Origin of the sequence: Duganella sp. Root198D2 (assembly GCF_001428585.1) — a bacterium.
Classification (GTDB): domain Bacteria; phylum Pseudomonadota; class Gammaproteobacteria; order Burkholderiales; family Burkholderiaceae_D; genus Rugamonas.
Window position 1 is genome coordinate 169227 of sequence record NZ_LMIC01000003.1, and the last position, 57469, is coordinate 226695.

Annotated in this window: 48 protein-coding genes and 1 riboswitch (2 of these 49 only partly in view); of the genes, 26 read left to right on the forward strand and 22 right to left on the reverse strand. The window is 64.0% G+C overall.

What is annotated here, in order from left to right; genetic code table 11:
• From gspD to ASE26_RS05920, 6 genes are all read left to right on the forward strand, one after another.
• On the forward strand, positions 1-660 hold the end of the coding sequence (gspD, locus tag ASE26_RS05895; protein ID WP_055928121.1) for a type II secretion system secretin GspD. 1548 nt of this gene lie to the left of the window's left edge; only the last 660 of its 2208 coding nucleotides appear in the window; its start codon lies beyond the left edge, outside the window; its stop codon occupies positions 658-660.
• Entirely contained in the window at positions 657-2081 is a 1425-nt protein-coding gene (gene gspE / locus ASE26_RS05900) for a type II secretion system ATPase GspE (protein ID WP_055928124.1), read from the forward strand. The genes gspD and gspE overlap by 4 nt, the downstream gene beginning before the upstream one ends.
• A 3-nt stretch (positions 2082-2084) precedes the next feature.
• Positions 2085-3305: a type II secretion system inner membrane protein GspF gene (gene gspF, locus ASE26_RS05905; RefSeq protein ID WP_055928126.1), complete on the forward strand. Its 1221-nt coding sequence runs from the start codon at positions 2085-2087 to the stop codon at positions 3303-3305.
• A 15-nt stretch (positions 3306-3320) separates the two neighbouring features.
• Positions 3321-3896, forward strand: a complete 576-nt coding sequence (locus ASE26_RS05910; protein WP_055928129.1) for a type II secretion system protein N — start codon at positions 3321-3323, stop codon at positions 3894-3896.
• Positions 3893-6142: a patatin-like phospholipase family protein gene (locus ASE26_RS05915; protein WP_055928132.1), complete on the forward strand. Its 2250-nt coding sequence runs from the start codon at positions 3893-3895 to the stop codon at positions 6140-6142. The genes ASE26_RS05910 and ASE26_RS05915 overlap by 4 nt, the downstream gene beginning before the upstream one ends.
• A 95-nt stretch (positions 6143-6237) precedes the next feature.
• Positions 6238-6867, forward strand: coding sequence for a YceI family protein (locus ASE26_RS05920; RefSeq protein WP_055928136.1), 630 nt, complete (start codon positions 6238-6240; stop codon positions 6865-6867).
• Here ASE26_RS05920 and ASE26_RS05925 read toward each other — a convergent pair.
• The 10 genes from ASE26_RS05925 to ASE26_RS05970 form a co-directional block, all read right to left on the reverse strand.
• On the reverse strand, positions 6861-7790 hold the full coding sequence (locus ASE26_RS05925; protein WP_055928139.1) for a winged helix-turn-helix domain-containing protein: 930 nt from the start codon (positions 7788-7790) through the stop codon (positions 6861-6863). The genes ASE26_RS05920 and ASE26_RS05925 overlap by 7 nt on opposite strands.
• Positions 7780-7983 carry a hypothetical protein gene (locus ASE26_RS05930; protein WP_055928141.1) on the reverse strand — a complete coding sequence of 68 codons (204 nt, stop codon included), beginning with the start codon at positions 7981-7983 and terminating at the stop codon, positions 7780-7782. The genes ASE26_RS05925 and ASE26_RS05930 overlap by 11 nt, the downstream gene beginning before the upstream one ends.
• On the reverse strand, positions 7983-9317 hold the full coding sequence (hslU, locus tag ASE26_RS05935) for an ATP-dependent protease ATPase subunit HslU (protein ID WP_055928143.1): 1335 nt from the start codon (positions 9315-9317) through the stop codon (positions 7983-7985). The genes ASE26_RS05930 and hslU overlap by 1 nt, the downstream gene beginning before the upstream one ends.
• Complete coding sequence (gene hslV / locus ASE26_RS05940) at positions 9314-9856, reverse strand: ATP-dependent protease subunit HslV (RefSeq protein WP_055928147.1); 543 nt, start codon at positions 9854-9856, stop codon at positions 9314-9316. The genes hslU and hslV overlap by 4 nt, the downstream gene beginning before the upstream one ends.
• Before the next feature lie 63 nt (positions 9857-9919).
• Positions 9920-11251: an STAS domain-containing protein gene (locus tag ASE26_RS05945; RefSeq protein ID WP_057245759.1), complete on the reverse strand. Its 1332-nt coding sequence runs from the start codon at positions 11249-11251 to the stop codon at positions 9920-9922.
• Positions 11252-11355: 104 nt separating this feature from the next.
• Positions 11356-11799, reverse strand: coding sequence for an RNA polymerase-binding protein DksA (gene dksA / locus ASE26_RS05950; RefSeq protein ID WP_055928267.1), 444 nt, complete (start codon positions 11797-11799; stop codon positions 11356-11358).
• A 72-nt stretch (positions 11800-11871) separates the two neighbouring features.
• Positions 11872-12933 (reverse strand): GTP-binding protein, encoded by a 1062-nt coding sequence (locus tag ASE26_RS05955; RefSeq protein ID WP_055928152.1) that lies wholly within the window; start codon positions 12931-12933, stop codon positions 11872-11874.
• Positions 12934-13025: 92 nt separating this feature from the next.
• On the reverse strand, positions 13026-13970 hold the full coding sequence (gene xerC, locus ASE26_RS05960) for a tyrosine recombinase XerC (protein ID WP_055928155.1): 945 nt from the start codon (positions 13968-13970) through the stop codon (positions 13026-13028).
• A gap of 4 nt (positions 13971-13974) precedes the next feature.
• Entirely contained in the window at positions 13975-14646 is a 672-nt protein-coding gene (locus ASE26_RS05965; RefSeq protein ID WP_055928157.1) for a DUF484 family protein, read from the reverse strand.
• 100 nt (positions 14647-14746) lie between these two features.
• Positions 14747-15853 (reverse strand): porin, encoded by a 1107-nt coding sequence (locus ASE26_RS05970; protein ID WP_055928161.1) that lies wholly within the window; start codon positions 15851-15853, stop codon positions 14747-14749.
• A gap of 298 nt (positions 15854-16151) precedes the next feature.
• Between ASE26_RS05970 and ASE26_RS05975 the strand changes: the two genes are divergently transcribed.
• Complete coding sequence (locus tag ASE26_RS05975) at positions 16152-17399, forward strand: SEL1-like repeat protein (RefSeq protein WP_057245760.1); 1248 nt, start codon at positions 16152-16154, stop codon at positions 17397-17399.
• A gap of 39 nt (positions 17400-17438) precedes the next feature.
• Here the strand turns inward: ASE26_RS05975 and dapF are convergent, their stop codons facing one another.
• From dapF to ASE26_RS05990, 3 genes are read right to left on the reverse strand one after another with little or no spacing between them, the layout of a single operon-like run.
• Positions 17439-18302, reverse strand: coding sequence for a diaminopimelate epimerase (gene dapF, locus ASE26_RS05980; RefSeq protein ID WP_057245761.1), 864 nt, complete (start codon positions 18300-18302; stop codon positions 17439-17441).
• Positions 18299-19195 (reverse strand): lipid A biosynthesis acyltransferase, encoded by an 897-nt coding sequence (locus ASE26_RS05985; RefSeq protein ID WP_057245762.1) that lies wholly within the window; start codon positions 19193-19195, stop codon positions 18299-18301. Before ASE26_RS05985 ends, dapF begins: the two co-directional genes overlap by 4 nt.
• Entirely contained in the window at positions 19192-20052 is an 861-nt protein-coding gene (locus ASE26_RS05990; RefSeq protein ID WP_057245763.1) for a lysophospholipid acyltransferase family protein, read from the reverse strand. The genes ASE26_RS05985 and ASE26_RS05990 overlap by 4 nt, the downstream gene beginning before the upstream one ends.
• Positions 20053-20240: 188 nt before the next feature.
• Between ASE26_RS05990 and metK the strand changes: the two genes are divergently transcribed.
• The 4 genes from metK (at position 20241) to metF (ending at position 24254) form a co-directional block, all read left to right on the forward strand.
• On the forward strand, positions 20241-21404 hold the full coding sequence (gene metK, locus ASE26_RS05995) for a methionine adenosyltransferase (RefSeq protein ID WP_055928177.1): 1164 nt from the start codon (positions 20241-20243) through the stop codon (positions 21402-21404).
• Between the two features lie 97 nt (positions 21405-21501).
• Positions 21502-21565, forward strand: a riboswitch (S-adenosyl-L-homocysteine riboswitch).
• A 31-nt stretch (positions 21566-21596) separates the two neighbouring features.
• Positions 21597-23012, forward strand: coding sequence for an adenosylhomocysteinase (gene ahcY, locus ASE26_RS06000; protein WP_055928180.1), 1416 nt, complete (start codon positions 21597-21599; stop codon positions 23010-23012).
• Between the two features lie 62 nt (positions 23013-23074).
• Entirely contained in the window at positions 23075-23425 is a 351-nt protein-coding gene (locus ASE26_RS06005; RefSeq protein ID WP_055928182.1) for a phage holin family protein, read from the forward strand.
• A complete protein-coding gene (metF, locus tag ASE26_RS06010) occupies positions 23418-24254 on the forward strand; it encodes a methylenetetrahydrofolate reductase [NAD(P)H] (protein ID WP_055928269.1) in 837 nt (278 codons plus the stop codon). Before ASE26_RS06005 ends, metF begins: the two co-directional genes overlap by 8 nt.
• Here the strand turns inward: metF and ASE26_RS06015 are convergent.
• Positions 24241-24825 carry a 5-formyltetrahydrofolate cyclo-ligase gene (locus ASE26_RS06015; RefSeq protein ID WP_082591299.1) on the reverse strand — a complete coding sequence of 195 codons (585 nt, stop codon included), beginning with the start codon at positions 24823-24825 and terminating at the stop codon, positions 24241-24243. The two genes, metF and ASE26_RS06015, sit on opposite strands and share 14 nt — an antisense overlap.
• Before the next feature lie 63 nt (positions 24826-24888).
• On the opposite strand from ASE26_RS06015, the gene ASE26_RS06020 reads away from it, so the two are divergent.
• Genes ASE26_RS06020 through ASE26_RS06040 form a run of 5 tightly spaced genes read left to right on the forward strand, consistent with a single transcriptional unit; the run spans position 24889 to position 30164 of the window.
• A complete protein-coding gene (locus ASE26_RS06020) occupies positions 24889-26829 on the forward strand; it encodes a lytic transglycosylase domain-containing protein (RefSeq protein WP_229207101.1) in 1941 nt (646 codons plus the stop codon).
• A gap of 27 nt (positions 26830-26856) precedes the next feature.
• Positions 26857-27576, forward strand: a complete 720-nt coding sequence (locus ASE26_RS06025; RefSeq protein ID WP_055928189.1) for a glutathione S-transferase family protein — start codon at positions 26857-26859, stop codon at positions 27574-27576.
• Between the two features lie 5 nt (positions 27577-27581).
• Complete coding sequence (locus ASE26_RS06030) at positions 27582-28697, forward strand: CCA tRNA nucleotidyltransferase (protein WP_057245781.1); 1116 nt, start codon at positions 27582-27584, stop codon at positions 28695-28697.
• Positions 28684-29364 (forward strand): GNAT family N-acetyltransferase, encoded by a 681-nt coding sequence (locus ASE26_RS06035; RefSeq protein ID WP_057245764.1) that lies wholly within the window; start codon positions 28684-28686, stop codon positions 29362-29364. Before ASE26_RS06030 ends, ASE26_RS06035 begins: the two co-directional genes overlap by 14 nt.
• A gap of 11 nt (positions 29365-29375) precedes the next feature.
• Positions 29376-30164, forward strand: a complete 789-nt coding sequence (locus ASE26_RS06040) for an ABC transporter substrate-binding protein (protein WP_055928194.1) — start codon at positions 29376-29378, stop codon at positions 30162-30164.
• Here ASE26_RS06040 and ASE26_RS06045 read toward each other — a convergent pair.
• The 3 genes from ASE26_RS06045 to ASE26_RS06055 all read right to left on the reverse strand — a co-directional run bounded on the left by ASE26_RS06045 (position 30106) and on the right by ASE26_RS06055 (position 31947).
• Positions 30106-31017: a bile acid:sodium symporter family protein gene (locus ASE26_RS06045; protein WP_055928196.1), complete on the reverse strand. Its 912-nt coding sequence runs from the start codon at positions 31015-31017 to the stop codon at positions 30106-30108. The genes ASE26_RS06040 and ASE26_RS06045 overlap by 59 nt on opposite strands.
• 78 nt (positions 31018-31095) lie before the next feature.
• The gene (locus tag ASE26_RS06050; protein ID WP_055928197.1) at positions 31096-31422 is read right to left on the reverse strand and encodes a hypothetical protein; all 327 of its coding nucleotides are present in this window, start codon (positions 31420-31422) and stop codon (positions 31096-31098) included.
• 3 nt (positions 31423-31425) lie between these two features.
• Positions 31426-31947, reverse strand: a complete 522-nt coding sequence (locus tag ASE26_RS06055; protein ID WP_055928200.1) for an Lrp/AsnC family transcriptional regulator — start codon at positions 31945-31947, stop codon at positions 31426-31428.
• Positions 31948-32074: 127 nt separating this feature from the next.
• Here ASE26_RS06055 and hppD point away from each other — a divergent pair, with 127 nt between their 5' ends.
• From hppD to ASE26_RS06090, 7 genes are all read left to right on the forward strand, one after another.
• Complete coding sequence (gene hppD / locus ASE26_RS06060; protein WP_055928203.1) at positions 32075-33202, forward strand: 4-hydroxyphenylpyruvate dioxygenase; 1128 nt, start codon at positions 32075-32077, stop codon at positions 33200-33202.
• A 91-nt stretch (positions 33203-33293) separates the two neighbouring features.
• Complete coding sequence (locus ASE26_RS06065; RefSeq protein WP_055928206.1) at positions 33294-36842, forward strand: indolepyruvate ferredoxin oxidoreductase family protein; 3549 nt, start codon at positions 33294-33296, stop codon at positions 36840-36842.
• A 127-nt stretch (positions 36843-36969) separates the two neighbouring features.
• Positions 36970-39645: a TonB-dependent siderophore receptor gene (locus ASE26_RS06070; RefSeq protein WP_082591300.1), complete on the forward strand. Its 2676-nt coding sequence runs from the start codon at positions 36970-36972 to the stop codon at positions 39643-39645.
• A 72-nt stretch (positions 39646-39717) separates the two neighbouring features.
• Entirely contained in the window at positions 39718-43485 is a 3768-nt protein-coding gene (locus ASE26_RS06075; RefSeq protein ID WP_057245766.1) for a M48 family metalloprotease, read from the forward strand.
• 49 nt (positions 43486-43534) lie between these two features.
• On the forward strand, positions 43535-45289 hold the full coding sequence (locus tag ASE26_RS06080) for a M14 family metallopeptidase (RefSeq protein WP_057245767.1): 1755 nt from the start codon (positions 43535-43537) through the stop codon (positions 45287-45289).
• 89 nt (positions 45290-45378) lie between these two features.
• Positions 45379-47706, forward strand: coding sequence for a GH92 family glycosyl hydrolase (locus ASE26_RS06085; protein WP_055928219.1), 2328 nt, complete (start codon positions 45379-45381; stop codon positions 47704-47706).
• The gene (locus ASE26_RS06090) at positions 47703-50018 is read left to right on the forward strand and encodes a GH92 family glycosyl hydrolase (RefSeq protein WP_057245768.1); all 2316 of its coding nucleotides are present in this window, start codon (positions 47703-47705) and stop codon (positions 50016-50018) included. Before ASE26_RS06085 ends, ASE26_RS06090 begins: the two co-directional genes overlap by 4 nt.
• Here the strand turns inward: ASE26_RS06090 and ASE26_RS06095 are convergent.
• The 4 genes from ASE26_RS06095 to ASE26_RS06110 are packed head-to-tail and all read right to left on the reverse strand — an operon-like array spanning position 49999 to position 53352.
• Positions 49999-51183 (reverse strand): hypothetical protein, encoded by a 1185-nt coding sequence (locus tag ASE26_RS06095; protein ID WP_057245769.1) that lies wholly within the window; start codon positions 51181-51183, stop codon positions 49999-50001. The genes ASE26_RS06090 and ASE26_RS06095 overlap by 20 nt on opposite strands.
• A 56-nt stretch (positions 51184-51239) precedes the next feature.
• Positions 51240-52142 (reverse strand): tRNA 2-thiocytidine(32) synthetase TtcA, encoded by a 903-nt coding sequence (gene ttcA, locus ASE26_RS06100; protein ID WP_055928226.1) that lies wholly within the window; start codon positions 52140-52142, stop codon positions 51240-51242.
• Positions 52139-52537, reverse strand: a complete 399-nt coding sequence (locus ASE26_RS06105) for a dihydroneopterin aldolase (protein WP_055928229.1) — start codon at positions 52535-52537, stop codon at positions 52139-52141. The genes ttcA and ASE26_RS06105 overlap by 4 nt, the downstream gene beginning before the upstream one ends.
• 29 nt (positions 52538-52566) lie before the next feature.
• Positions 52567-53352 (reverse strand): SDR family oxidoreductase, encoded by a 786-nt coding sequence (locus tag ASE26_RS06110; RefSeq protein ID WP_055928232.1) that lies wholly within the window; start codon positions 53350-53352, stop codon positions 52567-52569.
• Between the two features lie 53 nt (positions 53353-53405).
• Between ASE26_RS06110 and ASE26_RS06115 the strand changes: the two genes are divergently transcribed.
• Complete coding sequence (locus ASE26_RS06115) at positions 53406-54554, forward strand: class I SAM-dependent methyltransferase (RefSeq protein WP_055928235.1); 1149 nt, start codon at positions 53406-53408, stop codon at positions 54552-54554.
• 12 nt (positions 54555-54566) lie between these two features.
• Entirely contained in the window at positions 54567-55517 is a 951-nt protein-coding gene (locus ASE26_RS06120; RefSeq protein WP_055928237.1) for a J domain-containing protein, read from the forward strand.
• Here the strand turns inward: ASE26_RS06120 and ASE26_RS06125 are convergent.
• On the reverse strand, positions 55514-56005 hold the full coding sequence (locus ASE26_RS06125; RefSeq protein ID WP_055928240.1) for a chemotaxis protein CheW: 492 nt from the start codon (positions 56003-56005) through the stop codon (positions 55514-55516). The genes ASE26_RS06120 and ASE26_RS06125 overlap by 4 nt on opposite strands.
• Positions 56006-56149: 144 nt before the next feature.
• Here ASE26_RS06125 and ASE26_RS06130 point away from each other — a divergent pair, with 144 nt between their 5' ends.
• Positions 56150-57469, forward strand: the 5' portion of a protein-coding gene (locus ASE26_RS06130; RefSeq protein ID WP_055928243.1) for a DUF3369 domain-containing protein. It continues 261 nt past the right edge of the window; 1320 of the gene's 1581 nt are visible here — the first part of the coding sequence; its start codon is at positions 56150-56152; its stop codon lies beyond the right edge, outside the window.

The following is a 57469-nucleotide window of genomic DNA, read 5'->3' on the forward strand; positions in this document are numbered from 1 at the left end:
CTGGACAATGAAGTGGCCACCATCAAGGTCGGCCAGAACGTGCCGATCGTGACCGGCTCCTACAACACCTCGGCCGGCACCACCGGCAACCCGTTCACCACGGTGGACCGCAAGGACGTCGGCATTACCCTGAAGGTGCGGCCGCAGATTTCGGAAGGCGGCACCATCAAGCTGGCGATCTATAACGAGAGCTCGAGCATCGACACCAGCGTGACCTCGAACAGTGGCCTGATCCTGAAGAACCGCGTGATCGAGACCAATATCCTGGCCGACGACGGCCAGGTGCTGATCCTCGGCGGCCTGATCCAGGACGACACCAGCGATGGCGTGGAAAAAGTGCCGGGCCTGGGCGATATCCCGATCATCGGCAACCTGTTCAAATACCAGAAGCGCAGCCGCAAGAAAACCAACCTGATGGTGTTCCTGCGCCCGGTGGTGGTGCGCAACCGCGAACAGCAGATGAGCCTGACCGCCGACCGCTACGACTTCATCCGCGCTTCGCAGGAAGCGTCCAAGCCTGCGTCGAGCATGGTGATGCAGGACCTGGGCCGTCCAGTCCTGCCGGAGCTGGTGAACGGTGAACCGAGCGGCGGCGGCCAGATGGTGCGTCCGGTGCCACCGGCGCCGCGCAGCACGCCTGAACAGAAGCAACAGCAATGAGCAACCTGCTGCCCTACGCCTTTGCGCGCGACTTCCTGGTGCTGGCCCAGCCCAGCGCCGAAGCCGAGCACGCGGTCGACGTGATGATGTCGGCCGCCACCCCGGCTTCCGCGATTGCGGAAGTGTCGCGCCGCTTCGGCCGCATCAACCTCAAGCACCTGTCGCGCGCCGACCTGGAAGCGGCGATTGCCACCGCCTACGCCAGTGCCAGCGGCGACGCTTCCCAGGTTGCGGAAGAATTCGACGCCGACCTGGACCTGACCAAGCTGCTGCAGGACGTGCCGGCCATTGAAGACCTGCTGGAATCGTCCGACGATGCGCCGGTGATCCGCATGATCAATGCACTGCTGACGCAAGCCCTGCGCGACGGCGCATCGGACATCCACATCGAACCGTTCGAGCAGACCTCGGTGGTGCGTTTCCGCGTCGACGGCGCGCTGCGCGACATCGTGCGCCCGCGCAAGGCGATCCACGGCTCGCTGATTTCGCGCATCAAGATCATGGCGCAGCTGGATATTGCAGAAAAGCGCCTGCCGCAGGACGGCCGCATCACGCTGCGCGTGGGCGGCAAGCCGGTCGACGTGCGCGTCTCCACGCTGCCGACCGGCCACGGCGAACGCGCCGTGCTGCGCCTGCTGGACAAGGAGGCGGGCCGGCTCGACCTGTCCCACCTCGGCATGAGCGAGAAAATGACGGGGCAGTTCAACAGCCTGATCAACCAGCCGCACGGCATCGTGCTGGTCACCGGGCCGACCGGCTCCGGCAAGACCACCACGCTGTACGCCGCGCTGTCGATGCTGAACAACACTTCCACCAACATCATGACGGTGGAAGACCCGGTCGAATACGACCTGCACGGCGTCGGCCAGACCCAAGTCAATGCGCGTATCGACATGACTTTCGCCAAGGCCCTGCGCGCCATCCTGCGCCAGGACCCGGACGTGATCATGATCGGCGAGATCCGCGACCTGGAAACGGCGCAGATCGCGGTGCAGGCCTCGCTGACCGGCCACCTGGTGCTGGCGACGCTGCACACCAACGATGCCGCCGCCGCCGTGACCCGTTTGCTGGACATGGGCATCGAACCGTTCCTGCTGTCGTCTTCCCTGCTCGGCGTGCTGGCCCAGCGCCTGGTGCGCAAGCTGTGCCCCAGCTGCAAGAGCTTCGACGGCGCGCAATGGAAGGCCGTCGGCTGCGAACATTGCGGCAACACCGGCTACCAGGGCCGCGTCGGCATCTACGAGCTGCTGCAGACCGACGAGCATATCCGCGCCCAGATCCACGACCGCACTTCGGAAGCGGAAATCCGCGCCACCGCGCAGCAGCAGGGCGGCATGATCACCATGCGCGAAGACGGCGAACGCTGGCTGCAGCAGGGCGTCACCACGCCGGCCGAATTGCTGCGCGTGACGAAGGACTAAGCGATGCCGGCCTTCCGTTATGAAGCCGTCGACGCGGCAGGCGCCAGCAAGAAGGGCGTAGTCAATGCCGACAGCGCCCGCTCCGCGCGCGCCGACCTGCGTTCGCAAGGCCTGGTGCCGATCAAGGTCGACGCCATTGCAGCGCAAGTCGATGCCAGCGGCGCCACCTCGCGCCGCGGTTTCGGCGAAAAGCTCAGCACCACCGAACTGGCGCTGTTCACGCGCCAGCTGGCCAGCCTGCTGGAAGCGGGCCTGCCGCTGGAGCAGGCCTTCACTGCCTTGCTGGAACAGGCCGAGCGCCCGTATGTGCGCGACCTGGTGGCCTCCATCCGCTCGGAAGTGATGGGCGGCTCTTCGCTGTCGGACGTGCTGTCGCGCCATCCGCGCGATTTCCAGGAAATCTACCGCGCGCTGGTGGCTTCCGGCGAACAGATCGGCCAGCTGTCGCGCGTGCTGTCGCGCCTTGCCGATTACATCGAACGGCGCAATGCGCTGGTGCAGAAGGTCAAGCTGGCCTTTACCTACCCGGCCATCGTGACCGTGGTGGCTTTCCTGATCGTGATCTTCCTGCTTACCTACGTGGTGCCGCAGATCGTGTCGGTGTTCGCCAACACCAAGCAAAAGCTGCCGCTGCTGACGGTGATCATGCTGGCGATCTCGGACTTCGTGCGCAGCTACGGCTTCGTGGTGCTGGGCCTGATGGTTGCGGGCGGCTTCGTGGTGCGGCGCATGCTGCAGAACCCGGAGATCAAGCGCCGCTGGCACACCTGGCTGCTGACCGCGCCGCTGTACGGCAAGTTCGAACGCAGCCTGAACACTTCGCGCTTCGCCAGCACGCTGGCGATCACCACCGGCTCCGGCGTGCCTATCCTGCGCGCGCTGGAAACCAGCCGCGACACGCTGTCCAACGTGGCCATGCGCGACCTGGTTGAACAGGCCAGCGACTCGGTGCGCGAAGGCGCCAGCCTGGCCCGTTCGCTGTCGGCGCAAAAACACTTCCCGCCGATGCTGATCCACATGATCCGCGCCGGCGAAATCACCGGCGAATTGCCCGCCATGCTGGATCGCGCCGCGAGCGCGCAGGAATCCGACCTGGAGCGCCGCACGCTGACCATCGCCGGCCTGCTGGAACCGATGCTGATCCTGGCCATGGGCGTGGTGGTGCTGCTGATCGTGCTGGCCGTGCTGATGCCGATCATCGAAATCAATCAGCTCGTGCGCTGAACCTGGAGAATTGAATTGAAACGTTTGCCTTTGATCTGCAGTGTGGCCGCCGTCGCAGTGCTGTCTGCCTCGCTGGCCTACTGGGGCATGCAGCTATTCAAGCCGAAGCAGCGCCCGATCGCCGCGGCGCCCGTGGCGCAGGTGCCGGAAGCGAATATGGACGCGGCGCGCGGACTGTTTGGCGGGAATACTGCGGTGGCTGTCGCCAGCAATTACCAGTTGCGCGGCGTGGTGGCCGATACCCGCGGTCGTGGCAGCGTGGCGATCATTTCGGCTGACGGACAGCCGGCCAAGGCTTTCCCGGTGGGTTCCGAGCTGTCGCCGGGCGTCAGCGTGAAGGAGGTGCAGCCGCGCCATGTGATCCTGATGGAAGGCGGGGTGCAGAAGCGCCTTGACCTGATGAGCGACCAGGGCGTGAGTTCGACTGGCGGCATCGTCCCGCCGATAGGCATGGGCGGGCCGCAGGAACCGCCGGTCGTTCCACTGCCGCAGCCGCCTGCGCCGATGGCGCCGCCGCCGGTGCAGATGGCGCCGGCGCAACCGCCGACCAGCTCGGCGCATCCCAGTGGCGGGGCGCCGCAGGCGCGATGAAGCGCTTAGTATTTCTCCTCGCACTATGCACGGGCTTCGCCTGCGCCGCCGAAAACCGGCCTGCGGCGGCTGCGCCAGCGGGTCAGAACCCTGGGCCTGACCCGGCTTCACCGGTTTCAAAGCGCCCCAAAGTCGCCCTGGTCCTCTCCGGCGGCGGCGCCAGGGGCTTCGCCCACGTCGGCGTCCTGCGCGCCCTGCAGCAGATGCACATCCCGGTCGACATCGTCGTCGGCACCTCGATGGGCAGCGTCATCGGCGGTGCCTGGGCCGCCGGCGCCTCGCTGAAAGACCTGGAAACCATGGCCGCCACCACCGACTGGGACAGCGTGGTAGCCGACCGCCCCGCGCGCGACGAGCTGCATTTCCGCCGCCGCGACGAAGACATCCAGATCCCCTCGCGCATCGAATTCGGCATCACCCGCCACGGCGTGCTGGGCCCGCCCGGCGCCGCCAGCAACGCCGCGCTGGAAATGGCCTTGCAACGCCTGCTGCCGCGCGGTACGCGCGACCTGCCCGTCAGCCAGCTGCCTTTGCCCTTCCGCTCGGTGGCTTCCGACCTGCTGAGCGGCGAGCTGGTGGTGCTCGACAACACACCGCTGTTCCAGACCATCCGCGCCTCGCTGGCCGTGCCGGGCGTCTTCGCTCCCGTGCGCATCAAGGACCACCTGGTGGTCGACGGCGGCCTGGTTCGCAACCTGCCGGTCGACATGGCGCGCGCCATGGGCGCGGAGATTGTCATCGCGGTCAACGTCGGCACCACGCTGGCGCCGGAAAAGGAGTTGGGCAGCGCGCTGGGCGTTGCCAACCAGATGCTGCAGATCCTGACCGAGCAGAATGTACAGCGCTCGCTCAGCGAATTGCGCAAGGACGACATCCTGATCGCGCCCCGGCTGGAGGGCATCACCTTCCTCGACTTCTCCACCTGGGACAAAGCCATGGCCGCCGGGGAAGCAGCCGCGCGCGAGCTGGCGCCGCGCCTGGCCGCGCTGGCCTTGCCGGAACGCGACTACATCAGCCTGGAAAGCCTGCGCCTGGCCACTCCGGTCGATTCCGACCGGCCGGTGAAGCTGGCAAAAGTGCAGGTCCAGGGCGCGCGCGAAGTGAATCCCGAAGTGCTGGAAAAGCAGTCCGGCCTGGAGCCGGGCAAGCCGACCACGCGTGAACAGGTGCGGCAAGCCGCGGTGGCGCTGTACGGCCGCGGCGACATGGCCCGCGTGGAGACCGATATCGACGACGTGGACGGCGAACGTACCGTCACCATCCGCACTACCGAAGCGGAATGGGCGCGCAGCCGCATGCGCGTCGGCCTCGAGCTGGCGAGCGACTTCCGCGACTCGAACAATTTCGCCATCAAGGTGATGCACGTGCTGTCCGCGCTGAACAGCTGGGGCGGCGAACTGCGCACCGAGGGGCGGCTGGGCAATGAGCGCGGCATCGGCGTCCAGTGGTGGCAGCCGCTGGGGCCGGGCTCGCAGTGGTTTCTCATGCCGGCGGCCCAGGTGGGCAGGATAGGCGGCGACATCTTCGAAAAGGAGCGCCGCATGGCGCGCGTCTCCTACAGCGCCCGTACGGCGTCGACGGCGTTGGGGCGGCAGTTCGGCAACTGGGGCGAGTTATCGGTCGGCGTGCAGCGCCAGGCCTATTCGGTGCGGCAGCTGATCCCGCAGGATGCGGGGCTGCCGGTGAACCGGGTCTACAACACCAAGACCTTCGCCCGCTTCCGCGTCGATACGCTGGACTCGCTGGCCTTCCCGACGCGCGGCACCTTGATCACCATCGGCCGCGAGCAGACCCCGGGCAGCGGCAAGAGCGTCGGCACGGCAGGCACCAACTGGGGCGCCGCGGCGCTGCAGGCATTTCGCATCGATGACTGGGCCGGACACGTTTCGGTGGAGTGGGCCAAGGCGCAGGCCGGCGCTTCGCCGGTCACGCTGGGCGGCTTCCTGCGCTTGTCGGGAACGCCGGCGGATTCGATCCAGGAGCCGACCATTTTGCTGGGGCGCGTCGTGCTGGCGCGCCGCGTCGCTGCGCTGCCGAGCGCGTTCGGCGGCAATATGCGGGCCGGATTCTCGCTGGAGACGGGCGGCGGTTTTGACCGGGGCACGTCGGCCAGCGGGCGCGCCCTGAAGCAGGCCGGCAGCGCCTTCCTGTCGGTGGAAACGCGTTTCGGCCCGCTGTTCCTGGGCGCCGGCGCCACGCGCGACGGCGAGCAGACGCTTTACCTGTTCCTCGGCCCGATCTGGTGATTTCAGCGTAATTCAGAACTTTTCAGGTCTTTTTCAGGACTTCAGCGGCACTAGCCGGTACAAAGTGGGCTCCAACCACTCGCAAGGAGCCTCATATGATCCGCTTGTTCCAGCGCGCCGCGACCTGCGCCGCACTGTTCCTCGCCACCGCCGCGCAAGCCGCACCGGTCACTTACACCATCGTCAGCAAGCTGTCGAAAGTCAGTTTCAGCCTGGAGCACCAGGGCTTCATCCCGGTATCGGGCACGCTGAAAATTGCACCGGGCAGTTTCGTCTTCGATCATGAGGACTGGTCGAAGTCCTCGGTGATGGTGAGCATGCCGACCCGTATGCTGGATATGGGCGACGGTCTCTGGAATAATCAGATACGCGAGGACGAATCCTGGATGGCCTTGTTCAAGCAGCCGGAAATCCGTTTTCGCGGCACCCGCATCGAACGCAAGGACGGCATGAACGGCTTGCTGCATGGCGAGCTGACCGTAGCCGGGGTAACGCGGCCGGTGGTGCTGCAAATGAAGGTCAACAAAGTCGGCATGAACCGGGTCAGCGAAAGGCCATCGGTTGGCATTAGCGCCAGCAGCATGATCAAGCGCTCAGAGTTCGGCCTGGACGCCTACATGGACCTGGTCGGCGACGAGATTGCGGTGCAGATCCAGCTGGAAGCGGCGCAGGGGCCGGACATGGACGCTGCCAAGCAGGCCCGGATGAACAGCGGCGCTCACTGAATCCTGGCGGCGGCTGCGCGGCTGACGGCGCTGGCGACTTCTTCCTGGATGGCGAGCTTGTCGCCGGGTGTGCGGTCGTAGCTCTCGGTCCAGACCACAAAGCCGTCCGCCGCGCGCGTGAGGCGGGCCGCGATGCGCAAGGTAGCGCCGGAGCGCCGTATGCTGCCGTCCAGCACGTAGGCCACCTTGAGTGCGCGTGCCACGTCGGCTGCGGTGCTGCGTTTGTCCTTATAGAAGTAGGAGGCGCCGGGCGGGGCGACCGACAGGCCGGCTTGCTTGCTGAGTTTGACGATCAGTTCTTCGCTGATGCCGTCGGCAAACGGCTCTTCGTTCATGTCGTCCGTCAGGTCGAGGAAAGGCAGCACGGCCACCGAGCGCGCGCCGCTGCGCGCCGTGGGCAGTGCGGCCAAGCCGCCTGCCAGCACAGCCGCGATGCCGGCAATGACTGCGATGCGTCGTCGCCGCCCCGGCCGGGAAGCCGGCGGCGGCAGGCTAGCTGCTGCCTCCTGCGGCAGTGGCGCAACCAATGGCGCCAGCGCAGTGATCGGCTCGGGTTCGGGCTGCGGCGGTGGCGTCGCCGCCGGGGGGCACGTCGCGTCTTGTGTGACTTGCGCCACCAGGCGATAACCGCGGCGCGGCACAGTGGCGATATAACTGGGATTGCGGGCATCGTCGCCCAGCTGGCGGCGCAGCAGCGTGATGGCCTGGTACAAGGAGTCGGGCGAAACGATCACGCCCGGCCATGCATGGGTAAGCAGTTCATCGGCGGACAGCACCTGGCCGGCGTGGTCGGCCAGATAGGTCAGCAGCAGCAGGGCACGCTCCTCAAGGCGCACACTGGCGGCACCTGCGCGCGCCAGTTCGCCGCTCACCCGGTTGACGCTCCAGTCGCCGACGCGCAGCGTGGCCGGGCTATTCGTCATCGGAGCCGGCGAGTTTCTTGCCGATCAGCTTCCTGGCAGACTGGCGCTCGGCGGTGGTGCGGTTCTTGTCGTGCGGCCCCGCTGCGCGTGCCTTGGCCAGCGCCGCAATCGGGTTGCGCGGCTTGCCGAAATTCTGCGAGGGCTCGATCCGCATCCGCATCTTCTGCCGGGTTGCCAGCTGCTTGTTAGCCATTACAGTACATAGCGCGACAAATCTTCGTTGACGGCCAGCGCATCGAGCCGCTGGTTGACATAGGCCGCATCGATGGCGAGGGTCTGGTCGCCGGTTTCGGTCGCCGTGTAGGAGATCTCTTCCAGCAGCTTTTCCATCACCGTGTACAGGCGGCGCGCGCCGATATTCTCGGTGCGCTCGTTGACCTGGAAGGCAATCTCCGCCAGGCGGTGGATGCCATCCGGCGCGAATTCCAGCTGCACGCCCTCGGTCGCCAGCAAGGCCTGGTACTGTTTGGTCAGGCAGGCGTCGGTACTGGTCAGGATACGCTCGAAATCCGCAATCGACAACGACTCCAGCTCGACGCGGATCGGGAAGCGGCCCTGCAGCTCCGGGATCAGGTCCGACGGCTTGGCCAGGTGGAAGGCGCCGGATGCGATGAACAGGATGTGGTCGGTGCGCACCATGCCGTACTTGGTGTTGACGGTGGTGCCTTCCACCAGCGGCAGCAGGTCGCGCTGCACGCCGGCGCGCGAGACGTCGGCGCCGCCCGCTTCCGAGCGCGAGGCGATCTTGTCCACTTCGTCCAGGAACACGATGCCGTTCTGCTCCACGTTGGTGAGGGCGATCTTTTTCATCTCGTCTTCGTTGACCAGCTTGGCCGCTTCCTCGTCCAGCAGGATTTTCATGGCTTCCTTGATCTTGATCTTGCGCGCCTTCTTGCGGCCGCCGCCCATGCCGGAGAACATGGACTTGATCTGCTCCGTCATTTCTTCCATGCCCGGCGGCGCCATGATTTCCATGGTCGGGCTTTGTTCGGCCAGCTCGATCTCGATTTCCTTGTCATCCAGTTCGCCCTGGCGCAGGCGCTTGCGGAAGGTCTGGCGGGTGGCGTCGTCGCTGCGCGGTTCGGCCGACGCGTTGGCGAAGCCGAAATCGCGCGGCGGCGGCAGCAGGATGTCGAGGATGCGGTCTTCAGCCGCGTCTTCGGCGCGCGCGCGCACCTTGGCCATCTCCGACTGGCGCGTCTGTTTCACGCCGATGTCGATCAGGTCGCGGATGATGGTGTCGACGTCGCGGCCCACATAGCCGACTTCGGTGAACTTGGTGGCCTCGACCTTGATGAAGGGCGCGTCGGCCAGCTTGGCCAGGCGGCGCGCGATCTCGGTCTTGCCGACGCCGGTGGGGCCGATCATCAGGATGTTTTTTGGCGTGATTTCGTGGCGCAGCGGTTCTTCCACCTGCTGCCGGCGCCAGCGGTTGCGCAGCGCGATGGCGACCGCCTTCTTGGCCTTGCCCTGGCCGACCACATGTTTGTCGAGTTCGCCGACGATTTCTTGAGGGGTCATGTTCATGCTGGGTCCAGGGTCTCGATGATGTGGTTCAGGTTGGTGTAGATGCACAGCTCGCCGGCGATGGTGAGCGACTTCTTCACCACTTCGGTCGGGGACAGGTCGGTGTTTTCGATCAGGGCCTTGGCGGCCGACTGGGCATAGCTGCCGCCGGAGCCGATGGCGCCGACGCCGCCTTCCGGTTCCAGCACGTCGCCGTTACCGGTGATCACCAGGGTGGATTCCTTGTCGGCCACCAGCAGCATCGCTTCCAGGCGGCGCAGCACGCGGTCGGTGCGCCAGTCCTTGGCCATTTCCACCGAAGCGCGCAACAGGTGGCCCTGGTGTTTCTCCAGCTTGGCTTCAAAGCGGTCGAGCAGGGTGAAGGCGTCGGCGGTACCGCCGGCAAAGCCGCACAGGACTTTGTTCTGGTACAGCTTGCGTACCTTGCGGGCGGTGCCCTTCATGACGATGTTGCCAAGCGTGACCTGGCCATCGCCGCCGATCGCGACATCGTTGCCGCGACGCACGCACAGGATGGTGGTGCCGTGAAATTGTTCCATGTTAATGCCTTTGGTTTGGGATTAACGCGGTATTTTGGGGCCGAAGCCCCAAAATTCAACAGCTCAGTACTTGTGGGGGAAGAGCCGCGCTATATCAGCATAGCCCAGCAGGCGCATCAATGCTGCGACCAGGTGGTTCAGGTCGCGGAACTCGATACGGTGGTTGGCGGCTGCCAGTTCGGCCACCTTGTTCTGCAGGGCGCTGGCGGCGCCGAACTCCATGCGTGCCAGGCGGCCGCAGTCGAACACCACCACCTGGTTTTCGCTGGCATAGGCATCGATGGCGGTCAGCAGTTTGCTGATGTCGCCTTCGATCACTGCCGGCAGCATGAAGCGGTCGGAAGCGGCCGCGGTTGCCTGGCGCGGGGCATTGGCAACCTTCTTTGGCGCGACGAAGGGCGGCGGCGACACTTCAAACGTGACGCAGTAGTCCATCGACGCTTCTTCGAACTCCTTCTCCTGGTTCAGCAGGCGCAGCAGTTCGAGGTAGAGCAGCCACGGCGCTTCGCCGCCATCGCGGTTGCCGATGGTCAGGATGTCGCGCACCTGTTCTGCCAGCTCGGCAGCGCCGACCACGATCAGATCACGGTCGCTGGCCTGGACCTTCTTCAGGGCCGCCAGCAGCAGGGCACAGCCGTCCGGGTCGACACCGTTGACGCGCGAGAAGTCCAGCCGCAGCGGCTGCTTCTGGTCCATGCTGTCGAGCCGTTCCAGCTGCGGTGCCAGCGAGGCGTTCAGCACGCCGGCCAGGCCCAGGGTCGGGGTCACGCCGGAGTAGCCGCGCATCACCTCCGGCGTCTTGCTGTCGGCGCTGGCAGGCGATATCCAGGACGGCGGCGAGGTTTCATACTGGCTGGCGTAGTCGATCGAGACGTTCTCGAACGATTCCTGGCGGCCCAGTACCTGGTAGAGGTCGAACAGCATCCACCACACGGTGCGGTCCTGCGCCGAGTCCGGCAGGCTGCCCAGCAGCATTTGCTCGGCCACTTCGGCCTGGCCGTTGGAATACAGGATGGCGATCTCTTCCACGATCGGCGCGCTCTCGGCGGCCGCCGCTTCGAGCGGCATATCCTCGTCACCCAGCAGTTCGGTGGTGTATTGGTCCAGCAGGGGCAAGGTCGCGCCGTCGTTGGCTGCGGCAGTGGCTGGCTGCAGCGGACGCGGCTTGCGGGCCCAGGCTGGTTCCGGTTCATTAAAGATGTCAGCCGCCATCGCCGCCTCGATGGCGTCGATTTTCATGGCGGTGGCACGTGCGATTTCGCGTTGCAGGTCCGACTGTTGCGCGCGTTGACGCTCCAGTTCGCTGTTCGCGGCCAGGCGTGCAGCGTCCGCATCGTCATTTTCGACGGCGCTTTCGTCAACCTTGCCTTTTTTAAAAATGGAGAACAGTCCCATAGGATCACTAGTGTAGCCCAATGGAAAATTATAAGGGCGTACCGTACGTGTAAAGAAAAGAAAAAAGCACGCCTTAGCGTGCCTTTTTCTCGATTTGTGACCGATCAGTCGCCGTAAAGCTTCTGTTTCAGCTCGCGGCGCTGCTGCGCTTCCAGCGACAGGGTAGCCGTGGGACGTGCGATCAGGCGGGGAATGCCAATCGGTTCGCCGGTTTCCTCGCAATAACCGTAGTCGTTATTGTCGATGGCTGCGATCGATTGCTGTACTTTCTTCAGCAGTTTGCGTTCGCGGTCACGGGTACGCAGTTCCAGTGCGTGCTCTTCTTCGATGGTGGCGCGGTCGGCGGGATCCGGCACCAGCACGGTTTCGCGCAGGTGTTCGGTGGTTTCGCCAGCGTTTTTCAGCAATTCTTTTTCAAGGTTTTGCAGCTTATTCTTGAAAAACGCCATCTGTGCCGGGTTCATATAGTCCTTTTCGCCCATCTTCAGAATTTCTTCTTCAGTGAGCAGGACGTCCGCGGCGGGGGTCGATTTATTTGCTTTTGTCATGACTTCGCTTACCTTCGATACGACGGAGTTTTCAAATTTCTGCTTGGGTGGCGTCAAAAAAAACGCCTTAGTTTATACCAAACATTGTTCAAGGCCAGTAATAAAGATGTCTTTTGGGAGATTTTTGCCAATAAACACCATTTTGCTTGCCCGTGTCTCGTTTTCGCCCCATTTGGCCCCCAGGTCGCTGCCCATCATCTGGTGCACGCCCTGGAACACTACTTTCCTTTCTGCGCCCTGCATCAACAATACGCCTTTGTAACGCAACATGCGAGGACCGTACACATCAACGAGACCGCCCAGGAATTCGTCCAGTTTGGCCGGGTCGAACGGGCGTTCGCTTTTGAAGACGAAGGCCGCGATATCGTCGCTGTGATGGGCGTGGTGGTGGTCGTGGCTGTGGTCGTGGCCGCAGTGCTCGTCGTGCACGTGGCCGTGTTCGTGGTCGTGATCGCCATGCTCGTGGCCGTGCTCGTCCTGTGCCAGGAAGTCGGGATCGATTTCCAGTTTTTCGTTCAGGTTGAAGCCGCGCAGGTCCAGTACTTCGGTCAGCGGCGCCTTGCCGAAATCGGAGCGGCTGATCGGCGCACGCGGGTTGATGCGCTTCAAGCGGGCGCTCAGCGCCTCGACAGCGGCGGCATCGACCAGGTCGGTCTTGGACAGCAGGATCTTGTCGGCAAAGCCGACCTGGCGTTGCGCCTCTTCGTGCTCGTCCAGTTGCTGCATGGCGTGGCGCGCATCGACCACCGTGACCACGGCGTCGAGCAGGTAGTTAGCGCCCACTTCTTCGTCCATGAAGAAAGTCTGGGCCACTGGGCCGGGATTTGCCAGGCCGGTGGTCTCAATCACCACGCGGTCGAAGGCAATTTCGCCGGCAGCGCGGCGCCTGGCCAAATCGCTCAGGCCGACAATCAGGTCGCCGCGCACGGTGCAGCAGATGCAGCCGTTATTCATCTCCACGATTTGCTCGCGCGCTTCCTGCACCAGGATTTCGTTGTCGATATTCTCCTGGCCGAATTCGTTTTCGATCACGGCGATCTTCATGCCATGCTCTTCGCGCAAGATGCGGTTCAGCAGCGTGGTTTTGCCGGCGCCAAGAAAGCCGGTCAGGATGGTGGTTGGGATCAGTGCCATAGTGGTACCAGAAGCATTTGGAATCGGTCGATTATGCCGGAATTCTGGAAATGCTGGCAAATGGGCAAACTTGAGCAGGATCAAGTTCCCGGCTATTTAATTTTAGCCCGTGGATGGGCCTTGTCATAGACCAGCGCCAGGTGCTGGAAATCAAGGGCGGTGTAGACCTGGGTCGACGTAATGCTGGCGTGCCCCAGCATCTCCTGCACCGCGCGCAGGTCGCCCGAAGACTGCAGCACGTGCGAGGCAAACGAGTGGCGCAGCATGTGCGGGTGCACGGCGACCGGCGCCCCGGCCTGGATGCCGTGCGCCTTCAGCCGCAGCTGCACCACGCGCGGCGAGACCCGCCTGGCGCGCTCGTTGAGGAAGAGGGCGCTGCTGCCGTCAGACGGCGCCGGACGTACCGCCAGCCAGGCATGCAGCGCATCGAGGGCGGCGCTGCCGACCGGCACGCGGCGCATCTTGCTGCCCTTGCCGGTCACCACCACTTCCGCATTATCCAGTTCCAGCCAGCCCAGCGAGGCCGGCTGGCCGTCGCCGGCCTTGCGGAACTCGCGGTCCAGGCTGGCCAGTTCGGAGACCCGCAGGCCGCTCGAATACAGCAGCTCGAACATGGCGCGGTTGCACAGGCGGGCCGGCTCGCCATCGCCGGCGCTGGGCGTGGCCGGTGCCACCAGCTGCACCGCATCGTCGACCGACAGGGCCTTGGGCAGGGTCTTGGCGCGCTTGGGCGCGCGCACGCCTTCCACCGGGTTCGAGGAAAGCGTGCTGTGCCGGCCAAGCCAGGCAAAGAAGCCGCGCCAGCCGGACAGCTTGCGGGCAATGCTGCGCGCATCCAGGCCGCGGCCATGCAGCTGGGCCGCGTAGCGGCGGATATCGAAGTGGGTCAGGCTGTCCCAGGCTTTGCCCTCGGACAGGGCGGCCAGCTCGCGCAGGTCGCGGCCATAGGCGGCGACCGTATGCGCTGACAGCTTGCGCTGGGTAGCCAGGTGGGCCAGGTAGGCGTCGGCCTGTTCCAGCTTGGCGGCGCCTATCATGGCATCACGCGAGCAGCGGAGCCAGTGCTACGCTGGCGGTTTCGCCGATGTGGACCAGGAAGTCGGTCGCCATCAGGGAAGTGAAGCGCTCCGGGTCGGGCGAGCCCATGATCAGCAGGCCGAAGGCGGGGCCTTTGCCGCCCGGCTTGCGCAGCGGCAGGATCACGGTGGACTTGACCTGCTGCGCGTCGTCCAGCCAGCGCACGGCTTCGAAATCGTTATTGCTGCCGCAGTAGGGCGCCATCAGGCTGTTGGCAAACAGGCGGGCATCTTCCGAGACATCGCTGGCGAACCACTCGCCGGCAAATTCGCCGGCCACATTGAACAGGCGCAGCGTGGCGGCCGGAACGTTGAAGCTTTCGACCAGGCCTTGCGCCACGGCGTGCGGCACGTCGCCGTCGGCGCGCACTTGCAGGATGGCCTGGTTCCAGCTGTGGAAGCGGTTGGCGATGGCGGCGTTGGCTTCGGCATGGCGGGTCAGGTCGGCCATGCGCAATTCCAGCGCCTTATATTTGTCGCGCATGACTTCCATCTGGCGTTCCTGCAGCGAAACCGCGCGCCCGGTCAGCGGGCTGGACAGCCTGACGTCGCCAAGGAGGTTGGCGTGTTCTTCGAAGAAGTGGGGATGGTCGGCCAGGTACTGCGCGACGATTGCGGAATCCAGGGAGTCGGTCATTGTTGATGTCACATCAAATGTTGCAGGCGTGGACATTTTAACCGAAGGGGCGAAGGCTTGGGGCGGGTCAGGCCCGTGGCCCGACCCTGGTTTACCGCTTTTAGAAGTTGTGGTGGATCCCCAGCGCGTAATGGTTCTGGCTGGTGTCCACGATCGCAGTCGATACCAGCGGCAGCTTCTTCTGCGACAGGTCCAGGTACAGGTAAGTACGCGGCGACAGGTTGTATTCATAGCCGACCGAGAACTGCCTGGTCTTCAGCTGGCCATCGGGATCCTTCTGGCCATAGCCGATCAGGAATTTGCCCGGACCCACGTTGTAGTTGGCGCCCAGCATCCAGGACGTGATGCCGTCGTTGCTCGCCAGGATGTGGCCCAGGTCCTGCTTGCCGTAGCTGGCCATCAGCTTCAGTTCCGGGATCGGACGGTAGTAGGCGCCGATCGAATGCCATTTGACCTCGGTCGCATTGCGTTCGGTACCGGCATAGATCGCCCACTGCGGTGCCGTGCCCGGCGCCATATACGTCGCGCTGACCGAGTACGGGTAGGCGCCTGCCAGCGAGCCGACCGGATATTGCGGCGCGGCAGGGGTGCCGCGGCCCACGATGGCAGTCGGCAGGCCATTGTTTTCCTTGCTGGCGATGTTCACGTTCAGCTGGAAGCCATTCCACACCGGCGTGTTGTACCAGATCGCGTTGGAGAAACGGTTGCCGGAGTTGCCGGCCGTGCCCAGTGGATCGGAGCCGCTGCCCGACTGCGAGCTGCGGTAGCCGGACACCATGATGTCGGTCTGGAAGCCGGCCTGGTTCGGCATGCCGGACCAGGGCTCGAACTGGGTGCTGGTTTCCTGCAGCGAGGTCAGGGCGCGGCCGGCGCGGATGGTACCGAAGCCGCCTTGCAGGCCGACGCGGCTCTGGCCCTGGAACAGTGGGCGCGAGGCGTTGTTGGGGCCGAGTTCGCCGGAACCGGTATCGGACTCGAAGCGGATCTCCAGGTGGAACAGGGCCTTCAGGCCGCTGCCCAGGTCTTCCACGCCGCGAAAGCCCAGTTTGTTGTTGTCGCGCTTGGCTTCCTGGATGGCGCTGTTCGCCGTATGGGTGGTGCGGGTAATGCCGGCATCCAGCGTGCCATAAATGGTGACGGAGGATTGTGCAAAGGCGGCACTGCTGAAGGCGCCCATCAAGGCCAGGGCCAATAACGATTTCTTCATGTGTTCTTCCTTTTTATGAGTCAAACCGGGTATAGGGATGGCTATACGATAAGTGCAGATAGCGCCGCATCCCGGCTGATTGGTCATTTACCTGCACGAAAAAGGGTCAAAACCGGCCGCCGGTGTTGTATTTTTGAAACGCTTGCCAGCCTGTTCATTTAGTGAAAGACCTGTAAGGAAGCCGAAAGCTAGGGCTGTCACATTTGTCACATATCAAAAAGTCCGGGAGTCATGCGCCACCACCGGGTGGTGCGGCTACACTGGACATGCAGCTTATTCCTTGGAACCGGATACATCGATGGCAAATCGAGACGAGCTGGTGATTATCAGGGGAGCGCGGTCAGGAGACGCCGCAGCCCAGCTAGCGCTAGGCAAGCTCTACCTATTTGGCGGGGCCAGCCTGCCACAAAACATGCCGACGGCCTTGCATTGGCTATGCCGCGCTGCGACCCAGGGTGTGGCGGAAGCCTGGCAACTGATCGGCGCCAATATTCCATTTGAAGTGGCGCAGCCTGCGCGGGCCCAGGCACTGGAGTGGTTCGTGCGCGCCGCGCAGGACGGCATTCCGGCGGCGGTACGGGTGCTGGCGCAGCTACGGCGCGTCGATCCAGCGCCGGCGGCGGCGGGACAGTCACGCCAGGCCGCTTTGCCGGCGGCAGCGCAGCGCGCGCTGCCGAACCCTGAGGTGCCGGCCAGTGCGCCGGAAGCCTGGCGGGCACTGGAGGCGGAGCAGGATGCCGACCAGCAGGAGCTGCTGCGCCTGCGCGCCCTGGCAGCCCAGGGCGGCGACCGCGATGCCCAGCTGGCGCTGGGCCTGCACCTGGCGCGCATGAACAGCGAAGGCGACCGGGTGGAATCGAGTAGCGGCACGGTCAACTTCAAGCGTGCCTTGCGCTGGCTGGCGCAGGCGGGCGAGCAAGGCCTGGCCGACGCCTGGTTTGCCATGTCGCGCATCTATATCCGCCCCGAATTCTCCCAGCGCAGTGCGAGCGAAGCGCAAGCCTGCCTGGAGCGCGCGGCGGACATGGGGCATAGCGGGGCGCAGCTTGAATGCGGCATCCACGCCTGGCGCGCACGCCGCGGCGCCGAGGACAATGACGTGCGGGCGGTGTTCTGGCTGCAGAAGGCGGCGGCCCAGGGCAGTGCCGAAGCGCTGCAGGCGCTGGAGCGGATTGCACCAGCACCGCCGCCGACGAGCTGGGCCGATCCCTTGCTGCCCTTGCTGACGCGTGAAATCCTCAGCAGCCAGCCCTTGCTGGCGGCGCGCATCGAGCTGGCGGCATTGTTCCGCCTGACGCGCGCCGAGGCTTTGCTATTGGATGTGAAGTCAGCCGACCAGGGGCATTGCCTGGTGGTCGATATCCGCGCCAGCTATGGCCGCAGCAAGCGCCGCCTGGTGCTGGTGCGCACCGCGGCGGAGCGGCAGAAGCTGGACCGCATCGTGCGCCTGTTCGAGCAGGTCGATACGGATGTGGAGGGGAATTACCGGCAGCGCCTGTACCGGCTTAAGAGCTGGCTGGGGGCTGACATGATGGCGGCTGCCTGAAAAGCGGCAGAGCGGGGGCCGGCCCCCGCTCCGCCGGTTCTAGATCGTGATCTCGCCCTCAAAGACTGTCACCGCCGGCCCGGTCAGGTAGACCGGCTGCCCTTCACCTGCCCAGGCAATCGACAGCTGCCCGCCGCGCGCATCGACGCGCACCGGCGAATCCAGCAAGCCGCGGCGGATGCCCGCCACCACTGCCGCGCAGGCGCCCGTGCCGCAAGCCAGCGTTTCGCCGGCGCCGCGCTCAAACACGCGCAGTTTCACGTGCTGCCGGTCCACCATCTGCATGAAGCCGGCATTGACCCGCTTCGGGAAGCGCGGATGGTGCTCGATCAGCGGCCCCACCAGCTCTACCGGAGCGCTATCCACGTCGGCCACCACCTGCACCGCGTGTGGGTTGCCCATCGACACCACCGACACCTGCACCGACTCGCGCTGGCCACCCAGTTCCAGCACCAGCGGCCACAGGGTTTCACGGCCTTCCGGCTGCCCCTGCAGGCCCTCCGCATCGAATGGCACCTGCGCCGGATCCAGGACCGGCGCGCCCATGTCGACAGTAATGCTGCCGTCGTCCTCCAGGCGCGGCGAAATAATGCCGGCCAGGGTTTCCACCGTGATCTTGCGTGCCGAAGTCAGGCCCTTTTCGACCACGAACTTGACGAAGGCGCGCGAGCCGTTGCCGCACTGTTCCACTTCACCGCCATCGTTGTTGTAGATGCGGTAACGGAAATCGCAGCCCGGCACGCTCGACTTTTCCACCACCAGCATCTGGTCCGCACCCACGCCGAAACGGCGGTCGGCCAGTGCCTGCCACTGGGCCGGGCTGAAATCGATCTGCTGGTTAATGGCGTCAATGACCACGAAATCATTGCCGGCGCCGTGCATCTTGGTGAATTTGAGTTTCATCGTTTCTTCGAATAGAAGGAAGGCTGGCCTTGCGGGCGGGTCTTGAAGCGTTTGTGGGTCCAGAAGTATTCGGCAGGCGCTTCTCTGACGCGTTCTTCAATAAATTCATTCATGCGGCGCGTTGCCTCGACCATATCGGGCCCCGGGTAATTCTCCCACACCGGATAGAACTTCACACGGTAGCCTTGGTAATTGGGCAGGAAGGTGGCGATCACCGGCATCACCTGGCCGCCGGTAGCGGCGGCGATGCGCGCGGTAGCAGTCAGGGTGGCGGCCGGTACGCCGAAAAAGGGCACGAATTCGGCATCCTTGTCGCCGAAGTCCATGTCCGGCAGCATAAAGTAGGGCAGCTTTTCTTTCAACGCGCGCAGGATGGGCTTGATGCCATCCTGGCGGGTGAACAGCCTGACCGGCTTGAAACGCGCGCGGCCGGCGCGCAGCACTTCATCGAAAACCTTGTTCTTTTGCGCGACGTACATCGACGATGCCGACGCTTCCATGGCGATCGAAGCGCCGCCCACGTCCAGGCAGACAAAATGCGGGCACAACAGGATGGTCGGCTTTCCCGTCATTTCGGCAACCGGCACCAGGCCGGGCGCCATGCCGGCGCTGGTCTCGACCCTGATCAGCCTGCGCAGCCGTTGTTCCGATGCCCACCACAGGATCGAGCGCTCCAGCACGCTGCGCGAGTAAGCCTGGAAATGCTGGCGCGCGATGCGGCGGCGCTGCCCTTCCGTCAATTCCGGCATGGTCAGGCGCAGGTTGGTCAGCGCGATTTCGCGGCGCGGGCCCATCACGATAAACAGCAGGTTGCCGACCGCCTTGCCGAGCCGGCCCAGCAGCGGCAGCGGCAGCCAGTGCAGCAGCCACATCATCCCAAGCAGGAGCCTCATGCCGATGCCTCCTGCGCTGCGGCGCCCGGGCCGGCCACGCCGGCCGGCACCTTGTAGCGGTTGTAGCTCCAGTAGTACTGGGCCGGGCAGCGCGCGATCAGCTTTTCCATTTCGGCGTTGATGGCGCGCGCCTGGGCTGCGGCATCGCCTTCCAGCGAGCCCTCGAACGGAACGAAGCGCACCACATAGCCTTTGCCGCCGGGCAGGCGCTCGGCGTAGACGATCAGGATCACCGCATCGCCCAGCTGCGCCATCTTGGCCGGCAGCGTCATGGTGTAGGCAGTGCGGCCGAAGAAGTCGGCCCATACGCCCTCGCCTTCCTGCGGCACCTGGTCGGGCAGCAGGCCGATCGGCTGGCCTTTTTTGAGGAACTTGGCCAGCATGCGCACGCCGCTCATATTCGCTGGCGCCAACAACAGGTTCTCGCGGGCACGGGCGCCTTCGATCAGCGGCTTCATCGCTTCCTTGCGCGGCGGGCGGTACATCACCATCAGCTCGGTGCGGTGGGCGATTTGCTGCGCAGTGATCTCAAAGCAGCCCAGGTGCGGGGTCAGGAACACAATCCCCTTGCCGGCATCCAGGTACTGCTGCACCAGGTCCCAGTTTTCCACGGTGGCGCGGCCGCTCACGCGCTGCGGGTCGGCGCACCAGATGAAAGGCAGTTCGGCAATGGCCTTGCCGGCCTCGCCGACGGCGCTGCCGAGGTGGCCGGAAAAACCGGCCTGGGCCAGGTTGGCGCGCATGCGCCGCCGGTAAGAAGGGGAAAGCAGGTAGACCAGCCAGCCCAGACCTACGCCCAGGGCGTGCAATACCGGCAAGGGAAAGATCGAGAAGAAGCGGAATATTCTTAACAGCATTTCTTAATTTACAAGAGCATTTTTACGTTGCTCTGCACAAAAATTTTTTAAGAAGCGTAAAATACCACGTTGCAGTAGCCGCTGAGTTAACAGACAACTTGCGAGGCGGGATACAAACTTCGCTAAAGCGTCGCAAGCTTTATTGGTTTTGCGACAATGTTATTTTGAACCAAAGCTAGGAGCTTGCGATGTCCAACGATTTTCTGTTTACCTCCGAATCCGTTTCGGAAGGCCACCCGGACAAGGTAGCCGACCAGATTTCCGACGCGATTCTGGATGCCATCCTGACCCAGGACCCGCGCGCCCGCGTTGCCGCGGAAACGCTGTGCAATACCGGCCTGGTGGTGCTGGCAGGTGAAATCACCACCCACGCCAACGTGGATTATATTCAAGTAGCCCGCGATACCATCAAGCGTATCGGCTACGACAACACCGAATACGGTATCGACTACAAGGGCTGCGCCGTGCTGGTTGCTTACGACAAGCAATCGCCGGATATCGCCCAGGGCGTCGACGAAGGTGCGGGTATCGACCTGGACCAGGGTGCCGGCGACCAGGGCCTGATGTTCGGCTACGCCTGCGACGAAACCCCGGAACTGATGCCAGCGCCGATCTACTACTCGCACCGCCTGGTCGAGCGCCAGTCGCAGCTGCGCAAGGATGGCCGCCTGCCATGGCTGCGTCCAGACGCGAAATCGCAGGTAACCCTGCGCTACGTCGGCGGCCGCCCGGTAGCGGTGGACACCGTCGTGCTGTCGACCCAGCACGCGCCGGAAATGAGCCACTCGCAAATCCAGGAAGCCGTGATCGAAGAGATCATCAAGCCGGTGCTGCCGACCGAGTGGATCAAGGACACCAAGTTCCTGGTCAACCCGACCGGCCGTTTCGTCATCGGCGGCCCGCAGGGCGACTGCGGCCTGACCGGCCGCAAGATCATCGTCGACACCTACGGCGGCGCAGCCCCGCACGGCGGCGGCGCGTTCTCCGGCAAGGATCCATCGAAAGTCGACCGTTCCGCTGCCTACGCAGCCCGCTACGTGGCCAAGAACGTGGTGGCTGCCGGCCTGGCCCGCCAGTGCCAGGTGCAGGTATCGTACGCGATCGGCGTGGCACGCCCGATCAACATCACCGTGTACACCGAAGGCACCGGCGTGATCTCCGACGAAAAGATCGCACAGCTGGTGCAGGAACACTTCGACCTGCGCCCGAAAGGCATCGTGCAGATGCTGGACCTGCTGCGCCCGATCTACACCAAGACCGCCGCCTACGGCCACTTCGGCCGCGAAGAGCCGGAGTTCAGCTGGGAGCGTACCGACAAGGCCGCGATCCTGCGCGCCGCCGCCGGCTTGTAATTGAAAAGTCGGGGTCAGCTCCGGCAATCGGACATTTTGCTGCGCAAAATGTCCGATTGCCGGAGCTGACCCCGACTTCTTTGATACAATCCCCATTCTCCGAGGAGCGCTGCGACCAGCAAGCCTGGCCAGGCTCGGAACATCAACACCGCGCTCACGTTACTTTTTTCAACACACTGAAAGGAGGGCGTGATGAACGCCGTACTCAAAGATTCCCAAGACTACATCATCGCTGACATCGGCCTGGCCGCATGGGGCGAAAAAGAAATCAAGATCGCCGAAACGGAAATGCCTGGCCTGATGGCAATCCGTGAAGAATTCGCCGCTGCGCAGCCGCTGAAAGGCGCCCGCATCACCGGCTCGCTGCACATGACCATCCAGACCGCAGTGCTGATCCGCACCCTGGAAGCATTGGGCGCGCAAGTGCGCTGGGCCTCCTGCAACATCTACTCGACCCAGGACCACGCCGCAGCCGCTATCGCAGCCGTCGGCACCCCGGTGTTCGCGGTCAAAGGCGAAACCCTGGCCGACTACTGGGACTACACCCACCGCATCTTCGAATGGCCAGGTGAAGGCGTGTACTCCAACATGATCCTGGACGACGGCGGCGATGCAACCCTGCTGCTGCACCTGGGCGCCCGCGCTGAAAAAGACATCTCCGTGCTGAACAACCCGGGCTCGGAAGAGGAAATCTGCCTGTTCAACTCCATCAAGGCCCACCTGGCCAAGGATGCGACCTGGTACTCCAAACGCCTGCCGGCAATCCTGGGCGTGACCGAAGAAACCACCACCGGCGTGCACCGCCTGTACCAGATGCACAAGGAAGGCAAGCTGGCTTTCCCTGCCATCAACGTGAACGACTCCGTCACCAAGTCCAAGTTCGACAACCTGTACGGCTGCCGCGAGTCCCTGGTGGACGGCATCAAGCGCGCGACCGACGTGATGGTGGCCGGTAAGGTCGCCGTGATCGCCGGCTACGGCGACGTGGGCAAGGGTTCCGCGCAAGCCATGCGCGCCCTGTCGGCGCAAGTGTGGGTGACCGAGATCGACCCGATCTGCGCCCTGCAGGCTGCAATGGAAGGCTACCGCGTGGTGACCATGGATTACGCCGCTGAACACGGCGACATCTTCGTGACCTGCACCGGCAACTACCACATCCTGACCGAAGCGCACATGCTGAAGATGAAGGACCAGGCCATCGTCTGCAACATCGGCCACTTCGACAACGAGATCGATGTCGCTTCCCTCAAGAAGTACCAGTGGGAGAACATCAAGCCGCAGGTGGACCACGTGATCTTCCCTGACGGTAAGCGCATCATCCTGCTGGCCGAAGGCCGCCTGGTGAACCTGGGCTGCGGCACCGGCCACCCTTCGTATGTGATGTCGTCCTCGTTCGCCAACCAGACCATCGCCCAGATCGAACTGTTCGCCAACACCAAGGCTTACCCGGTCGGCGTGTACACCCTGCCCAAGCACCTGGACGAAAAAGTCGCGCGCCTGCAGCTGAAGAAGCTGAATGCGCAGCTGACCACCCTGACCGACGAGCAGGCAGCGTACATCAATGTGAAGGTCGAAGGCCCGTACAAGCCTGAACACTACCGTTACTAAGCAGTCCCTTGCCCTGCCGCCCGCGCGGGCGGCAGGGCCCAAGTTTGCCAAGGTTACTCATTATGCGTTTGGTCCTCACCTGGATAATCAATGCCGCCGCCCTGTTCGCGGTGCCTTACCTCATGCATTCCGTCAGTGTCACAAGCATTGGCGCCGCTTTGGTTGCTGCCCTCCTGCTTGGCCTGGTCAACACCCTGGTGCGCCCCGTATTGCTGCTGCTGACATTGCCGGTGACGGTGCTGTCGCTTGGCCTGTTCATCTTCATTATCAACGGCTTCATGTTCTGGCTGGTGGCGAAAATGGTGGACGGCTTCCACGTGGACAGCTTCTGGTCAGCCATTGGCGGCGCTCTGCTGTACAGCGTGATTTCCTGGGCCTTGTCTACCCTCCTGTTGAAAGACAATGATGGCTAACCATAATTTCAGTATCGAGTTCTTCCCGCCGAAAACGGCGGAAGGGACGGAAAAGCTGCGCCTCGTGCGCGCCAAACTGTCCGAGCTGCATCCCAAGTATTTTTCCGTGACCTTCGGCGCCGGCGGTTCGACCCAGCAGGGCACCCTGGACACGGTGCTCGAGATCATGGCGGCCGGCGAAGAGGCCGCGCCGCACCTGTCTTGCATCGGCGGCACGCGCGAATCGATCCGCACCATCCTGCAGCAGTACAAAGCGCACGGCATCAAGCGCCTGGTGGCGCTGCGCGGCGACCTGCCTTCCGGTTACGGCATGTCGGGCGAGTTCCGCTACGCCAATGAGCTGGTCGAATTCGTGCGCGCTGAAACGGGCGACTGGTTCCATATCGAAGTGGCGGCCTATCCGGAGGTGCACCCGCAGGCACGCTCGCCGCAGGACGATATGCAGGCCTTCGTGCGCAAGGTCAATGCCGGCGCCGATGCCGCCATCACCCAGTACTTCTACAACGCCGACGCCTACTTCCATTTCGTCGACGCGGCGCAGAAGGCGGGCGTGAATGTGCCTGTCGTGGCCGGCATCATGCCGATCACGAATTACACGCAATTGATGCGCTTCTCGGATATGTGCGGTGCCGAGATTCCGCGCTGGGTGCGCTTGAAACTGGCATCGTTCGGCGACGATTCGGCCTCGATCAAGGCGTTTGGCCTGGACGTGGTATCGGACCTGTGCGAACGCCTGCTGGCCGGCGGCGCGCCGGGCCTGCATTTCTATTCGATGAACCAGGCCGTCGCCACGACGGCCCTGTGGAGCCGCCTGGTCAGTCCTCAGTGAGGATGCGGTCGAGCGCCACATCGTGGCCATCGCTGCCGAAATCGGCAGCGAGGCAGCGATAGGCCACCCCCACGGTGGCCGGGCGCGGTTCGCGCGCCAGTGTGCGGTCGTAGAAGCCGCCGCCATATCCCAGGCGGTAGCCCTGCGCGTTATAGCCCAGGCAGGGTATCAGTAAAGCCGGCGGGTATTCCTGCACCAGGCGCAGCGTGGCCGGCACGGCCACTCCCATCGCATCCTTCACCATCGGCTCGCCGATAGTCCATTTCGCGAACGCCAGCGGCGCATCCTTTTCCAGCACCACCGGCAGCAGCAGTTCCACGCCCAGTTGCGCCAGTTCCACGTAACAGGCATGCAAGTCTGGCTCATCGCGCAGCGGCCAGTACACCCCTAGTGCACCGATGCCGGATTCGCGCCACCACTGGACCACTTTCGCACCAATTTCCTTGTCCCACTGCGCCCGCGTTTCCGCTGCCAGCGTGCGGCGCGCCGCCAGCATCATCTGGCGCAGTTCCGCCTTGCCGGATGCTGGCTGGCCGTCGCCGTTGCGTGGTATCCTAGTTGGGCTGGTCATATCGTGAATTACCTTGAGAGTCGTACATTGATTTCCACCTCGAAACGGATAGCCGGCGCACTGATGGTTGCAGCATGCGCCGCCGCGCCGCTGGCCTTGGCGCAGGATAACGCAAGCGACAGCCGCAAGGAAGATGATGCCTTCCTCCTGCTGCGCGATTCGGTACGGCGCGACGACGCCGCCAAGGCCGAGTTTTACGCCTCCCGCCTGGCCGACTACTCGATTCCTTCCTACGTCGAATACTACCGCCTGAAAGCCCGCTTCAAGGAAGCCACCGATCCCGAAGTGCGCGCCTTCCTGGGCAAATACCAGGGCAGCGCCATCGCCGACCGCATGCGCAACGACTGGCTGCTGGAGCTGGGCCGCAAGCGCGAGTGGGCTACCTTCGACGAACAGTTTCCGCAGTTCGTGCTGCAGGACGATACCCAGGTCAAGTGCTACAACCTGTTGTCGCGTCTTTCCAAGGGCCAGAACGTCGCCGCCGATGCGCGCGCGCTGCTGGTCTATCCGCCGTACTACGGCGATGGCTGCGGCGCCCTGATCGCAGCGCTGGCGCAAACCGGCCAGTTCACCGAAGAGGACTTGTGGACGCAGGTGCGCCTGGCCGGCGAAACCAACTCCACCGGCCCGGCCAAGCGCATCGTGATGCTGCTGAATGGCTCGGACAAGAAAATGGCCCAGGCGGTGGACTTGCCGACGCTGGCGCTGGCCAAAGGCGCCGGCAGCACGCGCGCCGACCACGAGACCTTCCTGGTGGCGGTGGGCCGCGGCGCCCGCACCAGCATGAACCTGGCCCGGATGGCGCTGGAAAAGAATTCGCCGCAGCTGACGCCGCAGGAACGTGCCATCGGCTGGGCCAACCTGGCCCTGGTCTCGTCCTACTCATTCTCGCCTGACACGGCGGGCTACTGGGCCAGGTCGGCCGGTGCGCCACTGTCCAGCGACCAGGTGCAGTGGAAGACCCGCATCGCCCTGCGTGAGCGCGACTGGAAAACGGTGCGGGCCACCATCGCCGCCATGCCGCCGTCGTTGCGCAAGGACCCGGCCTGGATCTACTGGAACGCGCGGGCCATCGCCGCCGAAGCGGGCAGCAACACGCCGGAAGTGCTGGCGGCCTACCGCAGCATTGCCGACCAGTCCAGCTATTACGGCATCCTGGCCGGCGAAGAACTGGGCCAGCTGGTCACCATTCCCGCCCCCGGCGCGGCGCCGACGCCAGCAGAAATGGCAGCGATCTCCACCAATCCTGGGCTGCAGCGCGCGCTGAAGTTTTTCGAAATGCGCCTGCGCTTTGAAGGCACGCGCGAATGGAACTGGGAAACGCGCAGCCTGAACGAGCGCCAGCTGATCGCCGCCGCCGAATTCGCGCGCGAGAAGCACGTGCTGGACCGCATGGTGTACACCTCCGAGAAAACGCGGGTGCAGGCCGACTACACGCACCGCTACCCGGTGCCGCATGACGACATCATGCAGCCGACCACCAATACCCTGGGCCTGGACCGCGCCTGGGTGTATGGCCTGATCCGCCAGGAATCGCGCTTCGTGATGGATGCGCAGTCCTCGGCCGGCGCCTCGGGCCTGATGCAGGTGATGCCTTCCACCGGCCGCTGGGTGGCGCGCAAGATCGGCCTGACCGACTTCGTGCAGGGCATGCTGACCGACGTCAAGACCAACATCCTGCTGGGCGCGAACTACATGAACATGGTGCTGGGCAGCATGGACGGCTCGCAGGTGCTGGCCACCGCCGCCTACAACGCCGGCCCTGGCCGCCTGCGTTCCTGGCGCACGCAGTTGACCAAGCCGATGGACAGCACCATCTTCATCGAATCGATTCCGTTCGTGGAAACGCGCGGCTACGTGAAAAACGTGATGGTCAACGCCACTTATTATGCCGCGCTGTTTGAAGGCCGGCCGCAATCGCTGAAGGCGCGCCTGGGCGGCACCGTCTCGCCAAAGGGCTACAGCGAACAGGAACAACAGGAAGCCGCCTACGGCGGCCGTTAATTTGCCCACTGGGAGATCAGAGGAAACATGCACACCACAGAACTCGACCCGAAACTTGCCGAAACCCTGGCCGCAGCGCGTGAACCGGGACTGACCCTGATTATCGGCAACAAGAACTATTCCTCGTGGTCGATGCGCCCGTGGGTTGCGATGAAAGCCTTCAACATCCCGTTCACCGAAGTGCGCGTGCTGCTCGACCAGCCCGACACCTCGAACAACATCGCCAAGTACAGCGCAAGTGGCCGGGTACCGGTGCTGCTGGCCGGCGACATGGCGATCTGGGACAGCCTGGCCATCTGCGAATACCTGGCCGAGCAATTCCCCGACAAGCCTTTGTGGCCGCGCGACGTGGCAGCGCGTGCGCTGGCGCGCTCGGTCTGCGCCGAGATGCACAGCTCTTTCGGCAGCCTGCGCACCACGATGTCGATGAACATCAAGGGCAGCTACCCGGGCAAGGGCCGCACGCCGGCGACCCAGGCCGATATCGGCCGCATCAGCGAAATGTGGGAAGAGTGCCTGAGCCGCTTCGGCCACAACGAATACCTGTTCGGCGAGTTCTCGATAGCCGACGCCTTCTTCGCGCCGGTGGTGTGCCGCTTCAAGACCTACGGCGTGGTGCTGCCGCCGGCGTTGTCGGCCTACTGCGAGCGCATGCGCAGCCATCCGGCGGTCGACGCCTGGATTGCAGGCGCGCTCGCTGAAACCGAAGCCGCGCCACTGCACGACGCGGAGATGCCGGACGATTGATGGTGATGAAGACTTACGTGGTCGGCGGCGCGGTGCGCGATGAATTGCTTGGTTTGCCCGTCAAGGACCATGACCATGTGGTGGTAGGCGCCACGCCGGAAGAAATGGTAAAGGCCGGCTTCCGGCCGGTCGGCAAGGATTTCCCGGTATTCCTGCACCCGCAAACGCAGGAAGAATATGCGCTGGCGCGCACCGAGCGCAAAACGGCGCCCGGCTACAAGGGTTTCGTGTTCCACACTTCCAGCGACGTGACGCTGGAAGAAGACCTGGTGCGGCGCGACCTGACCATCAACGCCATTGCGCGCGGCGACGACGGCGTGCTGGTCGATCCCTACAACGGCCGGCAGGACATCAAGGACCGCATTTTCCGCCACGTGTCGGACGCATTCGCAGAAGACCCGGTGCGCATCCTGCGCCTGGCGCGTTTCGCCTCGCGCTATCCGGATTTCCGCGTAGCGCCGGAAACCAATGCGCTGATGCAGCGCATGGTGGAGGAGGGCGAGGTCGATGCGCTGGTGCCCGAACGGGTATGGCAGGAAATCGCACGCGGCCTGATGGAGCAGAAGCCTTCGCGCATGCTGGAAGCGCTGCGCGACTGCGGCGCACTGTCGCACATCATCCCCGAGATCGGCGACGGCTTCGCCGTGGCGCCGGTGGTCGACCGCGCCGCCGAGGCGGATGTCGAGTTGCCAGTGCGCTTTGCCGCGCTGACGCTTGCGCTCGAAGTGCCGCAGGTCGAGCAGGCCGGCAAGCGCCTGAAAGTGCCGACCGAATGCCGCGACCTGGCAGTCATGGCCGCGCGCGAGCGCGGCAGCGTGGAAAACGCGCAGGAGCTGGACCCCGCCGCCCTGGTCAGCCTGTTCGAGCGCTGCGACGGTTTCCGCAAACCGGCGCGTTTCGCGCAGATGGTGGCCGCTGTGGAATGCGCCGGCCGCGCCCCGCCTGCCCGGCGCGAACTGCTGGCCAAGGCACTCGACGCAGCGCGCGCGGTCAACGCCGGCGAGATCGCCCAGCGCTCGGCGGCTGCGCCGCAGGAGATTCCCGGGCTGGTGCGCGCGGCCCGCGTGCAAGCGGTGAGCGAGACGTTCGGCGCCCAGGAGTGGCTCGATGACCAGCCTTAACTTTTTCCGCAATCCCCTGCGCGGCCTGTTCGGCGGCAAGGACCGGCCGACGGTGCCGGTCAAGGAGTTGCGCGAGCGCGACCGCCGCCGCATGCTCAAGCATTTCCTGGCGCTGGAGCGCCACGACCGGCTGCTGCGTTTCGGCACGCCGGTCAACGACGAACAGATCATGCGCTACGTGGGCAGCATCGATTTCGACCGCGACCTGATATTCGGGGTGTACAACCGCGTTTTCCAGCTGGTGGCGGTAGGCCACCTGGCCTTCGCCGACCGCGATGCCGACAAGCACAAGGCCACCGAGAAGGACCAGGTGGCGGAGTTTGGGGTGTCGGTCTCGAAGTCGGCGCGCGGCCTTGGCATCGGCTCCAGGCTGTTCGAACGCGCCAACATCGCCTGCCGCAACAGCGATGTCGACACCCTGTACATGCATTGCCTGTCGTCCAACGCGACGATGATCCATATCGCCAAAAAGGCCGGCATGGAAATCCACCGCGACTACGGCGAGGCCGATGCCTATCTCAAGCTCGGCCCGGCCGACCCGGCCAGCGTGCTGCAGGAAGCGATGGAAGAACAGCTCGCGTCATTCGATTACGCTTTGAAAGCCAACGTCCGCGCTGCCGCAAAACTGTTCGACAAGATCCCTGGGGTAAAATCGGACGAAAAGTAGAGGAGGCTTCCATGCCGTTCGCCCTGCGCAGCATTGCTTTAGCCGTTACCATGGCCGCACCGCTGGCGCAGGCGTCGGGTGCGCCCTTGAAGTTCTGCTTCGAAGACATCCCGCAGGCGCCCTGGACCATGCCGGATGGCACGGGACTGAATATCGAACTGCTGAAGCGCGCAGCCAGGATCACCGGCGACCAGATCAACTTTGTTCCCCGCCCATGGAAGCGCTGTGAAGAAGAGACCCGCACCGGCGTGATCGACGCCATGGTCGGCCCTTCCGACAACCCGCGCCGGCGCACCTACAGCCGGCCGCCGACCAAGGCCGATGGCTCGCAGGACCCGGAACGCGCCATGTACCGCGACCATGTCGACCTGTACCTGCGCGTGGACAGCGGAGCGAGCTGGGATGGCAAGACCCTGGTCAACCCGCGCAAGCTGGTGGTGGCGCAGCGCGGCTACTACATCGTGGATATGCTGCAGGCGCGCGGCCAGACGGTGATCGACACGCCCAAGACGGCGGAAGAGGGCTTGCGGCTGCTGGCCGCCGGCAGCGCCGATGTCGCCGTGCTGATGGGCCGCGATGCGGAAAACCTGCTGAAGGAAGACCCGCGCTACCAGGGCCGCGTGGTGCTGGCCAAGCAGCCCTTCGCCAGTTTCGACTTCCACCTGATGGTAGGGCGCAAGGTCTACGACAAGGAGCCCAAGCGCTTCGAAGCACTCTGGAGCGCCATCGCCAAGGTGCGCGCTACTGCGGACTACCAGCGCCTGGAGCAGTCGCTGGTGCGCCAGCATGAACACGACTGACCGCGGCCCGCATGAAATAGGCGAAAGCCAGCCCGCTCACATACATCAGCACACCGTACAGCGCTCCGGGCAAGGCGAAAGCATCCTGTTTCAGCACGCTGCTGCCGATCACCATGGCCAGGGTGCCGTTCTGGATGGCAGTCTCGATGCCAAGCGTGACCGATTGCTGGCGCGACAAGCGGGCCAGCCAGGCGGCCCCGAAGCCGCAGGCCAGCATGGTCACGTTCAGCGCCATCGCGAACGGCGCGAGGGTATGGAAGTTGTCGCGCAAGAGCACCCAGTTCTTCGCCACCGCTGCCATCACGATCAGGACGAACAGCACGGCAGCGATTTTGGTGCAGCTGCCTTCGATGCGCAGGCCCAGGGCAGGCTTCATATGGCGCAGCGACATGCCAATGGCAACTGGCAGGCCGAGCATCAGCACCATCTGCTTCATCATCGCGCCGACCGGCGCCTCGACCTTCTGGCCGCTGCCGGCAAAGTATTCCAGTGCGAAGGATACGATCAGCGGCAGCGTGAAGATGGTCAGCACGCTGGCCACGGCGGTAAAGCTCAGGGCCAGCGCCACGTCGCCGCGTGCGATGTAGGTGAGCAGGTTGGAGGTAGTGCCGGTAGGGCAGGCCGCCAGGATCATGAAGCCCACTGCGAAGGCGCCGCCGATACCCGTCGCCTGCAGCATGCCGAAGCAGGCCAGCGGCAGCAGCACGAAATGGCACAGGACACCGACCAGCAGCGCGCGCGGCTGCTTCACGATGCGGCCAAAGTCGGCGGGCGCCAGGCCCAGGCCAAGGGAAAACATGATGAACGCGAGTGCTGCGGGCAGCAGCACGGTTGAGACGATGTCTCCTTGCATGGCGGGGTCTCCTTTGCGCTCGCATGTGGCGAGCTTGTCATTGTCTTAATATTGACACGACCCGGGCAACGCCGGCAACTACCGCGCAAGCAAGGCGAAAGCGAGCAAGGCGATGATGCCCGCGCCCAGGACGGCCAGCACGTTCACGCTCCACTTGACCAGGCCATGCTGCGGCCTCCTTAGCCAGATGGCGCCTGCCACAGCGCCGGCGATGGCTGCCAGGACCTGGCCAGCTGCGATCACCAGCAGCATGGCTGCACCGAAGGCGGCGCCGGCATAGCCTGACGGCGCCGGACCGAATGCGAGGCTGATCGCCAGCAGCAGTAGCGGCAGGGCCAGCATGGCGGCAGCCAGACCGCCTTTGGCCGCGGCGAACCACAGGGGGGCTTTAACTTCGGTCTGCATCGGTCAGATCAGCGGCAAGGCGGTGGTGTCCTTGATGCGCTGCAGGGCGAAGGAAGACTTCACATCCAGCACGGCCGGATGGCGCAGCAGGGTCGCCATCATGAAGCGCGAGAAGTGGTCCATGTCTTCCACGTGCACGCGCAGCAGGTAGTCCATTTCGCCGGTCATGGCGTAGCAGGCCACCACTTCCGGCCATTGTTCGACCGCCACCGCGAAATCGGCGCGCGGCGAGGTGCCGGTGGGATTCACGCCGAGGGCGCGGGCGTTGCTGTGGGCGGCGGCGTCGCTGTGCTTTTCCAGGCGCACATTGACGTAGGCCAGCAGGCCCAGGCCGATCTTGTCCGGGTCCAGCAGCGCCACGTACTGGCGGATCACGCCTTCCTCTTCCAGGCGCTTGATGCGGCGCAGGCAGGGGGAAGGGGAAAGGTTGACTTGCTCTGCGACATCCTGGTTCGACAGCCGGCCATCCGTTTGCAAGATGGACAATATCTTGCGATCCGTTTTATCCAGCGCAATCTTGGTCATAAATTCCTCTTTCGCTCGGTGTTTTCGCAATATTATTGCTCAATCCAATCAATGTTGGGAAATGTTTGCAATTAAATGTCGCTTGCAGGGGACTATACTGTGCGCAATTCTAATAGGGAGACGCACCATGAAATTCACCCCCTGGGAAAACCCCATGAACACCGACGGCTTCGAGTTCGTCGAGTTCGCGGCACCCGATCCCAAAGCCCTGGGCAAGCTGTTCGAAAACATGGGCTTCACCGCGATCGCCCGCCACCGCCACAAGGACGTGACCCTGTACCGCCAGGGCGATATCAACTTCATCATCAATGCCGAGCAGGATTCGTTTGCCCAGCGCTTCGCCCGCCAGCACGGTCCGTCCGTGTGCGCCATCGCGATCCGCGTGGACGATGCGGCCTTCGCGTACAAGCGCGCGCTGGAATTGGGCGCGTGGGGTTTTGACAACAAAACCGGCCCGATGGAGCTGAATATCCCCGCCATCAAGGGCGTCGGCGACTCCCTGCTGTATCTGGTCGACCGCTGGCGCGGCAAGAATGCCGCGGATGGCAAGCCGACCGGCGCCATTGGCGACATCTCGATTTACGACGCGGACTTCGTGGCCATCCCGGGCGCCGAAGCCAACCCGGTCGGCAATGGCCTGACCTATATCGACCACCTGACCCACAACGTGCACCGTGGCCGCATGAAGGAGTGGGCTGACTTCTACGAGCGCCTGTTCAACTTCCGCGAAGTGCGCTACTTCGATATCGAAGGCAAGCTGACCGGCCTGAAGTCGAAGGCCATGACTTCGCCTTGCGGCAAGATCCGCATCCCGATCAATGAATCGTCGGACGACAAGTCGCAGATCGCCGAGTACCTGAATGAGTACCACGGCGAAGGCATCCAGCACATCGCGCTGGGCACCGACGGCATCTACGATTCGGTGCAGGGCCTGCGCAACCAGGGCATCGTGTTCCAGGACACGATCGAGACCTACTACGAGCTGGTCAACCGCCGCCTGCCCAACCATGGCGAGAACGTGGAAGAACTGCGCCGCCTGCGCATCCTGATCGACGGCCACTCGAACGAGTCCGAGCGCGAACTGCTGCTGCAGATCTTCACCCAGAACGTGATCGGTCCGATCTTCTTCGAGATCATCCAGCGCAAAGGCGACCAGGGCTTCGGCGAAGGCAACTTCCGCGCGTTGTTTGAATCGATTGAGCTGGACCAGATCCGCCGCGGCGTGCTGGATGACCCGGGCCAGACGGCTGCATAAAACCGGTTCACCGGTTTAGAGAATTCCGGCAGCCCCGCACTTAAGACGGGGCGCCGTTCTAATCTTTTAGAAGTTTTTGGAGACACACCTGATGAACGCACCCGTCAAGAGCGGCGAGCTATCGCCCGCGCACGACATCACCCTCGACGACAAGTGGACCCTGGAGCGCGGCCGCGCCTTCATGACCGGCACCCAAGCCCTGATCCGCCTGCCGATGCTGCAACGTGAACGCGACCTGAAAGCCGGCCTGAATACCGCCGGCTACATCACCGGCTATCGCGGTTCGCCGGTCACCTCGGTCGACCAGACCGCGATGAAGGCCAAGAAGCACCTCGACGCGCACCACGTCAAATTCCACCCGGGCATGAACGAAGACCTGGCGGCGACCGCCGTCTGGGGCACCCAGCAGACCAACCTGTTCGAAGACGCCAAGTACGACGGCGTGTTCTCCATGTGGTACGGCAAGGGCCCGGGCGTCGACCGCTGCGGCGACGTGTTCAAGCACGCCAACAACGCCGGCTCGTCCAGGCACGGCGGCGTGCTGGTGCTGGCAGGCGACGACCATGCTGCGAAATCGTCTTCCACCGCGCACCAGTCGGACCACATCCTGAACGCCTGCGGCATCCCGGTGCTGTATCCGGCGTCGGTGCAGGAATACATCGACTACGGCCTGCATGCCTGGGCGATGAGCCGCTACACCGGCCTGTGGGTGTCGATGAAGTGCGTGACCGACATCATCGAGTCGGGCGCCGTGGTCGATTTCGACCCGGACCGCGTCCAGATCCAGATGCCGGAAGACTTCGAGCTGCCAGCAGGCGGCCTGAATATCCGCTGGCCGGACACCGTGCTGGACATGGAAGTGCGCATGAACAGCTACAAGTGGTACGCCGCGCTGGCCTATTGCCGCGCCAATAAGCTGAACAAGATTATCTGGGATGCGCCGAAGCCGAAGATCGGCATCATCACCGCCGGCAAATCCTACCTCGACACCCGCCAGGCGCTGGCCGACCTGGGCATCGACGAACAAGCCGCTGCCGACATCGGCATCCGCCTGTACAAGATCGGCATGACCTGGCCGCTGGAAGCGGACGGCGTGCACGAATTCGCCAAGGGCCTGGACGAGATCCTGGTGGTGGAAGAAAAGCGCCAGATCCTGGAATATGCGCTGAAGGAGGAACTGTACAACCTGCCGGACGGCGAACGTCCGCGCGTGGTCGGCAAGTTCGACGACACCGGCGAGTGGAGCAACAAGGGCAAGACCGGCCACGGCGACTGGCTGCTGCCTGCGACCTATGAGCTGAACCCGGCCCAGATCGCACGCGCCATCGCATCGCGCATCGAGCACTATTGCAAGGACCATCCGGTAGCGGCGCGCGTGAAAGAGCGTATCGCCTTCCTGGAAGCCAAGGAAGCAGCCCTGAAAAACCTGCCGGCCAAGGCCAATCCTGAGACCGACCGCATTCCTTACTTCTGCTCCGGCTGCCCGCACAACTCCTCGACCAAGGTGCCCGAAGGTTCGCGCGCCATGGCGGGTATCGGCTGCCACTACATGGTGCTGTGGATGGACCGCGAAACGTCCACCTTCACCCACATGGGCGCGGAAGGCGTGACCTGGGTCGGCCAGGCGCCGTTCACCAACGAGAAGCACGTGTTCACCAACCTGGGCGACGGCACCTATTTCCACTCGGGCATCCTGGCGATCCGCGCTGCCGTGGCGGCGAAGGTGAACATCACCTACAAGATCCTGTACAACGACGCGGTGGCAATGACCGGCGGCCAGAACGTGGACGGCCCGCTGGACCCGGGCATGATTTCGCGCCAGATCGCGGCGGAAGGCGTGACCCCGATCATCGTGGTCACCGACGAACCTGAGAAATATCCGGACGATTACAACTGGGCGCCGGGCGTCACCGTGCGCCACCGCTCCGAGCTGATGGACGTGCAGAAGGAACTGCGCGACAAGCCGGGCGTGTCGGCCATGATCTACGACCAGACCTGCGCCTCCGAAAAGCGTCGCCGCCGGAAAAAAGGCGAATTCCCCGACCCGGCCAAGCGCGCCGTGATCAATGAAGCCGTGTGCGAAGGCTGCGGCGACTGCTCCGTGCAGTCCAACTGCCTGTCCGTGGAGCCGCTGGAAACTGAACTGGGCCGCAAGCGCCAGATCAACCAGTCCAGCTGCAACAAGGACTTCTCCTGCGTCAACGGCTTCTGCCCGTCCTTCGTGACGGTGGAAGGCGGCGGCCTGAAAAAGCCGAAGAAAGCAGCTGCAGCGGGCGGCGGCGAAGTACCGGCCCTGCCATCGCCGGTACTGCCTTCGACCGCCAACCCATACGGCATCCTGATCACCGGCATCGGCGGCACCGGCGTGGTGACCGTCGGCCAGATCCTGGCTGTTGCGGCTCACGTGGAAGGCAAGGGCGCCATCGTACTGGACATGTCCGGCCTGGCCCAGAAGGGCGGCCCGGTGATGTCGCACGTGCGCCTGGCCGACAAGCAGGGCGACCTGCACTCGACCCGCGTCGGCACCGGCAGCGCCAACCTGGTGATCGGCTGCGACCAGATCGTGACCGCGTCGAAAGACGCGCTGTCGCGCATGGGCGAAGGCCGCACTTACGCTGCCATCAATTCGACCGGCGCCACCACCGCGGCCTTCGTGAAGAACCCCGACTGGCAGTTCCCGGGCACTTCTTCGCAGGCCGAGATCAAGCGCGCCTGCGGCGAAGCCAATGTGGACTTCGTCGACGCCGGCAAGATCGCGACCGCGCTGATGGGCGACTCGATTGCCACCAATATGTTCATGCTGGGCTACTCCTTCCAGAAAGGCCATGTGCCGCTGTCGGAAGAAGCGCTGATGAAGGCGATTGAACTGAATGGCGTGCAGGTTGGCTTCAACAAGTCGGCCTTCAACTGGGGCCGCTACTGCGCGCACGACAGCGCCGCCGTGGCCAAGCTGGCCACCCCGGCAAGCGTGATCGAATTCAAGCGCACCCAGACGCTGGAAGAGATCATCGCCAAGCGCGTCGAACTGCTGACTGCCTACCAGGACGCCGCATACGCCAGGCAGTACAGCGATTTCGTGGCCCAGGTGCAGGCAGCAGAAGGCGCGCTGGGTTCGAAGAAACTGACCGAAGCCGTGGCCCGCTACTTCTACAAGCTGATGGCCTACAAGGACGAGTACGAAGTGGCGCGCCTGCACAGCGACGCGGCCTTCCGCGCCAAGATTGAAGGCATGTTCGAAGGCGACTATAAGGTGAAGTTCCACCTGGCGCCGCCGCTGTTTGCGAAGAAGGACAAGGAAGGCCACCTGGTCAAGCAGGAATTCGGCCCATGGATGCTGAAGGCCTTCGGCGTGCTGGCCAAGTTCAAGGGCCTGCGCGGCTCCGCCTTCGACGTCTTCGGCTACACCGCAGAGCGCAAGATGGAACGCGCCCTGATCGGCGAATACCGCGACACCGTGTCCGCTCTCCTGGGCAAGCTGACCGCCGATAACCTGGCAACCGCCGTGGCGATTGCGCGCATCCCTGAAGACATCCGCGGCTACGGCCACGTCAAGGAACGCCACCTGAAGGCGGCCAAGCAGAAGGAAGCAGCGCTGCTGGCGGAATTCAGCAGACCGGCGGTTGCAACGCACGCAGCCTGATACCACGCGGTTTCATGAAAAGCCGGGGCCCGTCCCCGGCTTTTTTCATAAGCATCTGCAAAATCATTCGTTCAGTAATAAAGACCGGCTTGCTAAGGTGGCGCCTCTTCCCAAGAGGACTACTTCAATGCAGACAAGATTCAAATTGAAACCGTTGGCGGCTGGCGCTTTCGTTTTGCTGGCCGGCGCCGCACAGGCCCAGGAGGCGGCATCGCCGGCCGCCGTCGTGATCACCGGCTCGCGTATCCCGCGCGCCAGCCTGGAAGGACCGTCGGCAGTGACGGTCCTCACCGGCGACGACATCACCAGGCAAGGCTTCAAAAACGTTTTCGACGCGCTGACCAACCAGTCGCAGAACAGCGGCTTCGTACAAGGCGCGGATTACGGCAATACGTTCACCCCATCGGCCAACACCATCAGCCTGCGCGGCCTGGGCCCGAACCACACGCTGGTGCTGCTGAACGGCCGCCGCATGGCCGACTTCCCGATCGCCTATGAAGGCACGGTCAATTTCACCAACCTGGCCAATATCCCGTCGAGCGTGGTGGAGCGCATCGAGATCCTGAGCGGCGGCGCATCGGCGGTCTATGGCTCGGACGCGATTGCGGGCGTGGTCAATATCATCCTGAAGAAGCAGGCCAACGGCTACGACATCAATCTCAAGGCCGGCACCACCACGCGCGGCGGCGGCAGCAACAAGCGCCTGCAATTCAGCGGCGGCCAAAGCTTCGACAAGCTGAACACCCTGTTCAGCGTGGAGCTGCTGGAACGCGACCCGCTGTGGAGCGCAGAGCGCGACTTCATGGCCAGCAAGAGCGGCGTGGCGCCGACTTCGGTACTGGCACGCAAGAACGTCAGCAGCGGTAAATACGTCGACCTGGGCAACACCTGCTCCGACCTCGGCGGCCTGTTCGGCGGCAGCACCGTCAAGTACACGGCCAAGGCAGGCAGCTATTGCGCCAGCCCGAAAGTCGGCCCGACTTACTGGACCATCCAGACCAAAAACAGCAGCCAGAACCTGTTCGGCAGCGCCAACTACGAGCTGTCCGAGTCCACCACGTTGTTTGCGGAGGCCCTGTACGGCAACAACCGCAGCACCAACAACACGCGCGGCCCGTCGTGGACTTCGCGTTCGGCCACCGACAGCTATTTCTGGAACCAGAACACCAGCCGCTACGAGGCATGGAGCCGCTTCATTTCGCCCGAAGAGATGGGCGGCGTGGAGCGCTACAACCGCCGCTGGGACGACCAGGCAGCGTCGCTGTCGCTCGGCGTGCGCGGCCTTGTCCCCGGCACTTCGTGGAACTACGAAGCCGGCTATGCCGCCTCGCAGTACAAGAGCCAGAACCACACCCAGCGTGCCTTGGCCAATATCGACAGCTTCTTTCTCGGCCAACAATTGGGCGTGAATGCCAGCGGCATCGCCATCTTCGCACCTGATCCTGCGCGCCTGACCACGCGCCTGACGCCCGGCGAATTCCATTCCATCACCGGCGAATCGGTCAGCGACGACAAATCGTGGACCAATACCCTTAGCCTGACCGCCAACGGCGAAGCGTTCAAGCTGCCAGCCGGCCCGGTCAAGGTGGCCACGGTGGCGGAACTGGGCAAGCAGGGCTTCTCCAATATTCCGGATGCACGCATCAACCAGGGCTACTTCAACACGCTGGCGCCGTCCGACGTCACCGCCGGCACCCGCAAGCGTTACGCCCTCGGCGCCGAGGCCAGCATCCCGCTGCTGAAGACGCTGGCCGGCACGCTGGCCGGGCGTTACGACCGCTATAGCTTCGCCGGCCGCGACGACGGCAAGTTCACTTACAACGGCGGGCTGGAATGGCGCCCGGCCACGCAGCTCCTGCTGCGCGGGAATGTGGCGACCAGCTTCCGGGCGCCGGACATGAACTACATCTACAAGGCGCGCGGCACCGGCTATTACTCGTCCACCACCGATTACTACCGCTGCGCCAAAGCGGGCCAGCCGGTGGCCGATTGCGACTTCGCCAATTACTCGCCGGGCGCCGACTATGTACAGACCGGCAGCAAGGACCTGCGCTCCGAAAAGGGCCGCTCCGCCGGTCTGGGCGTTGTATGGTCGCCAAGCGCCGACTTCGACGTCACGCTGGATTACTGGAAGATCCGCATCGACGACCTGGTGACCAACCTGAGCGCCGACAAGTTGCTGCGCGATGAATCCGATTGCCGCATCAAGGGCGACCTCACATCGCCGACCTGCGCCGATGCGATCCGCCGCATCGTCCGTTATGCCGACAATGCGCTGAACAAGCCGGGCGAGATCAGGCAGATCCTGGTCAACCCGATCAACGCGGCATCGACCAGGGTGAGCGGCATCGACCTGTCGGCCAAGTACCTCCTGCGCACCAGCGCTTACGGCAACTTCAGCACCAGGGTGAATTACTCGAAGACGCTGAAACAGGAGTCGCGCCAGTTCGCCGGCGACCCGCTGAACAACGACAAGGACGACCTGGGCAATAACGACTGGCGCGACAAGTTGAACGCCAGCCTGACCTGGAATGCGGGCGACTGGTCGAACACGCTGTTCCTGCAACGCTACGGCAAAGTGCCTGACGCCGCCGGCAAGGCCTGGCTGACGCCAACCACCCTGGTCAACGCCAGCTCTGTGGTCAAGGTGAACCAGCGCACCACGGTATCGCTGGCCGTGAACAACCTGCTCAACCGCGTCAAGCAGGACGCAAGCGGCGGTTGGCCGTATTACCCGGTCGGCAATTACAGCCCGGCAGGCCGCCAGCTATGGCTTGAGTTGAATTATCATTTCGGCACTTAACCTGTTGTAAATTCGATTGGAATATTTACAATCAATTAGTTACTCCATAGAATCATTGGATGCAATAATTCTATGGAGTGCATCATCCAAACCGCTATCCCGTCGCAGCCGGCCGTGCCGGCCGAACTGACCCGTCCCACAGCCGCATACCAGCGCAGCGCGCGCCTTGCCGTGGCAGGCTTGCTGGCCTTTGTACTGTTGTATTTCGGCCTGGCAGGCTGGTTCCTGTTCAGTGCCTGGCGCCTGGTGCACGCCAGCCAGCACGGCGGCAATGGTTTCGCCAGCTGGTGCGCCGCCATCGTGGCGGTACTGCTGGCGATCGTCATGTTGAAGGCGGTCTTCGCCGTACGCCACGCGATGTCGCCCGGCGTGGTGGAAGTCAAACGCGAAGAGCAGCCGCGCTTGTTCGATTACCTGATGGAGCTGGCCGATGCGGCCGGCGCACCGCGCCCGCACCGGGTCTTCCTCTCCAACCGCGTGAATGCCGCAGTGTTCTATGACCTGTCGCTGCTCAACCTGATTTTCCCTTCGAAGAAAAACCTGGAAATCGGCCTGCCGCTGGTGAACGCGATGCCGCTGGGCGAACTGCGCGCCGTGCTGGCGCACGAATTCGGCCACTTCGCGCAACGCTCGATGGCGGTAGGTCGCTGGGCCTACGTGGCGCAGCAGGTGGTGCAGGAAATGGTAGCGCGCCGCGACAAGCTGGACGACTTCATCGAAGGCTTTGGCCGCATTGATATCCGCCTGCGCCTGGTGGCCTGGGTGTTGCAGGTCATCGTCTGGTCACTGCGCTCGCTGGTGGAGCAGGTCTTCCGCCTGGTGGTATTGATGCAAAGGGCCCTGTCGCGCGAAATGGAGATGCAGGCCGACCTGGTGGCGGTGTCGCTGACCGGCAGCGATGCCCTGGTCCACGCGCTGCACCGCCTGGGCGCGGCGGACGACGCATGGGAGCGCAGCGTCGGTTTCGTCTTCAGCGAACACGGCGCCGGCCGCGCCACCGTCGATGCCTATGCCGTACAAAGTCATGTTACGGCGCGCATGGCCGGAATCCTGGACGACCCGTACTACGGCAAGGTGCCGCCGCTGCCGTCGCATCAGCCGGAGCAGCACCGCGTGTTCAAGGCGGAGCTGGGCCAGCCGCCGCGTATGTGGCAAACCCACCCGCAAAACCACGAGCGCGAAGAGAATGCCAAACGGCGCTACCTGGCGGCTGCGGTCGACCAGTCCAGCGCATGGTCGCTGTTCGACGATGCGGCGGGGCTGCGCCAGCGCATGACCGCCCATCTGCTGGAAGGCCAGGAAGGCGAAGCGGCCCCGGTCGAACTGGAAGATAGCCTGAAACGCCTGGCGAAGGAATATCGCCGCGAGCATTTCCAGAGCCGCTATTGCGGTGTGTACTTCGGCCGTTCGCTGACGCGCCACGCCGCGCAAGCCGGGGAACTGCGCGCTGCGCGTAATGCCCAGCCTGCGGCCGAGGCCAGTGCCCTGTATCCGGTCTCGCTCAAGGAAGATGTGCGCCAGTTGCGTCAGCTGCAGGAAGAGCGCGCGCAATTGTCGGCCGTGATCAACGGCCACGCCAAGGTGCAGGGAAATCGCGTGCAGCTGGGCGGCGAAGAATACCGTGTCAACCAATTGCCGGCGGCGCTGCAGCGCACCGATGAACGCATTGGCCAACTGGAAGAAAAGCTGCGCCGCCATGATGCAACGGTGCGTGCCTGGCACTATGCGGCGGCGGTCAAACTGGGTGAAGGCTGGCCGGCCTACCTGGACAGCCTGCTCGACGTACTGCATTACGCCGAACACAGCGCCGCCGACCTGCGCGATGCCTGGGGCCTGGTGTTGAACACCCGCGCGGTGGTGACGGCCGTAGCGCGCCAGAGCGAAAGCAATATCCGCCGGCTGATCGCCGATTGCAGCGGCCTTTACCTGGTGCTCGATGAGATTTATCGCGGCAATGGCGCCGTTCAGCTCGACCCGCAGTTGATGGAGCGGCTGGAAATGACGGAGAGCTGGCAAACCGCGCTGCAGAAATTCACGCTGTCGCCGGTCTCGCGCGACAACATCAACGACTGGCTGCATGCGGTCGCCAACTGGACCTCCCACACCAGCAACTGGCTGGGCGCGCTGCGCTCGGCGGTGCTGGAACAGATGCTGGTCAGCGAAACGCTGCTGGCCAGCCATGCGCGCAGCGGCGCCCCGATTGCCGCGGCACCGCAACCGTGCCAGGTTCCAATAAGCTACGGCGTGCTGCTGGCCGGCGGCGAGCGGAAATTGCAAACGTCGCTGGACTGGTGGTCGCGCTTCCAGCGCGCCGATGGCTGGTTTGCCGGCGGTGCGCGCCTGGCGGTTGCTGGCGGCGTCGTGGTCAGTGTGCTGGGCATGGGCATGGCGCTGGGCACTTCGACCGTCATGGTCTACAACGGCCTGGGCACGCCGGTACGTGTCACGATCGACGGCAATTCGAGGCTGGTCGACCCGGGCCAGCACGTCACGATCGATGCCAGCGCGGACGCGCAGCATAACGTCGAAGCCCGCCTGCTGGATGGCCGGCTGTTGGAAAGCTTGCGTCCCCGCGATGGAGCGGAGCAGTCGGTGTACAACGTAGCCGGGGGCTCCGTGATGGCAACCGGCATCGTCCATTACGGCGGTCCTGGCGACGAAAAGAACACCGTACTTGGCGCACCGCGCTGGTTCGACACCGACGCCGACGTGCTGTTCGAAGAGCCGCCGAAATCGGTCAGCAGCAAGAGCAAGAAATGGCGCAAGGTGCTTGTCGCGGCATCGGGCATGGGGCCGGAGTCGTTGTCAGGTCTGGTGAAGGACGAGGCGCAGCGCAAGGCCATGGTATCGGCCCACGCGCGCTGGGACAGCATCAAGGCACCGTCGACCTATACCTGGCTGACCATGGCACACGAAGGCGGCGCCGGCGATGTGCTGGTGCAGCGCCTGAAGGACGACCCGGAAAATGTCCAGCTGCGGCGCGCCGAACAGGACATTGCCAACGAATCGCCGGAGATCTGCTCCGCAGCACGCGAGCGTGTCAAGGAGCGCCCGCAAGACGGCGACCGGCTCTACCTGGCGCTGCGCTGCGGCCAGGCTGCCACCCGGGAAGAGATCGCGGCGGCACGGGCGCGCTTCCCCGGCAATGCCTGGCTGGCTTACCTGCATGTGCGCACCTTGCTCGATCACGGCGTCTGGAACGAAGCGCTGGAGCCTCTGCGCCAGGTGCAAGGCAAGCTGCCGTACGAGAACGCGGAACTGGAAATGCAGCTGGAACGCTTGCAGCGCCTGCTGGAGGGGCAGGTCAGGACTCGCCTCTTGCCCGCGGACTCGCGCGTCGCCGCCATGGCGCAGACCGAGCGCGATACGAATGACCCGTATGGCGCCCTGTCGCGCGGCGAACTGGGCAAGGCGCTGCAGGCGACCAAGGACGAACCGGGCCGGGCGGCGCGCATGCGCCGGCTGGTCGGGGCATCGGACGGCGCCAGCGCGGCCCAGGTGCAGGCGGCGCTGGAGGAGCCGATGGCAAACGGCATCGACCAGGCGACCTTGCTGGTCGGTGCGGCGCTGGCGCTGCGCCATGGCCGCGACACCGAGCCGTACTGGGTCCAGGCGAAGTCGATGCGCGAATATGCGCCGCGCCTGCGTCGCTTCATCGAGGCAGCGAATGCCGGCAAATTCCAGGAGGCCGAAATGGTGCTGGGTGCAATGCCGATGGAGGCGCGTGCCCTGGCCTACGCAGCGGGCGTGGTAGCGGCAGGCGACGGTGCCCCGGCCCATTGGCGCAAGACTGCGCGCCTGGTGCTGTTCGCGCCTGAGCGCCCATACCTGCGAAGCTGAAGCGCTCTATAATGCTCCGGCGCTTTCCAACAACCGCCGGAGCATTGAGATGATTCGTCCTGCCGTACTGCTTGCCCTGTCTGCTGCCTTTCCACTGGCGCATGCCGCGCCCGACCTCACCACTGTCGCAGAACGCTCCGGCTACCAAGCCACCGGCCGCTACGACGAAGTGCAGCGCCTGTGCGCCGATTACCAGAAGGCTTACCCGAAAGCCGTGCGCTGCTTTTCATTCGGCGAAACGCCTGAGGGCCGTCCGATGCTGGCGCTGGCCGTCTCCCGTACCGGTGCACTGACTGCCGCCGCAGCCAGGCAGCGCAAGCTGCCGGTGCTGCTGGTGCAGGGCGGCATCCACGCCGGCGAGATCGATGGCAAGGATGCCGGCTTCTGGGCCCTGCGCGAGGCGCTGGACGGCAAGGCTGCTGCCGGCGCCCTGGACAAGCAGGTGCTACTGTTCGTCCCCGTCTTCAATGTCGATGGCCATGAGCGCTTCGGCAAGAACAACCGCCCCAACCAGCGCGGCCCGGTCGAAATGGGCTGGCGCGTCACGGCGCAGAACTACAACCTCAATCGCGACTACGTAAAAGCCGATGCGCCTGAAATGCAGGCCATGCTCAAGCTGGTCAACGAGTGGGATCCGCTGGCCTACATCGACCTGCACGTGACCGACGGCGCCAAGTTCCAGCCGGACGTCTCGATCCAGGTCGAGCCGGTGCACGGCGGCGATGCGGCGCTGCTGCCGCTTGGTAAAGAACTGCGCGACAACGTCATGGCCGACCTGCGCAAGCAGGGTTCCGACCCGCGCCATTTCTATATCTCCTTCGACAAGACCGACCAGCCGGATTCCGGCTTCGTCGACAGCATGGCCGCGCCGCGCTTCTCGACCGGCTATTTCCCGCTGCGTAACCGTTTCGCCATGCTGGTGGAAACCCACTCGTGGCGCGACTATCCGCACCGCGTGAGGGTCACCCGCAACACCATCGTCTCGCTGATGGAGCAGTTTGCGCAGCATGGCGCGGCCTGGGCCAAGGCTGCGGCGGACGCCGATGTGCGCGCCGCCAAACTGGCCGACATGCCGCTCAGTTACAAAACCACCGAGCGCACCGGGATGATCGACTTCCCGGGCTACGAATACAGCCGCACCCCGTCCGACGTATCCGGCGGCATCTGGACCAGATACGACGAGTCCAAACCGCAGAAGTGGACGGTGCCGTTGCGCGACGAAGTGGTGCCGGACGTGGTGGCCAAGGCGCCTGCCGGCGGCTACCTGGTGCCGGCCGCGCAAGTTTCCCTGGTCGAACCTAAGCTGAAGGCGCACGGCATCAGCTACAAGCGCCTGGAGCAGGCGCCGGGCAAGGTGGCGGTGGAAGCCTTCCGCGCCGATGAAGCCAGGCTGACCGCAACTTCCTTTGAAGGCCACCAGCTGGCGAGCTGGAAAGGCGGCTGGAAGGCCGAACAGCGCGAAGTAGGCAAAGGCGCCCTGTTCGTGCCGATCTCCCAGCCGAAATCGCGCCTGGTGATGACCATGCTGGAGCCGGCAAGCGCCGATTCGCTGGCGGCCTGGGGCTTCTTCAACAACTACCTCGAGCGCAAGGAGTATATGGAGGAGTATGTCGCCGAAGAGGCGGCGCGTGAAATGCTGGCGTCCGACCCGGCACTCGCAGCTGCCTTCAAGGCCAGGCTGGAAAGCGATCCGGCCTTCGCCAACAGTCCGCGTGCCCGCCTGGACTTCTTCGCCCGCCGCCATGCGACCTGGGACGAGCGCCATAACCTGTACCCGGTCTACCGCACGGGCCTTGTTTACTAAACTTTCTGAAACTTCGCCGTTTCCGTCACTTTCGATTGCGAGGAAATATCGGGTAAAGGTATAACAGCACCATCGTAAAAGGAGACACCATGGGTATCCGACCTTTCGTGGCGCTGTTTACCGCAACGCTGCTTGCCGCTGCTGCGCAAGCGGCGCCCGCAGGCAGTCCGGCGGCCGCCGTCAATGTGTTTATCGGCACGGGCGGTGACGGCCACACCTTCCCCGGCGCTACGCGGCCCTTCGGCATGGTGCAGCTAAGCCCGGACACCCAGGTGCGGCATTTCCGCCAAAGTTACCCTTGGGCGGCCGGTTACCGCTACGAGGATACTTCCATCCTCGGCTTCTCGCACACCCATTTCTCCGGCAGCGGCCACTCCGACCTGGGTGACATCCTGCTGATGCCTTACAGCGGCGAGACCAAGCTGGAGCCTGGCTACCCGGAACGTCCCTTCAGCGGCTACCGTTCCCGCTTCCGCCACGAAGACGAACGGGCGGAGCCTGGCTACTATTCGGTGCGCCTGCAGGACCATGATGTCGATGTCGAACTGACGGCCGGCGAGCGGGTTGGCCTGCACCGCTACCGCTATGCCAAGGGCGCTGCTGCCAAAGTCATCCTCGACCTGCGGCAGAGCATCTACGATTACGCCGGCAAGAACCTGTGGTCATCGCTGCGGCTGCGCGACAGTACTACCATTACCGGCATGCGCATCACGCGCGGCTGGGCGCCCGGCCGCCAGGTTTTCTTCGCCATGAAGTTCTCGCGCCCGATCGGCGGCCACACCTTGGCCAACCGCGAGGAGGGCGTTGAGTACAAGGGCTTCGCCGGGCCGGGCAAGACCGCGGCCGGCAAAGTACAGGTGGACGGCAAGGCGCTGGTGGCGGCCCTCGACTTCGGCACTCCGGAAGACGGCACCCTGTTGGTGAAGGTCGCGCTGTCCGGCGTCAGCGAAGATGGCGCGCTGGCCAACCTGGATGAAATGCCGGGCTGGGACTTCGACGCTGAACGCCAGCGTGCCGGCACGGCCTGGAACGATGCCTTGTCCGCGGTTGCCATCGAAGCGCCGCCCGATATGCGCAGCATGGTCTACACGAGCCTGTACCACGCCATGCTGGCGCCAAGCCTGTTCATGGACCGCGACGGCAAGTATCGCGGACCGGATAACCAGGTGCACCAGGCCAAAGGCTTTCGCTACCACTCGACGTTTTCTTTGTGGGACACCTACCGCGCCCTGCACCCGCTGCTAACCTTGGTGCAGCCGGAACAGCGCAACGCCGATTTCGTGAATTCGCTGGTGGCCTCGCGCCAGCATAGCCCGCACGGCATCCTGCCGGTGTGGGCCTTCCATGGCCAGGAAACCTGGTGCATGATCGGCTACCACGCGGTGCCTGTGATCGCCGACGCCTACATGAAAGGCATCAAGGGCATCAATGCCGAGGAAGCCCTGGCCGCCATGGTCGCCAGCGCCGACTACGGCCCTTACGGCGGCATTGAACATTACAGGAAGCTGGGCTATGTGCCGATCGACCTGGAGCCGGAAGCCGCCTCCAAGACCGTGGAATACGCCTTTGACGACTGGACCATCGCGCGCATGGCCGAAAAGATGGGCAGGAAGGACGTGGCCGCGCGCTTCTACCAGCGTGCGCAAAACTACCGCAATGTGTTCGACACCGGGACCGGCTTTGTCCGCGCCCGCAAATCGACCGGTGAATTCCGCGAGCCATTCAATCCGGTGCAGTCCAACTTCGGCAGCGACTACACCGAAGGCAGCGCCTGGCAGTATTCCTGGTATATGCCGCACGATAACGCTGGCCTGGTCGGCATGCTGGGCGGCGACGCCGCGCTGCAGGCAAAGATCGACCAGGTGTTCGACGCCAAAGTCGATGACAATGTCTACGCCCACATGGAAGACATCTCCGGCCTGATCGGCCACTACGCGCACGGCAACGAGCCTTCGCACCACGTGGCCTACCTGTACAACTACGCCGGCGCACCATGGAAGACGCAGGCACGCCTGGCGCAGATCGTTGCCAGCCAGTACCACGACAAGCCGGACGGCTTGGCAGGCAATGACGACCTGGGGCAGATGTCGGCCTGGCTGGCATTCACGGCGCTCGGTTTCTATCCGGTGGCGCCGGGCAGCAATGAGTATGTGATCGGGCGTCCCTTTGTCGACAAGGCCACGCTGAACCTGCCGAACGGCAAGCGCTTCGCGATCCGCGCGGAGGGCTTGAGCGACGCAAACGCCTACGTCGGCAGCGTCCTCCTGAACGGCAAGCCGCTGGTACGCACCTTCCTGCGGCATGAAGACATCATGGCTGGCGGCGAGCTGGTGTTCCGTATGCGGGCCGCGCCAAACAAGGAATGGGGCCGCGCAACCAGCGCCCGTCCTTACAGCCAAACGGGGTACAAGCAATGAAGCGCATCGTCCTGGCCATGGCCTTTGCAACCGCTGCGCCATTGGCATCGGCACAATTCGTGGGCAAGATCAGCGAGCCGGTCGAATGGGTCAACCCCCTGATGGGCACCTCCAGCAAGCCTGAAATGTCGAACGGGAATACCTATCCCGCCATCGCAGTCCCGTGGGGCATGAACCTGTGGACGCCGCAAACCGGCAAGATGGGCAACGGATGGACCTACCAGTACGAAGCCGACAAGCTGCGCGGCCTGAAGCAGACGCACCAGCCGTCGCCATGGATGAACGACTACGGCCAGTTCTCGGTCATGCCGGTGACCGGTGCCAAGCGCTTCATGGAAGACGACCGCGCCAGCGTGTTCTCGCATAAGGCTGAGACGTCCAAGCCCTACTACTACAGCGTCTACCTGGCCGACGCCAACGTCACCGCCGAGGTGACGCCCACCGAGCGCGCCGCCCAGTTCCGCTTCACCTTCCCGCAATCGGACAAGAGCTATGTGGTGGTGGACGCCTTCGACAAAGGCTCCTACGTCAAAATCATCCCGGAACGGCGCAAGGTCATCGGCTACAGCACGCGTTACGCGCGCGGCCCGCTGCCCGCCAACTTCCGCCTGTATTTCGTGATGGTGTTCGACAAGCCGTTCGCCTCCACGGACGTATGGCGCGGCAAGGAGCTGGTGGAAGGCGCGCTCGAAATGGAAAGCCAGCATAGCGGCGCAATCGTCGGCTTCAAGACCAAACGAGGCGAGCAGGTGCACATGAAGGTCGCTTCGTCCTTCATCAGTCCAGAGCAGGCCGAACTGAGCCTGCAGCGCGAACTCGCGAACGACGATTTCGACACCACGCGCGCCCGTGCCAAGGCGGCATGGAACCGCGTGTTGTCGAAGGTGGAAGTGGAGGGTGGCAGCATCGACCAGATGCGTACCTTCTATTCAAGCCTGTACCGCATGGTGCAGTTCCCGAACAAGATGTATGAAATCGATGCCGCCGGCCAGCCGGTGCACTGGAGCCCTTACAACGGCAAGATTTTGCCCGGCTACCTGTTCGCCGGCACCGGCTTCTGGGACACCTTCCGCGCCCTCTACCCCTTCCTGAACCTGGTCTACCCATCGATCAACCGTGAAATGCAGGCCGGCCTGGCCAATGCCTACCGCGAAGGCGGCTGGCTGCCCGAGTGGTCGAGCCCCGGCTACGCCGACATCATGGTCGGCAACAACTCCGCTTCGGTGGTGGCCGATGCCTGGATCAAGGGCAGCCGCAGCCCCGACATCGAAACCCTGTGGCAAGCGCTCAAGCACGGCGCCGCCAACGAAGGGCCGGTCAGCGCTGTGGGCCGCGCCGGCGTCAAGTACTACAATGAGCTTGGCTACGTGCCCTACGACGTGAAGATCAACGAGAACGCCGCGCGCACGCTGGAATACGCCTACGACGACTTCGCGATCTACCAGCTGGGCAAGGCGCTCGGCAAGCCGGAATCGGAAATCGGCATCTATGCCCGGCGGGCCATGAACTACAAGAAGCTGTTCGATCCGGAAACGGGCCTGATGCGCGGCCGTAACCAGGATGGCAGCTTCCAGACTCCGTTCAACCCCGTCAAATGGGGCGATGCTTTCACCGAAGGGAACAGCTGGCACTACACATGGTCGGTGTTCCACGATATCGACGGCCTGCTGAACCTGATGGGCGGCCGTGCCGCCTTCGTCAACCAGCTGGACACCGTGATGAGCATGCCGCCTGTGTTCGACGAAAGCTATTACGGCTCGGTGATCCACGAGATCCGCGAGATGCAGGTCGCGAACATGGGCCAGTACGCACACGGCAACCAGCCGATCCAGCACATGCTCTACCTGTACAACTATGCCGGCGCGCCGTGGAAATCGCAGTACTGGATTCGCGAGACGCTGAACCGCATGTACAAGCCAACGCCGGACGGCTACTGCGGCGATGAAGACAACGGACAGACCTCGGCCTGGTACGTATTCTCCGCGCTGGGCTTCTATCCTGTGACACCGGCGGTCGGCCAGTACGTGGTGGGGGCACCGCTGTTCCAGCACGCCACGGTGCACCTGGAAAACGGCAAGCAGGTTCGCATCAATGCGCCAGCCAATGGGGCCGGCATGCGCTACATCCGTGCCGCAAAGCTGAACGGACGCGCGCTGCAGCGCAACTGGCTGGGCCACGACGAGCTGCTGCGCGGCGCCACTTTCGATGTCGAGATGTCGGCGCAGCCGAACCAGCTGCGCGGCATTGCGCCGGCCGACGCGCCGTACTCGTTCTCGCGCGCCGAAGCGGCGGCTACTTCGCCGAAACGATAGTGTCGATCATCTGCCGGGAATAGGCGGCGCCCGTCGTTTCGGTCGCCTCCATCATGGAGCGCCAAAGCGGGACGATGCCGACGCCCAGCTTGTCGAAGCGCACCAGGCCGCAGGCATAAATGCCGTCAAAGGTATCGACGGCGCCGCCAAGCTTCTCGCAGGTCGCCGCCTGCTTCGCGCGGTAGGCCAGCGCCGTTTCTTCGCTCCACGCACCCGTCTGGAGCAAGGCATCCAGGGCCATGGCCTCGGCACCGCCTTCGTGGATCCACTGAGCCTGCTCGTCGCCTATGCCGCCGCGGGAAATGGCCAATTGCCAGATGTGCGCCATCTCGTGTGCTACGGTTTTGCTTGCGTATTCGCGCAGCTTCGGATGGTCGAGCTGCACCTGTTTGCCTTCCAGCCGGTAAGAAACCTGCCCCGCGCCCTGGATGGCGCCCCCTTTCATCGAGAAGCCCGGCGATTCGAGGTTGCCAACCGAGACCATGATCAGCAGCTCGTCCTTTAACTGGCGCTGATAGGCCTTCTCGTAGTACCCGGACGTTTTTGCGCCGACATCGAGTATGGTTTCGCGCAGCCACTGCGGGGTGCCTGGATCGAACAAGACTTTCGCGGCACCGGCAAGAACAGCCTGCGCCGGTCCAAAGTAGGCATAGCCGCGCCGCCCGCCCGGCGCCAGCCGGTTGGGCGGCGGCGCAATCACGTTTTCCTGCGCCAGGCCGGACAACGTGAAATCGGTGCGCATGGAAAGCGTCTTCTTGCCTTGGTCGACCTCGCCTTGCAGGTGGCCGAGGTAGACCGCCGTCCCGCCGTCACCGAAACGGGCGAAGGAGACATATTCCTTGGGCGACCAGCCGTCGAAAGTCCTGATCTGCACGCTGGCTGCCTTGAACGGCTTGCCCTTCGACGCCATGACATCGAAGTCCGGTCCCGATGCCATGCCCATGCCGGGCGTGAGCACCTTCCACTCCCGCTTGCGGAACTCGCCGATGGAATACAGCTTGAGCGCGGTAACAGGCTGCGCGAACCGGTAATCCACGCGCCACAGGTCTTTCGCCACATGGCGCACATTGACCGCCACGGCAAGCCCGGGCTGCGCGTCCGCATGCCCGAGCGGAGCAAAACACAACATCAGGAAAGCGGCGCACAGGCCGAGGAAACGCTGCATCGGGAGGTCCCTTCAGTGGAAAAAGAAGGGACCTATTCTACCCGGAGGAGTTGCTTTTATTGCAAATTAACGAGAGGGATTGTTGTCGCAGCAGGCGTGGAGCAGGGCTCCTCGTCGAAGGCGATGTCGCCCAGCGGGTTGGCGATGCCGTCGGTCTTCAGGTCCTTGAAGCCGAACAGGTCGCGGTCCATCAGGTGCGATGGCACCACGGTGGACAGGGCGGAGAAGGTGTTCTCCACGCGGCCCGGGTTCTTCTGCTCCCAGTCGCGCAGCATGGCCTTGATCTGCTTGCGCTGCAGGTTTTCCTGCGAGCCGCACAGGTCGCAAGGGATGATCGGGAAGTTCTTCACGGCGGCATAGCGCTCGGTGTCTTCTTCCTTCACATAGGCCAGCGGACGGATCACCATATGCTTGCCGTCGTCGGATACCAGTTTGGCCGGCATGCCCTTGATCTTCCCGCCGAAGAACATATTCAGGAAGAAGGTCTCGAGGATGTCGTCGCGGTGGTGGCCCAGGGCGATCTTGTTGCAGCCCAGTTCATCGGCCACGCGGTACAGGATGCCGCGCCGCAGCCGGGAACACAGGGAGCAGGTGGTTTTGCCTTCCGGGATCAGGCGCTTGACGATCGAGTAGGTGTCCTGGTTCTCGATGTGGAACGGGATGCCCAGTTTTTCCAGGTAAGCCGGCAGGATGTGGGCCGGGAAGTTCGGCTGCTTCTGGTCCAGGTTGACCGCCACGATCTCGAAGTTGATCGGCGCGCGCTCGCGCATCGTCATCAGGATATCGAGCAGGGCGTAAGAGTCCTTGCCGCCGGACAGGCACACCATCACCTTGTCGCCGTCTTCAATCATGTTGAAGTCGCCGATGGCCTGGCCGACCAGGCGGCACAGGCGCTTGTGCAGCTTGTTGTTCTCGTAGGCGATCTTGTCTTCCGCCTTGCTGTCCACTACCGCGTTCATGCTGCGTCCTTGATCTTGAATACTTCCACGCCGACGCCTTCGCAGTCCGGGTATACGTCAGGCTTCATGGTCGATACGCGGGCAGCGCGCACGCTGGGGTGGGCCAGCATTGCCTGTACCACGTCGTCCACCAGGGTTTCCTGCAGGTGCACGTGGCCTGCGGCCATGCGGCGTGCGATGGTCTCGCGCATGAAGTCGTAGTCGACCACTTCGTGCAGTTCGTCGGCCTTCGGGGTCGACACGGCCAGCGGGATGTACAGGTCAACGTTGATCAGTACGCGCTGCTCGCCTTTCTTTTCGAAATCGTGCACGCCGATGTTGATCAGCACTTCATAGTTGCGCAGGAACAGCCGGCGGCAGTCTTGCAGTTGCGGGTGAATCAGGGCGGACAGCATGGTGCTTAAACCTTAAAAATGACAATTCTTTATTTGGCCAGGAACATCACATCGCGCGGCGACGGCAGCAGGTGCTGGCCGCCATCGACCAGCAGGGTAGTGCCGGTCACCGCACGCGCGCCTGCCGCATAAACCACGGCGGCGGCAATGTCCTCGGGAGTACTGGAGCGGCCCAGCGGCGTCTGGGTATGCGCCTTGGCGAAGCCTTCCTCGCTCTGGTCTCCCGACACCATGGTGATGCCGGGCGCCACGCCCACCACCCGGACCTTCGGCGCCAGCGACTGGGCCAGCATGGTGCTGGCCGCCTGCAGCGCCGCCTTGGACAGGGTGTAGGACAGGAAATCAGGGTTGAGATTATAAAGCTTCTGGTCCAGCAGGTTCACAACCACGGACTGGCCGCCTTCCGGCGTGGCGTCATGCAGTGCGCGCGCCAGCTGGATCGGCGCCGCCACGTTGGCATGCATATGCGCGTCGAGCCGGGCCTGGCTGAAATTCAGGTCGCTGTCGTAATCGAACAGGGAAGCGTTGTTGACCACGCAATCGACCCGCTCCAGCGCCTTCAGCGCCGCCGGCAGCAGGCCGCGCACGGCTTCTTCATCGGACAGGTCGCATTGCAGCGTGATGGCGCGCCGGCCCAGGGCGGCAACGGCTTGCGCCACTTCACGCGCTTCGTCGTGCGAATGGCGGTAATGGACGGCGATATCCCAGCCGGCGCGCGCCAGGCCGAGCGCGATTTCGCGCCCCAGGCGGCGCCCGGCGCCGGTCACCAGGGCCACGCGGGCAGGCTGTTCGGGTGTCGGAATGGTTGTAGTCATAGTCAAATTGCGCAAAATGGCGCCGGGCAGCGCTGAACCGCTACAATGCCGGCATGTCTTTACCAGCACCTTCTCCCGACGCGCTGGCCGCGTCCCAAGCTTTGCAGCGCCTGATTGCCGACGACATCGCGCGGCAGGGTGGCGCCATTCCGTTCGCCCGTTTCATGGAGCTGGCGTTGTATGCCCCCGGCCTTGGCTACTACAGCGGCGGCGCCGCCAAGCTGGGCAAGGATGGCGATTTTACAACTGCGCCCGAGCTGAGCGCCCTGTTCGGGCAGTCGCTGGCGCATGTTGCAGCCGCTATTATGGACCAAAGCGCACCGCACATCCTTGAATTCGGCGCTGGAACGGGCAAGCTGGCCAAGGATATCCTGACCGAGGCGGCGCATGCCGGCATCGCGGTGGAGAGCTATTCCATCGTTGAGTTGTCGGGCGAACTGCGCGCTCGCCAGCAGCAGCTGCTGCGCGAATTCCCGCAGGTGCGCTGGCTCGACGCGCTGCCCGCATCGTTTCAAGGTGCGGCGTTCGGCAACGAGGTGCTGGATGCGATGCCGGTCGACGTGGTCACCCTGACCGAACGGGGCTGGCAGTCGCTGCACGTCGCCGCCACCGACGCGGGCTTCGCCTGGCGGCCAAGCGATGCCGACGCCGGATTGCAGGCGCAAATCGAACGCCAGATCCCGGACGCCGAACAGCTGCCGGTCGGTTACGTCACCGAGGTGCATGGCGCAGGATGCGGCTTCATGTCCACGCTGGCCGCCATGCTGGCAAAGGGCAAAGGCGCCGCCTTCCTGTTCGACTATGGCTTCCCGGCCCGTGAGTTCTACCTGGGCGACCGCGCCACCGGCACCCTGATGTGCCACTACCGCCACCACGCCCACGCGGAACCGTTCTACCTGCCCGGCCTGCAGGACATCACCGCCCACGTCGATTTCACCGCCATGGCGCTGGCGGCGCAGGATGCCGGGGCCGAAGTCATGGCCTATAACAGCCAGGCCGGCTTCCTGCTCGGCGCCGGGATTGGCGAACTGATCCAGCGCTACGACCCGGCCGATGCCCTGAATTACCTGCCGCACGCCAACGCACTGCAGAAATTGCTTTCTCCAGCCGAAATGGGAGAATTGTTCAAGGTGCTGGTGATTGGCCATGGCGTTGAGCTGCCTGGGCAATTGCTGCGCAGCGACCGCAGCCACCGTTTGTAATATGATTGAGAGATGGGAAAGATACATACTCACTATGACAACCTGAAGGTAGCGCGCGGCGCGCCACAGGAAGTCATACGTGCTGCTTACAAAGCGCTGAGCCAGAAATATCATCCTGACAAGAATCCAGGGGATGAAAAGGCGGCCCGCATCATGGCGATCGTCAATACCGCCTATGGCACGCTGTCCGATCCGCAGCGGCGCAAGGAGCACGACGAGTGGATCACCCAGGAAGAGTGGGAAATCGAGTGGCTGGAGAGCACCAGGCACGAACCGGCGCATGAGCCGGGCTGGTCCGGCGAGCTCGACCTGCCGCGCCGGCGCCGGGTGCTGAAGTCCTGGCGCTTCTGGGGCACGGTGAGCGGCGCCGCTGCGGCGGGCTGGCTGGGCGGGGTGCTGACGGTGACCGAGCCGCGCGCCATGTCCAGCGTCCTGGCCGGCGCCTGGGGCGGCAAGCCGCCAGCCGAACTGACGGCGACTGCCGCCGCCACCCCGAAAATCCATCCGCCGCGGGTGGAAAAAGTGACGCCCGACGATGGCTGGGCAGTTGCCAAGCCGTATTCGCCGGAGCCCGCGGTTTCTGCCGCCGCCGCCCCGCCTATCAAGGTGCTGGCCCTGTCGCAGGTGGTGCTGCCTGGCGCCGCCATCGACTGTGAGGCCGAGGTTGCCCCGGCAGTCGCACCGAACGGCGAACCGTGGCCGGTGCAATCGGGTTACGTGGAAGGCTTCCCGGTCGGGAACAAGGGCGAGGACATGCAGCTCACGCTGGACAACAGCTCCAACGCGTCGCCGGTGTTCATCAAGGTGTATGACCTGGAGCGCCGCTCGAATGTGCGCTACGCCTACGTGCAGCCGCACGACAAGCTGGTGGTCGACCAGCTATCGAACGGCAAATACGAAATCCGCTACCAGAACCTGAACCTCGGCGCAGGCCAGAACGGCTGCGCGCACAAGAACGGTTAAGCGGTGCCGGCGGCCAGCGTTTCGCTCAGGCCCATTTCCGGGCTCGCCATCAGGCGGTAAATATCCACCAGGATCAGCATGCGCTCGTCGATGGTGCCGAGGCCGATCATGTATTCGGAGCTGAAGGCGGTGCCCAGGTCCGGCGCCGGCTTGATCTGCTCGGGCGCCAGGGTGGTGACGTCCGACACTGAATCGACCACCATGCCGACCACGCGGCCATTGATGTTCAGGATGATCACCACCGTGAACTGGTCGTACACCGGCTCGCCCAGTTTGAATTTGATGCGCATGTCCACCACCGGAATGATGATGCCGCGCAGGTTGATCACGCCCTTGATGAATTCGGGCGCATTGGCGATGCGGGTTACCGCTTCATAACCGCGGATCTCCTGCACTTTCAGGATATCGATGCCGTACTCTTCGGCACCCAGCTTGAATGCCAGGAATTCCTTGCCTTGGCTAGCGTCTTCTTGCGCAGTAACTTGCATGGTTTTTTCCTTTAGCAAAATCTGTGTTGTCAAAGCGTATCAGGTTGCAAAGCGATTTACGAGGGGGCAATTTTTAATTGCTAGCTAAGTCAAATCTGATTATGCTGGATGTAAAGATTAGCGCATTTTGATCAAGGAGACTTCATGGCGGACCCTCAAGCCGTCGATGACAACTGGCTGCTCGAAGAAGACGAAGAAGAGAAGCAGCCGGCATCGACAGGATCCCCAGAACAGCGGCTGTGGCGCGTGCTGATTGTGGACGACGACCAGGACGTGCATGCGGTTACCCGCCTGGCGCTGCGCAATGTCAGTTTCAAAGGGCGTGAGCTGGAGTTGTTTTCGGCCTACAGCGGCCGCGAGGCATTTGAGATCCTGCGCGATACGCCGGATATTGCCTTGGTGCTGCTCGATGTCGTGATGGAAACCGACGATGCCGGCCTGCTGCTGGCGCGCCGCATCCGCGAAGAGCTGCACAATTCCATCGTGCGCGTGGTGTTGCGCACCGGCCAGCCGGGCCAGGCGCCCGAACAGCGCGTCATCATCGAATACGACATCAACGACTACAAGGCCAAGACCGAACTCACGACGCAGAAGCTGTTTACCACCGTGATCTCGGCGCTGCGTGCGTATGAAAGCCTGAACATGCTGGAGCGCTCGCGCATCGGCCTGGGCAAGATCCTGGCCGGCGCGACCAACCTGTACCAGATCCATTCGCTGCGTGAATTCGCGTCCGGCGTGCTGAACCAGGTCTCCGCCATCCTCGATGTCGGGGCGGACGGCGTGCTGTGCCTGATGCAGGTCGACACCGGCGAGACCACCGTGGTAGCAGCCACCGGCGGCTATGCGCCGCTGGCGGAAAACGAGCAGATGCCGGACAACCATCCGTTGTGGCCGACCATCAGGAAAGCCTTCAAGGAAAAGAAGAGCCAGTTCGAACATCCGGCCAATGTGCTGTTCATCCACACGCAGGAAAGCCGCGACGTGCTGATCTCGGTCACGCCGCCCTGGCCGCTGGCCCAGATCCAGCGCGACCTGCTGGAAGTGTTCTGCGAGCGCATTGCCGCCGCGTTTGACAACCTGTACATGTTCGGCCAGCTGCGCAAGGCGCAGGAAGCCACCGTGGTGGCGCTGGCCGACCTGGCGGAATTCCGCGACGGCTGCACCGGCGGCCATGTGCGGCGCGTGCAGCAGCTGTCCTCGGCGATTGCTGCGCGCATGCGCGAGCGCGGCATGTACGACGACGAACTGACGCCGCAGCTGGTCGACATGATCGGCCTCGCCTCCATCCTGCATGACGTGGGCAAGGTCGCGACGCCGGACCATATCCTGCTGAAGCCGGGCCCCCATACCGACGACGAGCGTGCGCTGATGCAAACCCATGCTGCCGTCGGGCGCAGCGTGCTGGAACGCGCGGCCAATATGGTGGACGGTGTCAGCTACCTGACGTATGGGGCGGAAATTGCC

What these genes read in the sequence shown, in the direction of transcription:
- ASE26_RS06095 (WP_057245769.1), bottom strand. Translation starts at nt 51,183, where the DNA reads ATGCAGCGTTTCCTCGGCCTGTGCGCCGCTTTCCTGATGTTGTGTTTT.
- ASE26_RS05985 (WP_057245762.1), bottom strand. Translation starts at nt 19,195, where the DNA reads ATGAGGCTCCTGCTTGGGATGATGTGGCTGCTGCACTGGCTGCCGCTG.
- metK (WP_055928177.1), top strand. Translation starts at nt 20,241, where the DNA reads ATGTCCAACGATTTTCTGTTTACCTCCGAATCCGTTTCGGAAGGCCAC.
- ASE26_RS06115 (WP_055928235.1), top strand. Translation starts at nt 53,406, where the DNA reads ATGTCTTTACCAGCACCTTCTCCCGACGCGCTGGCCGCGTCCCAAGCT.
- ASE26_RS06075 (WP_057245766.1), top strand. Translation starts at nt 39,718, where the DNA reads ATGGAGTGCATCATCCAAACCGCTATCCCGTCGCAGCCGGCCGTGCCG.
- ASE26_RS05920 (WP_055928136.1), top strand. Translation starts at nt 6,238, where the DNA reads ATGATCCGCTTGTTCCAGCGCGCCGCGACCTGCGCCGCACTGTTCCTC.
- ttcA (WP_055928226.1), bottom strand. Translation starts at nt 52,142, where the DNA reads ATGAACGCGGTAGTGGACAGCAAGGCGGAAGACAAGATCGCCTACGAG.
- ASE26_RS06035 (WP_057245764.1), top strand. Translation starts at nt 28,684, where the DNA reads ATGACCAGCCTTAACTTTTTCCGCAATCCCCTGCGCGGCCTGTTCGGC.
- ASE26_RS06050 (WP_055928197.1), bottom strand. Translation starts at nt 31,422, where the DNA reads ATGCAGACCGAAGTTAAAGCCCCCCTGTGGTTCGCCGCGGCCAAAGGC.
- ASE26_RS06030 (WP_057245781.1), top strand. Translation starts at nt 27,582, where the DNA reads ATGAAGACTTACGTGGTCGGCGGCGCGGTGCGCGATGAATTGCTTGGT.
- ASE26_RS06040 (WP_055928194.1), top strand. Translation starts at nt 29,376, where the DNA reads ATGCCGTTCGCCCTGCGCAGCATTGCTTTAGCCGTTACCATGGCCGCA.
- metF (WP_055928269.1), top strand. Translation starts at nt 23,418, where the DNA reads ATGGCTAACCATAATTTCAGTATCGAGTTCTTCCCGCCGAAAACGGCG.
- ASE26_RS06055 (WP_055928200.1), bottom strand. Translation starts at nt 31,947, where the DNA reads ATGACCAAGATTGCGCTGGATAAAACGGATCGCAAGATATTGTCCATC.
- ahcY (WP_055928180.1), top strand. Translation starts at nt 21,597, where the DNA reads ATGAACGCCGTACTCAAAGATTCCCAAGACTACATCATCGCTGACATC.
- ASE26_RS05970 (WP_055928161.1), bottom strand. Translation starts at nt 15,853, where the DNA reads ATGAAGAAATCGTTATTGGCCCTGGCCTTGATGGGCGCCTTCAGCAGT.
- ASE26_RS06090 (WP_057245768.1), top strand. Translation starts at nt 47,703, where the DNA reads ATGAAGCGCATCGTCCTGGCCATGGCCTTTGCAACCGCTGCGCCATTG.
- ASE26_RS05925 (WP_055928139.1), bottom strand. Translation starts at nt 7,790, where the DNA reads ATGACGAATAGCCCGGCCACGCTGCGCGTCGGCGACTGGAGCGTCAAC.
- ASE26_RS06125 (WP_055928240.1), bottom strand. Translation starts at nt 56,005, where the DNA reads ATGCAAGTTACTGCGCAAGAAGACGCTAGCCAAGGCAAGGAATTCCTG.
- ASE26_RS05975 (WP_057245760.1), top strand. Translation starts at nt 16,152, where the DNA reads ATGGCAAATCGAGACGAGCTGGTGATTATCAGGGGAGCGCGGTCAGGA.
- dapF (WP_057245761.1), bottom strand. Translation starts at nt 18,302, where the DNA reads ATGAAACTCAAATTCACCAAGATGCACGGCGCCGGCAATGATTTCGTG.
- ASE26_RS05915 (WP_055928132.1), top strand. Translation starts at nt 3,893, where the DNA reads ATGAAGCGCTTAGTATTTCTCCTCGCACTATGCACGGGCTTCGCCTGC.
- ASE26_RS06025 (WP_055928189.1), top strand. Translation starts at nt 26,857, where the DNA reads ATGCACACCACAGAACTCGACCCGAAACTTGCCGAAACCCTGGCCGCA.
- ASE26_RS05945 (WP_057245759.1), bottom strand. Translation starts at nt 11,251, where the DNA reads ATGGGACTGTTCTCCATTTTTAAAAAAGGCAAGGTTGACGAAAGCGCC.
- ASE26_RS06065 (WP_055928206.1), top strand. Translation starts at nt 33,294, where the DNA reads ATGAACGCACCCGTCAAGAGCGGCGAGCTATCGCCCGCGCACGACATC.
- ASE26_RS06020 (WP_229207101.1), top strand. Translation starts at nt 24,889, where the DNA reads ATGGTTGCAGCATGCGCCGCCGCGCCGCTGGCCTTGGCGCAGGATAAC.
- ASE26_RS06085 (WP_055928219.1), top strand. Translation starts at nt 45,379, where the DNA reads ATGGGTATCCGACCTTTCGTGGCGCTGTTTACCGCAACGCTGCTTGCC.
- hppD (WP_055928203.1), top strand. Translation starts at nt 32,075, where the DNA reads ATGAAATTCACCCCCTGGGAAAACCCCATGAACACCGACGGCTTCGAG.
- xerC (WP_055928155.1), bottom strand. Translation starts at nt 13,970, where the DNA reads ATGATAGGCGCCGCCAAGCTGGAACAGGCCGACGCCTACCTGGCCCAC.
- ASE26_RS06005 (WP_055928182.1), top strand. Translation starts at nt 23,075, where the DNA reads ATGCGTTTGGTCCTCACCTGGATAATCAATGCCGCCGCCCTGTTCGCG.
- ASE26_RS06015 (WP_082591299.1), bottom strand. Translation starts at nt 24,825, where the DNA reads ATGACCAGCCCAACTAGGATACCACGCAACGGCGACGGCCAGCCAGCA.
- ASE26_RS06105 (WP_055928229.1), bottom strand. Translation starts at nt 52,537, where the DNA reads ATGCTGTCCGCCCTGATTCACCCGCAACTGCAAGACTGCCGCCGGCTG.
- ASE26_RS06110 (WP_055928232.1), bottom strand. Translation starts at nt 53,352, where the DNA reads ATGACTACAACCATTCCGACACCCGAACAGCCTGCCCGCGTGGCCCTG.
- ASE26_RS06045 (WP_055928196.1), bottom strand. Translation starts at nt 31,017, where the DNA reads ATGCAAGGAGACATCGTCTCAACCGTGCTGCTGCCCGCAGCACTCGCG.
- ASE26_RS06080 (WP_057245767.1), top strand. Translation starts at nt 43,535, where the DNA reads ATGATTCGTCCTGCCGTACTGCTTGCCCTGTCTGCTGCCTTTCCACTG.
- ASE26_RS06070 (WP_082591300.1), top strand. Translation starts at nt 36,970, where the DNA reads ATGCAGACAAGATTCAAATTGAAACCGTTGGCGGCTGGCGCTTTCGTT.
- gspF (WP_055928126.1), top strand. Translation starts at nt 2,085, where the DNA reads ATGCCGGCCTTCCGTTATGAAGCCGTCGACGCGGCAGGCGCCAGCAAG.
- ASE26_RS05955 (WP_055928152.1), bottom strand. Translation starts at nt 12,933, where the DNA reads ATGGCACTGATCCCAACCACCATCCTGACCGGCTTTCTTGGCGCCGGC.
- dksA (WP_055928267.1), bottom strand. Translation starts at nt 11,799, where the DNA reads ATGACAAAAGCAAATAAATCGACCCCCGCCGCGGACGTCCTGCTCACT.
- ASE26_RS05930 (WP_055928141.1), bottom strand. Translation starts at nt 7,983, where the DNA reads ATGGCTAACAAGCAGCTGGCAACCCGGCAGAAGATGCGGATGCGGATC.
- hslV (WP_055928147.1), bottom strand. Translation starts at nt 9,856, where the DNA reads ATGGAACAATTTCACGGCACCACCATCCTGTGCGTGCGTCGCGGCAAC.
- hslU (WP_055928143.1), bottom strand. Translation starts at nt 9,317, where the DNA reads ATGAACATGACCCCTCAAGAAATCGTCGGCGAACTCGACAAACATGTG.
- ASE26_RS05990 (WP_057245763.1), bottom strand. Translation starts at nt 20,052, where the DNA reads ATGCTGTTAAGAATATTCCGCTTCTTCTCGATCTTTCCCTTGCCGGTA.
- ASE26_RS05965 (WP_055928157.1), bottom strand. Translation starts at nt 14,646, where the DNA reads ATGACCGACTCCCTGGATTCCGCAATCGTCGCGCAGTACCTGGCCGAC.
- gspE (WP_055928124.1), top strand. Translation starts at nt 657, where the DNA reads ATGAGCAACCTGCTGCCCTACGCCTTTGCGCGCGACTTCCTGGTGCTG.
- ASE26_RS06120 (WP_055928237.1), top strand. Translation starts at nt 54,567, where the DNA reads ATGGGAAAGATACATACTCACTATGACAACCTGAAGGTAGCGCGCGGC.